Source organism: Coprobacter fastidiosus, from assembly GCF_982245605.1.
This window is the reverse complement of sequence record NZ_CEVCIF010000032.1, coordinates 1-45,348: the sequence shown is the minus strand read 5'-3', so window position 1 is coordinate 45,348 and position 45,348 is coordinate 1. Positions and strand designations below refer to the sequence as shown.

The following is a 45,348-nucleotide window of genomic DNA, read 5'->3' as shown; positions in this document are numbered from 1 at the left end:
ATATTCCACATTGAAATTTTCGTATCTGGCAAGATTGAGGATAATCTCCTGTATCCTGTCCGGAAAGGCATCCAACGGAAGACCTGTTTCCGGAATGCCTTCCACCTCCGAACGAAGCATGTTGGTCAAATGAATGGTATCAAACATAGCCACCTCCTTCCTGTTTGGGAAGTTTGTCACCAATAGCGAATGCTTCATAATGGAAACGGCGCAGAAAGCGGTCCACATCTTCCTGCGTGTACCAGTACTTATCACCTTCACGCGAGTAGCCGAGATAACCGTTGTCTCGCAACTTTTTCAGATACTTATCTTTAATGTTCAACATCTCCATCAAAGACTTGTTATCATAAAGACGATACCCACCTTCATGAGCCGGAGGCGGCAGTTTCTCTTGTTTCTCTACTATGCTGAGAATCTTTTCAAGCAGTTCCCGGTCGCATAGTTTCTTTTCACCATTTAATTTTTGAGCCATAGTTTATAGTATTATGGCTTAACCTTCCTTATGCACACTCGGACTGTAAGCCGGGTTTACGTGCTATGATACGACTGTGCACATCGTACCAAAAGCACGGTGCAAAGGTTCAAACTCATTAGGAATCTTGGTGTTAGAATGAATTAGATACTATATTAGAGGTCGTATTAGAGTTGCATATAACACGGAGGTAATGAATTTATAATCTGCTGCTTATCAAACAAAAAAAGAGTAGCACATTGGCTACTCAAATAACTTGTCAATTTTCTCGGATCCTGTAGGCGCAGCTTTGTTTTTTCGGGTATGCCTTGATTGAGTCAGATCTTTCATGTTAAATAACTTATCTAATTCAGTACCCGGAAATAATTCCACCCTGCCTGGCATCCAGAACGGCTTATCATCATACTTGGTTTTTTCAGGATAATCTTCGCAATAGATACGTCCACACATATATGCAAGAAGAACTTTGTTCAAAGTCCACTCATAATGGTCATCGTCGATAATGATATATCCTTCTTCAATGGCTTTATCAAAGATCTTTCTTGCCAATTCAGTATCAAGCCGAGGCGGTAAAGTCACTTTATGGTGGTCTGGAACCATATCTTTTTGCACAGATTCAGTTTCTGCGATTTTCTTTCCCTTAATTCGCTTCTTTTGATACAAGTCCTCTGCTGCATAGATCAACGTTATTGCACATCCGATAGCAGTACTGATTCCGACAATGACAGCCGTGCCGGTTTCTGTTCCCCAAGATGGACGAAGCACCCCTAAGCCAAGAAGGATGAGGATACCGATAATGGTAGTGAGTCCTACTCCCCAGAATACCTTACGGCTGTTTAACCTGTATATATAGGTTACAACCAGTACAATAAGGAATCCTGCTATCAGGATACATGCAACTCGAAATGGCAATGATATCATGTTTCTTTATCTTTTCACAGTGATTATATAGTCAAGTTGATTAATTCTCCGCTCAGTTTTGCCACCTCTGCCGATAGCGTTTCCGGCAGGAAACGGGCATAAACCTTCTCTGTAATATCCGTGCTGCTATGTCCGAGCAGACGGCTGACTACCGACATGGATAATCCCTTGTTCAGCGCAAAAACCGCAAACGAGTGCCGGGCTGCGTGCATCGAGAGACTGAACGGAAGGCCGATCTGTTCACCGACAACGGCCAGCGACTGGTTGATGCATTTCGTGGCATTGTTGCGAGCCTTGTACAGCGCCTCCGCGTCATCCAAATCCAAAGTCTCTTTTACAAGGTTGAACACATATCGGCATCCTTCACGTTTTTCCCACCATTGCTGTAATATATGTAATGCAGGTTCAGTAAGAGGTATGACATGCCGTTTGTTTGTCTTTATCATAATCTTCCGCAACTCTTTCCTTGCAAAGTCGATATGTTTCCATTGCAGGGTCATCACATCCACTACACGGAGGCCGCAGGCGTGGAACGCAAAGAAGAACATTTCCAGAAATTCTTTTCTGCGCGGTTCAGTACAGGTCTTGTAATATTCAAGCAATGCTGCCATCTGTTCCTTACTGAGACTTTTGCCGTCAAACTCTGCTTCTTCTTCAGAAAGCGATACCTTAGTCACAATGCGCATATCCTGAATCCTTGCATTGACGGCAGGTTCCATCATGCCCATTTCACAAGCGTATGCACATGCTTTTAGTATCGGAGTCAGAGAGTGGTTGATAGTGGCATCACTGTTCTGCTTGATTTCTCTGCGCCACGATATATAACTGTCTAACAACTCCGGAGTCATATCGCCTACATAAATGCTGTCAGAACGATAGGTTCCCTGTCGGGTAGCCCTCAGGAATGTCTGGAATATATTCATGCAGCTCTTTCCGTTTTCATACCGGCTCCTTCCGATTCTGTTTCTTGCATAGTCTGAAGAAAGACGTTCCAATGTAAACTCCACGAAGTCCTTCCCTTGATCACGACGCGCAAGAGGCTTGTCCGCAAGAAAGCCGGATACGACATCAGCGGTTATCTGATTAGGATGCTTTTCATTATATTCGGCAAGTAGCGAATCTATACGTTCCACACGTGCCAGCAATAACTGGTTAAGCCGTTTGGATTCACCGCCATGACTTGCACGTATTTCACCCCGTCCCTGATTGCCGTTCTGGTTCCAGTCCGCAACCTTGACAAAGATATTCGTTGTCTTACGGATTACCTGCCTGTTCCAAGTGTATTCCAACTCGACAGGATAGGCTTTTTCCTTGTCAACCACTTTCGGCGTACGAAGGCGGTATTTGCCCAATGGATATAGTCTTTTCGGTCTTCCCATATGCTTTTCCTCCCAATTCAATATTCATGAGGAGAAACAAAGGTAATGCATTTTAGACAAACAAACCCAGTTTTTGAGAAGAAAAACCGCAATTTAGACAAACAAACCGCACCATACAACACCATAAAACACCAACGCGACAAACAAATTATCTTTGTTTATCGCGTTGATATTTAATTGTTTAAGTAGTCCGAGGGGCGTCAATACTCGTCCTCGTTAAAGAAAAAATCTTCTTTACTAGGATAGTCGGGCCAAATATCTTCTATACACTCATATATCTCACCTTCATCTTCCATTTCTTGTAAATTTTCGATTACCTCAAGAGGGGCTCCCGAACGCATTGCATAATCAATCAACTCATCTTTAGTTGCAGGCCAAGGCGCATCTTCCAATTTAGATGCTAATTCTAACGTCCAGTACATAATTATATGCTTTTAATGTTTTCCTTCCAAATTTTCCGCAAAAATAGAATAAAATTTCTCATTCGCAACTATTATTCCAATAAATTTCTTCTATGCCTTCTTCTACATTCATAAAGCGCGATAAGACAAACAGATAATCCGACAATCGATTTATAAAACGAAGAATAAGTTCATCTACTTCATATTGTCCGGCAACTTCACAAATACGTCTTTCCGCCCGGCGACAAACCGTCCGGCAAATATGAGCTTTAACCGCAGCCGGAACTCCTCCGGGCAAAACAAATCGATTGAGCGGCGGCAATACACGGTCAATTTCATCGATACGCCGTTCTATACGCTCTACATCCGTAGCTTTCATTCGGCTTGCTTCGCGCAATTCGGTAAATGCGGTATCAGTTGCCAGATAAGAACCTACGACAAACAACTTATTTTGGATAAACTGCAATAGTTCTGTATCTGAAGATGAAACGGGCAAAGTCGCTATCAACATACCCAAGTATGAATTCAACTCATCAACTGTTCCATAAGCCTCTAAACGCACATCATATTTCGAAACACGCTTTCCTCCTACCAAAGAAGTTTGCCCCCGGTCTCCTGTCCTCGTATAAATTTTACTTTTCTCCATAATTCATCAATTATATCGACATAATAAACAAATCAGCACCGCCCGGTTCTACCAAAGCAGTGCTAATTTAATCAAATTATATGATTTTCATACAATCATCCGATCATTTTATCCGGAACTTATAAACACATGTCTGCTGATAAGTTTCTCCGGGTTTAAGAATCGTATTCGGGAAATCCGGATGATTAGGAGAATCCGGGAAATGCTGTGTCTCCAAAGCAATACCACAACGGTAATCATACGGCTGTCCGGATTTTCCGGTAGCTGCCCCATCAAAGAAATTTCCGCTATAAAATTGTAATCCGGGCTCTGTGGTCCAAACTTCAAGCTGACGCCCTGTTCCCGGTTCGAAAACAGTTGCTGCCCATTCCAAATTCTTATCAGTATGACGATCCAACACCCAGTTATGATCATATCCCTGACCATTTCGCAATTGAGGGTCATCCATATCTATACGGCTGCCGATTTGGCGTGGTTTCTGAAAGTCAAAAGGAGTTCCGAGAGTTTCCTTTAATTCACCTGTGGGAATCAAAAGACTATCCACCGGAGTAAAATGAGAAGCCCGTATAGTCAACTCATGGGCTAATATATCCCCATTCCCCTCACCCTTAAGATTAAAGAAAGTATGGTTCGTCAAATTAACCGGTGTAGCTTTATCTGTGGTAGCAGTATAATTAATCTCAAAATCATCATTGTCCGTAAGCTCATAAGTCATTTTAACATTCAAATTACCCGGAAAATTCTCTTCTCCATCCGGAGATAAATAAGAGAAACATATCTTATTCGGCATCACGCTATCTACATTCCAAACCACCCGGTCAAAACTTTTAAGGCCACCATGCAAACATTGTCCATTATTATAAGCAGCCAACTGATATTCCTTGCCATCTAAAGTAAATTTACCGTTTGCAATGCGATTCCCGTACCTGCCGATAGCCGCACCGAGAAAACGTTCGCCCGGATTATTGACATAACTATGAATATCCTTATATCCGAGAACTACATCAGACATCTTTCCTGCCCGGTCAGGAGCCCATAAAGAGACCACCCGAGCTCCGTAATTCGTCACTTGCATAGCCATTCCTTTGGCATTTTTCAACGTATAAAGCGCGACTTTTTTACCATCTATAATGGTATCAAATTGCGAATCAGGCAACAAGGTCACTTTCGGACCGGAGTTGCACCCCACTAATAAAGGAAGTAGGAAACATAAAGATAATAACCGTTTCATTTGCGTATGTGATTAGTGATTAACAAATTCAACAAATCGAAAAAGAGATACCCTCTTCACTATGAAACAAAACAACAGGTACACCTTATTTCTAATTATTTTGCGAAAGCAAGATACAAATTTTTTTTGAAAAGCAATATTTAGAATGCAACAATATAATCTTGTTTATTTAATTTAGGATCACAAAATGCAATTCCCAAGTCAAATAGGTCCATTGTCACTCGAATTCTTTCGTCCGATATAAATCTGCGCCACGCATCTAAAGCTCTACTCTCCGAATGTATTCCTTCTATGAGGATAACGGTATTCTCTCCCAAACAGGGAAATAACCGATTATAAATCAATTCATATTCTTGTATATCAGATGGACGGTGAATGCAAATAAAATCGGGCGTGCCAAATTTCAAACATTCTGACAACCCTTCTGAAAAATAAGAGTTGAAAAAACGGATATTTTGCAAGTCAGAAGGTATGACATCTTTCGAGAAATTATAAACACGAGTATCTGGATCTGCGCAAAAAAGTTGAGACCGAGTATTTCCTAAATAAAGACACAAAGACGAAATACCCCAACAAGAACCATATTCAAATATTATATCCGGATGAAATCGGTTGACCATACGGAAAAGCAAGCGCCCATATTTTTCCGAAACAGGTTTGCGTCGTTGAAAATCGTCTTGAGTAAGCTGGTTACACACCCGGGTATGCCAAACTTCCTCGATCTGTTGATAGGCATAATAACTATAAGTTTCTTCTATTACTTTGGTTATTAAATTATAAGCAAACGGGGAGTGGACACCGAAACCTTTCCGATGTCTTATTTTACGAAAATTTTTAGTACAATATTGCTTTAAGATACGTTTCGACATATCGTAATCAAACTATTTCCTCAATACAGGACTTAATTTAAGGTCGAGCGCAAAGGTATTGTTTTTTATTTAAAGATGAAAAACAGCTCATAAAATTACTCGTAAACAAATCACATGATATATATTTGTTCCCCAAACTACTTTATTTACAAAGAAATGAAAGAAAAAGACAGCATGGAATGGAAAGTATTGAGTAGTCAGTACATATCTCAAGAACCATGGTTTACCGTACGTAAAGAAAAAGTGCAACTTCCTAACGGAAACACGATCGATTCATATTATGTTTTAGAATACCCTAATTGGGTTAACGTAATCGCAATTACCAAAGACGGGAAATTTATTTTCGAACGACAATATCGTCATGGATTGCGAAGTACTTCATACGAACTGTGTGCCGGAGTTTGTGAAAAAGAAGATTCATCTCCGTTAATCTCCGCACAAAGGGAATTAATGGAAGAGACCGGTTATGGGAAAGGCGAGTGGGAAGAGTTTATGATCATATCTCCCAACCCAGGAACCCATACAAACTTAACCTATTGCTATCTTGCTACTAATGTAGAAAAAATATCCGAACCACATTTAGAAGCGACAGAAGATATACAAGTAAAACTCTTGACTATCGAAGAAGTAAAAGATCTATTGGAAAATAATAAAATAACTCAAGCCCAACATGCTGCTCCCTTATGGAAGTATATTGCATTATACGGGGAAAACAGACATTTTTAAATTTTTATGGATCAATTAGAACAGCTATCAAAGCAAGAGCTCATCGAGTTAGTACATATTTTTGCTAAAAACATGCTGGCATTAGATGGTGTATGGTTTCAATCCATAGAGACTAAGCTCGGCATGGATGAAGCCATAGAGCATGATCAAAATGCTTGGAGGAAATATACTGCAATTGAAGCCAAGCGTATTAAAACGTTTTTAAAATTACCGGAAAAACCGGGTATAAACGGCTTAAAAAAAGCGCTTGACTTTCATTTTAATGCTTTTCTGAACCAAACAGAAACCCGGATAACCGAAGATACACTTATTTACAAAGTTATTGACTGTCGTGTACAGACTGCCCGTACTCGTAAAGGAATGCCTTTGCATCCTTGCAAATCGGTAGGGATCATAGAATATTCTTATTTTGCAAAAGAGATCGATCCAAGATTCGATTGTGAAACGATAAGCTGCTTTCCCAATATTACCGACCCGACATGTGCCTGCTGTTGGAAATTCACATTACGAAACGAGACTAAAACAGACTGAAAAAGCCCGGAAATATAATTCTATCAAATATCTTAAGCAAACTCCTAAGTTATAATAACACAATACGATTAAACATAAAAAATAACTTTCTGACATTATAATAAAGTATTTTATCGATTTTTTACTTTGATAACCGATTGAAATACTTATCTTTGTAGCGGAAATACTAAAAGAGTGTTATTTTAGTATGTGTGTGTATTGTGAATGTAAAAGCAGGAACTGGCAATATTGCCGATTCCTGCTTTTCTCTTTTAAACATCCTAAATTTAATACTGTTTTATAAAACTCTTCTTATCAACTTTCGTATCATAAGGGACAAGTGTAAAGCCATAAGAAACCTTACCGGGATTCAACTTAATCTGATATTCATTACGAGGCTGAGCTCCCCACGAATTATCACCTCCGATACCCATCATTTTATAATCGATGAAAAGATCTACCAGTTGCTGAGACTTTGCATCGCACGTATGGCGTTGGGTCAAAACCGACGGACGTTGAGGAATATCATCCCTGAATTCCCCACTATCTAAACTTTCAAGGGTATAATTCGAAACATTCATCTCCAACTTATCGTCTGCAACAACCAACAAACCTTTTCCTTTTTTATCGGATAGCGAGAACCAAATAACATCGGTACGGTGACTATTTTCCTGCGGACGAATATACGGCTCAAACATATCTGCCACACGACAAGAATATTCCCCGACAAAACAACTTGTTTTTCTATCCTGATAATTTTCCCACGGACCTCGTCCATAATAAGTAAGGTCAGTAAAATCGACCGGCATTTGCATCCGTAAACCGATACGCGGTATTGCCGGGACATCTTTATTGTTCACAGTAAATGTATTATCTACATTTATTACCCCATCGGCAAAAACTCTATATGACACATTCCAATGAGAATTGATACGACGATAAGGATAACTACACGACACCATCACACCGTTTTCCGTTTTTTCTACCGCAAAATTTTTCGGTACAAGATTCTGGTATGTTGCATCTTTCCAAACCCTCAAACGATTAGGGGTATCCCACCCGTAGTCATTATCCAAAGGCGCTCTCCAAAATACAGGTCTCAGTCCGAAACCATTCAAGATATATTCAGTTCCTTTATATCGGTATGAGGTCATAAAACCAGAACTCTTATCAAATACGACCTTAAAATCTTTTCCGGATAAAGTTACAGAATTCTTATCTTCTTTGACACTGATCGATCCTTGCGGCAACTCGGCCTTTTCCTTTACATAAGTATTTATCGGCATCTGTTCCTTGGCAATTGCATAACCTACGGGCAAAAACGGTTCTGCATCTCTTATTCTGACTTCAAAAAGTATCCGATAATCAACCAAAGCCGGCTGTGTGGAAGGCAATTCTTCTACCTTAATCTGTTTAACCTGCTGAGGAGCAAGACTAAGAGATATATTTCCGCTTTTAATAGCCTTACCATCCGCTGTTATCGTATATACGATATCATATTTACTCAAATCGGTAAAGAAAAAACCGTTCTTTATATTTACGGTTCCCTGTATCGGATCGAAATCGGTAAATTTTATATTTTGATAAACTTTTCCCATCTCGATCGTATGGGGTTTAACTTTACGATCGGGATAAACCAGACCATTAATACAAAAGTTTCCATCCGTAGGCGTACCTTCCTCTCCGAAATCTCCCCCGTAGGCCCAATAAGACTCTCCTTTTGCATTCTTAGCAATCAATCCTTGGTCTACCCAATCCCAAATACATCCGCCTTGCAGTAAATCATATTTTTCGATCGTATCCCAATAATCTTGGAAATTTCCGAGACTGTTTCCCATAGCATGAGCATACTCGCATAATATCAACGGACGATCGGATTTTTTATTCGTAGCATAGTTTCTGATTCCTTCTATGGAACTATACATCGGACAGAAAATATCGGTATTCCACTCCATTCCGGCCCGTTCATACTGTATCGGACGGGAAGGATCGGTTTCACGAATCCAACGATAAGTATCATAAAAACAAACTCCATTTCCCGATTCATTTCCTAAAGACCAAATAATGACTGACGGGTGGTTTTTATCCCTTTCGACCATACTTCGGGTACGATCCATATGAGCATCCACCCAATCCGGATTATTCGCCAGAGAATGCCCTTTCTGTATGTTATATCCCATTCCATGCGATTCTATATTCGCCTCATCAATTACATATAAACCATATTCATCGCACAATTGATAAAAACGTTCTGGCTGCGGATAATGACTGGTGCGGACAGTATTCACATTATATTTTTTAAAAAGTTCGAAATCTTTTTGCATCAGTTCTTCTGGCACATAATGCCCCGTATATCCATTATGTTCATGAATATTTACCCCTTTTATAAGTATCGGCTGTCCGTTCACCAACAACTGTTTACCCTTTATCTCAACAGTACGGAAACCTATACGGCTGGCTATCGATTCAGAAATTTTTCCATTCCCGTCTTTAATAGTTATCTGTAAAGTATAAAGGTTTGGAGTTTCGGCAGTCCATGCAGCAACATTCGGAAGAATCGCTTTAAAATTCATGGTAGACAGACCTTCTGCAACAGAACGTTTTTCCTCTCCGTCAGCAACAATTTTATTCTGTCTATCGAGAACCTTATACATTACAGTATATGATTGCACTGTGCCCGAAGCATTATTCAGCGTTATATCCAAATCAAGCATGCCATTTTTAAAAGAGTCGTCTAAAGGAGTACGTGCAAAAAAATCGGCCAGCCGCACTTTCGGTTGGGCATAGACATATACATCTCTCTCAAATCCGGTTAAACGCCAAAAATCCTGACATTCCAAATAATTTCCGTCCGAAAAACGATGTATCTGTACCGCTAACGTATTTTTACCGGGTTTAGCATACTTTGTAATATTAAAACGCGCCGGAGCTTTTGCGGCTTTTGACATTCCGACAAATTTCCCGTTCAGATAGAAGTAAGCCGCACCTTTTACACCATCGGCACTTAAAAAAATATCTTTCCCATTCCAATCGGGAAGATCAAAATCCCGACGATAAGTTCCGGTCGGATTCCACTCTTTAGGGACATAAGGGGGCATAGGATGTTGCAAATACTTACTATATCCCGCAGAGACAAATTCATAAGGGACATTCGTATAAATAGGGTCTCCGAAACCTTGCATTTCCCAATTTCCGGGAACCTGAATATCTTTCCATTTGCTGACATCGTAAGAAGGATACATGAAATCTACCGGACGGTCATTGAATTGTTCGACATAATTGAACTTCCATTTTCCGTTAAGTAGCAAATAATCTGCCCCTGATGTCGGGTTTCCTGCCAATGCACTATCTTCATCTTTATATGAAATAAAACTGGCCCGGGCAGGTTCTTTGTTTATACTCACAACTTTCGGGTCGGTTATTTCGGCATACCGGTCAGAATTCTGGGCAAAAGCACCGCCCACCATAACCAAAAATAATGATGCAAAAACGGATGTTTTTTTCATGGGTATATTATATTTTATAATTTATCCTCTTTAATATTTGGACAATTTCCCGAAACGAGAATAGACAGCAACATTTTTCATTTAACAAAAAATAACCATATAAGGTCCTTCCGCAAATTTAGACAAATAATACTAAAATCAAACGATGAATAATCCGACGAGTGTATTTTTTACATTTTTTATATACTCTTCTCTTTCCCGCTTATTTTTAACGAAACGGTATTATTTATTAATATAGTACACACCGATTTTATTTCTTATTTTTTTAATTATTTTTACGGTAAAAAAAAGTATATGCTCATAAATATCCGTTTATATAGCCAGCAATTAACAGAACCGACATTCGATACCCCTAAAGAAATCGTATCATGGATGGGAGCTATTCAAGCACAAAACTACAATATGGCGAAATGGGCAATCGGTATCCGGCTCAAGCACGTCACAGATAACATCATAGAAAAAGCCTTCCAACAGGGAGAAATATTACGAATGCACATATTGCGTCCTACATGGCACTTTATTATTGCAGAAGATATACATTGGATGCTGAAGCTCTCGGCGCAGCGAATAAGATCTGCCAATGAGTCCTTCGGGAAAAATCTAGAAATAACAGAAAAGCTATACACAAAATGCAACCGGTTAATCGAAAAACACTTAACAGGAAATAACCACCTCACCAAACAAGAAATCGGAGACATTTTGAAGAAAGAAAATATAAAAACCGATATACCTCGGTTAAATAGATTTCTTATCCGGGCAGAGACAGAAAAAATCATTTGTAGCGGAATAAATAAAGGGAACAAACAAACTTATGCTCTACTCAACGAACGTGTTTCTCCTGCCAAGGAAATAACGAAAGACGAAGCTCTTGCCAAGCTGGCAAACAAATATTTTCAAAGTCATTCTCCCGCCACATTAGAAGATTTTACATGGTGGTCAGGATTATCTGTTACGGAGGCCCGACAAGCTATTGATTACATCAACTCTTCCCTGCTAAAAGAGCAACTCGACAATCAAAAAGAAATATTCATCCATGAATCATATTCAAACAAAAATTTACCTCAAAAAAACATTCTCCATTTTTTACCCTCATTCGATGAATATTTGATCAGTTATAAAGACCGAAGCGAGGTCTTAAACGAAAAATACCGGGCAATGGCATTTAACAATTACGGCACATTTTACCCCGTTATTTTATATAATGGAAAAATTTCGGGTAACTGGAAACTTCTTCGAAATAAATCAGGAATAACTATAAAAACATCTTTTTTTGAAAAAACGACTTCTATTAATCAACATCTTATCGAAAATGCAGAAAAACGATATAAACAATTTATCGATTCTTTTTCTACCACCTAAAAGCCTATATTAAAAAGATATTCCTATCGCCCCTGATATATAGTCAGACTTGACTTTGCTCATGTAGCAACCATGCTTCCAAGCAGCTTTAATCTGTAACAGATAGTTCTTCAGAATCCGATGCGAGAACTGTATACCAATATCAGAAAATATGCTGTTCGATGAAATAAAACGATAATTATGATAAAGCATATTCAAAACTCCGGAATCTGTTATTTCCGTTTCCGACAAGGTAATATCCGTGTCAAAAGCACGAGAATAGCCAATTCCGGCATCTATCTGCAAAAAACAATTTTCCCATGTCTTATATCCTCGAACAGAGACGTTTCCGGACAAACGATTTTCCTCAAGTGAACGAGACGGATAAATATATGATGTTTTGTTGCGTTTATAGGTAACTTCAGGCGACAAAGACAATTTATATCCCTTCGCAATTTCCGCCTCATACATACCGACAATACCGGTGTAGAATATATTGTTACGATACTGTTCTACCTCACCTATTTTCGGATAAATTTCATTCGTTGCATCACCGAACAGATTTTCAATTCCGTTTCTACGAGAAACATTACCATACCCTTTTACACCCCATACCCTGTATTTCGTGGTATTACGGTAACCCATTTCAAATTTTCCGGAATGTTCATGTATCAAAGCCATCGGTAATTCATTCAAAGAAGAAATTATTTTCTCACAAGAATAATAACGATAAGAGAACGTCCCGGAAAATCCGCTTTGTTTATGAGAAGAGAGCCCGATATTTCCGCCAAAAGATTTTCCCTTATAATACGCACTGTTATTATTCCCCGAGAAACGGGCATAGTCCATTCCCATTCCGGTAAAATGATAAACTTTCGACTGACCTAATTCGCTATAAAATTTTATTTCATTAGATTGTTTATACTTTGTTGCAAAAGCAGATATTCCGATGCCATAATGAGTTTTTGTCCGCAACGAGATACCTAACGAAGCATTCAACTCTCCAACAACATTTTTAGGACGAGGATCGATATTCCTAAACTCCACGGCAGCCCGATAATCCAACGTTCCGCCCCAAGTGACACGAGCATATTCCCGGGCATATCCTCCGGCAAAATAATATTCCTCACACCTTAAATCTCCGCCGACCGAATCTCCCAAAACATAAGGATACACCCAATCATAATCGGATGTCTCGTTCCAAACGACATTTCGTTTCACGCCGTTCCTATAATAAGCCTGTCCCCATAATTTCCTATTTTTCAGAACAATATACGAATCCACATCAAATGATCCGCGAATCAAACCGTCTCCTTCTTGCAGAAGGATCGGTTGATCCTCAGCCGAATATTCCACGATCGCATTTGCTTCGGTAAGAGTTAAGGCATGCTGATAATATTTTTCTGCCGGATTACGATAAAGCAAATCGAAAAAAGTTTCTCCGAAAGAATTATTCCGCAAATTTCGCTGCATGACAGAAAGCGTATCCCCGGCATACAAGAAAGCCGGACACAATAAAAGCAACATAACGACAGCACATCCTTTTTTCATCTCACTTTCAATTTATGTTACTCGGTCTTAGGCGTTACACCGTCATAAGTAATATTCACAGCCGGAGTACCATTGGCATCCGTGGCCGTATGTTGTTCTTCGATCAAAGAAGGTACACATTCGGTATTAAAGTCATCAGAAGAGTTATTCGTGTCTTTCAACACCTTTCTACCGTCACGAGTAATATACAACAACTTTCGGCGAACGCTTTTAAAATAGCGAGTTTTATCTCCGTCGATCGTTCCGCAGTGAGTCCAGCCCGAATCCAAAGACGGATCGGTAACATTCCATACATAACGAGACTCTACACTTGTATTCACAGCATCTATAATCCACTCATTAGGAACTTTATAGGCTGTTTGTTCCATAGGGAAAGTCCCGGCAGGCAATACCATGACATACTTATAAGTATAAAGATAATTCTTTAAGAAGTCTTCTTTCTTTTCCGGAATACGAGCTAAAGCAAAAGCTCTGAACCCCCGATTATGTAGAATCCAGAAACTAAGTGTATAACAATAGTACTTATCCAAATTCGGAACTGTCGGGCTGTCGATATCCATATGCGCAGGAACAGAAGATTCATCATACCATTCGAAGTCAGCACGACTCAAGTCGAATGAATTCGGATTGGCAACCCGATGATCCATACCGGTATCACAAATTATCAAAGATTCCCCCGGCTGTACAGGATGGTCTGTCCCATTCCCGGGTATCGTATAAATGGCTTGTACCGTCATCGCCTCTTTCATAATATCCGGTGTATAGTCATATTTGGTAACCGTTATAAACTTAGACTCCATCAAAGACACACCGTCAGCATACAAGACATGATCGGTATTGTTATAGATTTTGACATATTGATCGCCATTATACTGTTTTCCAGAAGGTTGCAACGTTCCGGTAAAAAAGATTTCTTCAATAATGAAGTCGTTTTTATCTTCTAACAAATAGGACTCTAACGTAACCTTCACATCTGTCCCGAGTACCTTTAAAGAGGCCTGATAACCCCTTAATTTTCCTTCTGTCATTTCCCCATTTTTCAAATAAGTGACACTTGCTTCATAACTACAGTCATACAATCCCTCAGGTAGCGAAAACTGTTTAGAATTGGAATACTCGGTTTCCATTCCGGAAGATATATTCTTGAATTTCACTGTCTCATACTGCACAGACAGTTCTTCTAAATCGGATGGATACTCAATCAATATATCCACCGTTGTATGCGGAATATCGCTTTTCTCCTCACAACTGACAAAAAGAATAAAAAAAATAACCAGAAAAAATAACTTGGATTTCATTGTTCTTATTATAATTTAGATATATTACAAACTAAAATTCAATTCCATACCGAAATAAGGATTTACATTTCTTCTTATCCGCAATCCGTTAGAGGTATAATCCGGAAGATAATCCAAAATACGGTTAGCGAATAAAGCAAGCTTCAGATATTTACCGATCTGTTTCGTTGCTTTAAAATTGACATACATAGCCATCGGAACAGTTTGTTTCTTAAACGAATCGGCATTGTACGTCTTCACCAAAAACTGCAACTTCATATCTTCTGCAGACTCCTGCGTATAAGGATGTAAAAACCCGTCATTCACATCAAGATAACTTACCGGTACCCCGTTCTGATACATTCTTTGCGTAGAAACAAACCACATGCACTGTACCGATGTCGAGAAAATAAGCCCCCATTCCGGGACTTGCGTATCCAACATAAAATTGGTATTGAATTGTTGATTTATTCTCCCGCTATTCCAATCATACAATCCGACATATTCTTCTTGAATCGGACGATTATCCACTACTTCCGAAACCGTTTCAAACATAGGCTGACTATTCGTATAAGTAGATTTAAACCAGGCCCCGTTAATAATCACAGATGTTCTCAACGGCCTGATACGCTGAGATGTAAATTGAAATTCCACCCCTTCTTTTTCTAACCGACTGCCATTCGCCGCTTGCGTATATCCATCCAGTTTCCGGGTATCCGTATAAGAAATATCCTCCAATGCGGGAGGGCCTTGTAAAGAACCTGCATCAATAGAAGATGCATCATATTTACGATACTCAAAAGGCATATAATAAGAAGAGTAACGAAATCCAGATGTCAATCTTTCTCTAAAATATGTCACAGACAGGCGATTACCGTTATAAGATATATCGCTTCTTACCTCCCATTTCCGATTCCTCGAAGGTTCTAACCGGTAATTCGTGATATCCTTGATATAAGTACGTACATTAATTCGACTATATTCCAACGGTTTATTAACATCATAATAGTTTAACTGAATAATATCGTTATACCATTTGTTAGGGTACAAATAATCTATGGTCGGCATTTTTGTCGTCAGACCATATCCTCCTGATATATCTATATTCAAATCATGGTTACCCAACCGAATGCCCGGAAAACTCCATCGGGAATTGATACGCGGATCAAGATAAACTTTTCCTTGTAGCAAATAAGCCGGACTCATACCGACCAAAGAGATCGAACGGACACCGGCCAACGTCTCCCATTTATGTTTACCCATACGAGCGGTAATATTATCTTCCAGAAAGAAAGAGAGGTTTTGCAATGCAGGTATATCCTTATAAGCCCTCGGTCGTGTAGTCCATCCGCTTATTACGATCGGGTGGCTTATATCATATACTTGCCCCCGGCCTCTGTTCTTCGAATAGTTCCATTCCCCTCCGGCTTTCATACTATTTTTAACCTTACCTAAAAAAAATTCCAATTCTCCCTTTATTTTCAGAAACGCATTCAACGGTTTGCCCTCACTTAAATAATCGGCAACATATTGTCCCAAAAGATAAGTTCCGTCATGTACCCCCTCTTCCATACTGGTCGGAGCTACCGTCGCACGTTGAGGAGACATCAGTTTCGTCCTCTTCAACCTGTCCGACTGAATACTTACAGAAGAGTTGAGCTCTATAGATTTTATCAAATCTACCTTAGGGAAAGTCCACGAAAAATTATTCGTAAAAGCTGTCCGGTTATACGTAGATTTATATTTATCTATTTTCTGATATGACAGATCGGGATCAGTTTTTACATTATCGAACGAACCGGTATAATCGACACCGGAGTTCCATCCCATATTCCACATCTCTTTTTTAAGATTCCACGTCGAACGCACCGAAGCATTGATACGTTTATAATTCTCGAGATTATTTCGCGGATCTACTTTCGAATCGAGATATCCCCCGTCTATATTCAAAATCAGATCTTGTCCCGGAACGGCAAATCCCTTACCGACAGAAAAAAGCTTACTGTATTCATCTGCCTTAAAACGAGCGGTAAACGGAGTCGATTTCCTTATTCGCTTAATATTCACCAAACCGCTGGTAAGATTTCCATATTCCGCAGAAGGAATTCCTCGAACGATCTCCACACTTTCTATATCATCGGTAGATATGGAACGCATATCCACACCTTTATTCGTTATATTTCTTTTATACTCGGGAGAACTCGAGTCAGAGCCCGAAGGAATATACTGCATATTGGCATCACCGTTAATCGGAGCTCCATCGACAAGGAATAAAGTACCCAAAGAGGAGATAGAATAATCGGGATTGTCGCTTTTTTCTCCTGAAGCATTCAACGTACCCGTTTCACGTAACGTTATCGTATTGGCTACTCCCATATTGGGGGTCTGGGATATATTTCCCGGCAAAAGTTCCAACAAATCGGCAAAACTCGTAGGCTGCAAATGCGCCATTGCAGCTCTATCGATTTTCGACGAACTAACGATCCCCGGTGACTCGGCAGCAGTTATCACAACCTCCTTCAACTTATTAGACCGGGCAGTCATATCTATCTGTAAAAAAAGGTCGCTCTTCAATTCGATCTTTTTCTGCCACGACACATATCCCAAATAAGACACCTGCAAAACATACTCCCCGGGCAAGACAAAAGAGAATTTAAAATTTCCGTTCTTGTCAGACAACCCGGAAAATGTATTTTTCCCTTTTAATTGTATCGTAGCGAACTCAAGTAACTCCTTCGTGAGCGTGTCTCTCACACAACCACTGAAAATTACTTTATCCGGGACAGCCCGGACAAAAGGGAAATACAAAAATGTCACAAAAAAAATCAGAATTATTTTCTTCAAATTCATCCCCGGAGATACCTATATTAATGCGATGCGAAAATAGAGTGGATATTATCATCATACAATACCTACAAATACTGATTAATACTTCATAAAATACCTAAATTATGGGATTTCACAATTTTTCTTCGGTACATATTTTTGCCGTGCAATAAAATATATCTAAAACTAAGTGATAATGAAAAAGATTTTACTATTTGTTTCGATTTTATGTGGGTTGACTGCCTATGCGAACGACATCGATTTTCAATGGGCAAAAACATTTGTTTCTCCTATGGGAACAAGTGCACATTCTCTTGCAAAAAGTGCAGACGATAAAGTCTTCTCATTTGCCGGTTTCGGGTCCTCCGGAGCTGCAGATTCTCTTTCTTATGGTGAAACTCTAATCGGACACGGAGCTCCCTACGACGGAAGCAGTTCCTCCGGAAACTCAAACATCGTATTCCAAAAATTAGAAAAAAACGGAGATCTTGTCTGGTCTGTATATAGCTGCTGGGGCGGAGCCTCTCTTTCTGACTGTGCTTACACCCCGACTGCCGACGGAGGAGCATTCCTTGCTCTGAAATTTTATCATACCAACTACGATGCTGCAAAAAACGGGAAATTATTGTCTTTGGTCGATGCATCGGGTAAAACGACAGATGTCATTTGGGAATATCCGGGATACTGGGTATATCAAGGAATTTTAGTAAAAATCAGTACGGAGGGAAACGTTGAATGGACTAAACTGATCAATGTAGATTATTCTCCTGTACCGGGAACGACATCGAGTACCTACAAAAACTATACTCCGCAAGGATTCTATTTCTATGGCGCAGCCGAAGACAATGAAGGAAATCTGTATATTGCCGGAAATTACCGAAAAGACATGACATTCGTAAAAAAAAGCGGAGAACAGGTTGTATTGAGTCCTCACAATACCGAAGGCTGGACAGGAGATCCCCAATCGAGTGTCGGAGACCTGTTTTTAGTAAAATTAGATGACGCAGGAAATTATCTGGGACATATAACTACTACCGGAACTGCTGCAAGAGAAAGCATTAACAATATCACGTATGCCGATGGAAAAATCTATTTCTTGGGTATGGTAAAAGGCGTATCGACAGAAGATTCGGAAATAAAATTAGGAGATGTGACAATCCAACCGACACAATTTGATGATATTCTTGTAGGTGCCGTCAACACCGATATGACTGTCGCATGGGTAAAACATTTCCCTGCATTTGCAGCCAGTAACGGAAGACACACTACTCAAAACAAAGAAATGAACATTCAAAACGGAAATTTGTATTTGATGGGACACGTCGTCGGAGGTTTCGGCACTGATAAAACTGAAGCTCTGATTGAAGGATCATCGACCATGCAGACAGGTTTCCTTATCAAATGTAGCGCAGTTGACGGGACTTGGTTAGGCGGTGCTATCGGAGAGAACTCGATCGGAGGATATTACGGAGCATTCGAAAACGAAAATGGAAAAATCTACACATACGGTTACGCTTTAGGAGAAGCTTATCTTGTAACTTATAACGCTTCTACATGGGATATAGAGAATGAATACAGTCTGGTAAAAGGCGGATCAACAACGGCATGGGGATGTTTGTTCGATGGAGGCCAACTTCTGACTCTCGCCCGCAGTAACGCAAAATCTGCTAACACTATTTTAGATGGTGCTTATACAATAGAAAGCCCAAAAGATGCCGGATCATGGATCACGATTCTTACTTCTTTCGAAATTCCGGAACTGGGACAAACTACCGGATTGATTTCTTCAGAAACAGCCAAAGAGCAAAGCGTCAAAGTGTACAGCGGAAAAAATCAGATATTTGTAGAAGCCGGAGAATCTTCTGAAATACAAATTCTGAATACTTACGGACAAATCGTGAAAAGCATGACCGTATCGACAGGTAAACATGCGATTTCGATGCCAAAAGGAATTTATATCGTGAACAAGACTAAAGTGGTTGTATATTAACTATTAAAAAGCATCCATGAACCTGTTAGCGCAGGAAATGGGTGCTTTTATTATAAAAAAAATTATTATGAATAAGACAATGACTTACATCGCTTCTTTATTATTATGCATAGGGAGCGTCAGTTGCGGAAACAACACAAAACAACAATCTCAGAATACGGCAGAAGAACAAGCAATCGTATCTACCGGAATGGAAGTCGATTCTCTTCTCGCAAACGCTGATTCGCTGGCTGAAAAAAATATAACGGTACAAGGTATTTGCACACACACTTGCAAACACGGTGCTAAAAAAATATTCTTGATGGGAAGTGACGATACGCAGACGATACGTATCGAAGCAGGTGAATTAGGACAATTCAGCCCCGATTGCGTAAACAGTATTGTCGAAGTAAACGGTATATTAAAAGAACAGCGGATCGATGAAAACTATTTGGTACAATGGGAAGAACAAGCCAAAGCGCAAACCGAAGAGAAGCATGGAACAGGAGAAGCCGGATGCAGCACCGAGAAAAAAGCTCGGGGAGAAACCGGAAACACGACAGAAGAACGGATTGCAGACTTCAGAAAAAAAATAGCGGAACGCAAAGCGAAAACCGGAAAAGATTATCTCTCTTTTTATTTTGTAGAAGCAGAGTCTTATAAGATCTTAGAATAAGAATAATGGAAAACGTCATATCATGTAAAAACCTGACCCATTATTATGGGAAAAGGCTTATTTATAAAGATTTGAGTTTCAATGTCCCGAAGGGCCGCATTTTAGGGCTTTTAGGAAAAAACGGAACGGGAAAGACAACAACGATCAATATCTTGAACGGCTATTTGAAGCCTAAATCGGGAGAATGCCTTATCTTCGGGCGGGATGTACAAAACATGGAACCGTCATTACGTCGTAATATAGGCTTACTGATAGAAGGTCATATCCAATACTCGTTCATGAATATCCGGCAAATCGAGAAATTCTATGCCTCTTTTTATCCGAAATGGAAAAAAGAGGCTTTTTACGAACTGGTCGGAAAATTAAAAATCACCCCGACTCAACGCATCAGCCGCATGTCTTGCGGACAAAGATCTCAAATAGCTCTCGGACTTATTCTCGCCCAAGATCCCGAATTGTTGATTTTGGATGATTTTTCGTTAGGTCTTGATCCCGGTTACCGAAGGCTTTTTGTCGATTATTTGCGTGAATATGCCCGTGCAGAGCAAAAGACGGTTTTTCTCACTTCTCATATCATTCAGGATATGGAACGCCTTATCGACGATTGTATTATCATGGATTACGGACGCATAATGATCCAACAACCGGTAAAAGAGCTTTTAGGCTCTGTAAAACGGTATGAGTTTACCGTACCCGACCGATATGAACCAAACGGATATTCAGGATTCTACTATCCTTCGAAAATACGAAATCATGTAGAAACCTTTTCTTTCTTTTCGGAAAAAGAGGCAGAAGAGAAACTCAAGTCTCTTGGAGTTCCCTTTTCCGGACTAAAAGCCGAATCAGTCAATCTGGAAGACGCATTTATCGGTCTCACCGGAAAATATTAATACATTAAAGACTCTTCTCAGAATGGAAAAAGCATTATGTTATAAAGAATGGATCAAAACCCGATACTATTACTTCTTGGCAATACTCGTGTCATGGGGTATGACCGGATACTGCATACTTAAAATCAACCGGGCAATAACGATGAAAGGCGCACCTCATCTATGGGAGGTAATGCTCGGGAAAGACGTGGTTTTTATCGACTTGTTGACTTATTTACCATTGTTGATCGGGATATTTTTGGCATGGGTACAATTTGTTCCTGAGATGCAGCAGAACCGGCTGAAACTGACATTGCATCTGCCGGTATCGCAATACAAGACAATCTCGATCATGTTATCTTTCGGAATCATCTTGCTGCTTATCGGATTTGCATCCGACTTTTTGCTGTTATGGCTTTATTTGCAGAAGTTCTTTGCAACAGAACTGACATCCAGAATATTGCTGACCGCGATTCCCTGGTTTACAGCCGGAATTACCGGATATCTATTAACCGCATGGATATGCCTCGAGCCCACATGGAAACGCAGAATACTCAATATTCTTATTTCCACAGCAATACTCCGCATATTCTTTTTATCTTCTGTTCCCGAATCTTATAACTGTTTTTTACCTATACTCATTCTATTTACAATACTGACTCTATTCTTCAGCTTATTATCGGTATCACGATTCAGAGCAGGGAAACAGGATTAATATTAAGATACTAATATAAAACTAAAAATCATGATACGTTTCAGTAAAATACTCCTATATATAACCATAATTCTGTTATTATTCTGGTTGATTCCGTGGGGATACGGCTTCATTTTTTCAAAACCTCAAAAAAATCCGTTTATTTTATACAGTACGGTAATAAACGATTTCGCCATTTTGGAAAATAACGGAAAAGGAACGGAAAGAAAAGATCTGAAAGGGAAATACTATACCGAATCGGAATTCGACAGCATATTGCCGATGTTCTACTACCGGCAATTAATCGCGGACGAAAGATTCCCGGAGGAAATAAACGGTGTCGCCTTGTCTCCGAAAATCGCACAAACGGAAAATTTCATCTTCCGCCATCAGCCGTCTGACGTGAATTGTAAAAAACCGGGACTTTATCCTCTTTTGGAATCGATGTCCGGCAGAGTCGATCTGAAAATGCCGGATGATGTTTTCAGGATAAACAACAACGGTATCGAGTTCATAGATATAAAAACAAACAGTATCGACGAAAAGAAAAGCCGCATTTACACAGATGCCATGAAGAAAAAAGGATTTTGTTTCCCGGCGAATATCATAGCCGGAAATCCGACTGCCCGAAAAGATTATGACGAAGGTTATCTCATTACAGACCGGACAGGATCTTTATATCATTTGAAACAGGTAAAAGGACGCCCGTATTTCAGGAAAATAGAAATTCCGAACGGATTGAAAATAAAATATATTTTCCCAACAGAGTTTAAAAATCGGAAATACCATGCTTTCCTGACCGATGACAAAAATGATTTGTATGTTTTATATACCAAAACTTACGAACTCAAAAAAAGCGGTATTCCTCACTTCAACCCACAGAAAGATGAAATTTCTATTTTCGGAAACATTTTCGACTGGACGGTATCTTTATCTAATCCTGAAGAAAACAAAATATATGCATTAGATGCCGAAAGTCTCCGGTTATTAAAACAAATAGACTTGGCGAGGCTTTATCCGGATATCCAGCAGAATAATTTTCCTGTCCGACTTACTTTTACATCATTATCCGATAAATACGTATTCCCCCGTATCTCAATGTAACTTTACAAAAATGCGCCCGGAAAGATGAATTGCTTCCGGGCGCACTCTTATAATCTTCTGCAAAGATCAATCATCATAATCTATCAGACGAAACTGCTTGTCAAATGTCAACTCTATACCACCTTTCAACTTCACTTCATACTCTTTCGTATCTTGTTCGAACTTAATAACCGGTATATCCGGATGATTTTCCTTTAAATATTCAACAATCGGAACAGGAACAATACCGGCAGGAACCATACTGTATTTACAATCCACCTCTTTCAGATCGCCATATTTACGAAATTCGACTTTATTGCCATTCACGAAAATCACTTCATATTCCTGATCGAACCAACTCTTATCCACTTTTGCCAATGCAACTTTCAGATCGGGAAAATATTTTTTGATAAATTGCTGGGCTTTAGCAGGTAGCTGATCCACACGAATAGGACGATCTTCTCTCGCATAAGTCGCAGTACTAAGGGTAAACAAACAGATAAACAGAACAAATAATTTTTTCATAATCTCTTTTTTTCGTTTATAAAAAGACCTTCAACTCAACTGTCATACAACCGTTAAGAATGACCTATGTGACAAAAATGAAACACAAATCTGAAATGAACTTGAAATAGAGACAGTAAAACAAACCGAAAGAAATTATCCAAACCGCCGACCCGAACAAAATTTGAACAGGTTCTAAGGCAGTTTATTCCATGAAAGGATAAAACGATGCTCTCCCCCGACATACCGATAATCGACCTCTATTCCATAATATTGTCCTATAGCTTTAACAATAGCCAAACCCAAACCGGTCGATCCTTTCTTCTTAGAACCTTGATAAAAACGGTCAAAAATACGTTCTCCGTCTAAAGCTCCGGAATCTGCACCGTTACAAAACATAATTCCCGAAGCGTCCGTTATGATACGGATATAACCGTTGTCCGAATTGTGGACATAGGCATTCTTCAATAAATTCGTGACAAGTGCCGTCGCTAATGACTCATTCATATCAACAATCAACTGAGAGCGCTTTTCCAATTCCACCTTTATGTTCCGGTAGCTATATATATCTTTGTACAAATCCAGTTGCCGCTCCAATAATTCGTTCATATTTACAGAAACATTATCGGTAAACTGTCCGCTATCTATTTTAGAAAGGAACAAAAGAGATTTATTGAGGCGGACTATATACTCGATCGTCTGCCGGGTTTTCAAGATTTCGACCAATTGTTCCTCCGTAAGCTCGGTATTGTCCGTCAGCCATTCGAGACGGTTTTGGCAAACCGCCAACGGGGTCTGTATCTCGTGAGAAGCATTCCCGATAAACTGCTTTTGCTGATCGAAGAGCTGTTCGGTTCTTCTCGCATAACGAATCGCCGCATCATTCAATTTTTTAAACTCCGATATCTTCGTATCATTTTTCAAAAGTTTGTTTTCTCCCCCGACAGTATAATCATCCAGCCAATGCAATAATGTATAAAGCGGACGCATACTCCGGTAAAAAACCCATGTGTTTATCCCGATAATAATCAACAATAAAGTAACATATAGCACGATGATCCAGTTCAGAATAGAATTACGCAAGTCTTCTTTCTCAAAAGAAGGTGTCGCTACAGTCAGCTCAAAATAAACACCCGAGTCGTTTTGAAATATGGTTTTCAAGATTCTTGCCGGTTCGGTATCTTGCAAACGGGGAATGTAAATTTTCGCATCCGTATAGCTGATAGCCGAACGGCTTTCGGCATATTCCCGGGTTACTTCTCTGATCTGATAACTGTTATTCGACCCGTCACCTGATGAAAGTGTCTTCTCTCCTGCCAGTACCTGCATAATAATCATATCGGAATAGTTCTCGAGCGCATCATCCACCTCATCGTTAATCTCCGTCTGCAATGCAAAATAAAAAAAGGCCGCCCAAGCCGTCAGTAAAATCACCAAGGCGACCGAAACCCGCAATATGATCTGATATATAAGCTTCATTCCACTATAACCGGTTATCCGGCAACGACAAGTTTATAACCGAATCCGTACACCGATTTTATTTCAATTTCAGCTCCCGCATCTCTCAGCTTTTTCCTCAGGTTTTTCATCTGCGCATATATGAAATCGAAATTATCCGCCTGATCGATATGATCGCCCCATACGGCTTCCGCCAATACCGATTTATCGACCAAATGACCGGGACGAAGAATAAAATAATACAATATATCATACTCTTTACGAAGCAGAGGCACATCAGCGCCATTTACCGATACTTGAAATTTATCGGGCGACACGACCACATTTCCCAACTTGATCGTATTTTCTCCATTCCCGCGATTACGGCGCATCACACTTTTTATTCGTGCAGACAGTTCCGCCAGATGAAAAGGTTTCGCCAGATAATCATCCGCACCTAAATCAAGACCCGACACCTTATCCTCTATCGAATCTTTTGCCGATATAATAATGACATTCCCCTGCTTTCGTAACGCTTTAAAACGGTCGAGCAAATCTAAACCGCTACCGTCCGGCAGCATAATATCCAGTAAAATGCAGTCATAACTGTAATCTTCGATCTTTTGCAAAGCCTGACCGTAAGTTGCGGCAACCTCGACAACATAACGCTCTTTCTCCAATGTTCTCTGCATCAACTCTCTCAAAGAAGGTTCATCTTCGACAATCAGAATTTTCATTTCCTACTGTTTTAAAATAAAGAATCGCATCCGATTTATTCTCGGATCGTCTCTGTCCTTTTTCGATAAACTAAAAACAACCTGCAATTCAAAGATAAAAGATAATCCTGAAATAAAACTGAAACTCCGAGAGAAATATACAGACATCCTTCTATAATCATCTAACTTTTAGAGGCATTCCGTTTAAGATAGCCTTCCATTTTATCTTATTTCCAGAGTATCTTTAATAATCTCCATAAAAGAATATTGATATTCTACGCCTAATGTCGTATAATATTCCTTACAGAATGCATCATAAACACTTTTAGCAACACCTTTCTTACCTTGGGTACAGAGTATACGTATCTTGGTTGACAAAGCATTCTCATTGAGGTAATCATGTTGGAATAAAACATCAGATATTCGTATTTTGAGGGGATCCGATAAGTCTTCCTGTTTAAGTAAGTTACAAAGTAAATCAATTGTTTGGCTGGAGAAATCACTTTTAAACGTATCTACCCATTCTGTTTCAATATTAGGCAGCATCATTCCATGCAATAATAATTCCAATAATTGTTCAATATTATTATTGTTGCCATTTTTGTTATAGAGATATAATACTTCAAGATAATCGCATGTAACATCGGTATCTAATTTTATGCTCCAAAATCCTTTCTGGTTAATAATTTTGATATCACCGATCTTTTCAAGTATGTTACGTAATTTGCTCATATATACATTACGGATATTTTGTGCGGCATCTTCAGGTTTTCCGGGCCATAACATTTGGATGAGTTTATTACCATTTATGCCTTTTTCACATTTTCCGGTATATAATATCAATGCTATAAGTAACATTTTCAGAGTACGTGTAAATAATAAGGTTATATCATTTCCCTCTTTATCTACAATGCGAAAGCCTCCCAAAAAACAGATGCATCGTTTCGAAAAATCATATTGCTTTGCAGAGAATATTTCTTCATGTATATTATTGACATCTAAATTATTATTAAGACTTGCCTTATATTCGGGGGCAACCTTATGTTTTCTTTTCTTGATATAGATAATGTAGCTTAAGATCGCGATAGCAATAAGGGATAATAATATAATAATAGTTACCCAATAATTATGTGTTTGTGATGTCTCTTGCGTATTGTTGGTTTGTATAAAACTTGTTGCAGGAATTGGCGGGTAGTCTAATTCGTAAATTTCTACATAAGATTTTCCCGATACCTCAGCTTCATGTATGACTAAATATAGTTTATTTAATTGTCGGGAGAAATATATATTGGTATATAAATATTGTAAATCAAATTTTTTGCCTATGGGGAGTGACATCTTTTCAAAATGGGGATTGTCTCTATTTATTTTTATTAATACTCCTCCTTCTTGGGTGCAGAATACATAAAAACAATTATTGGCTTTATCATAAATCATGTGTTCGCAAGGTTGGAATTCTCCTCCTTCTATTGGGGTGATATGTTGCCATAATCGGTGTACATTATAAGTCTTTAAATCAATAGCATATAAATCATAATAATTTTGTGGAGATAATTCTTGCCTTCCGGATGGGCATCCTCGTCCGCCAAAAACATACAAAGTATCATTGACTATCACTGAGGCACATGAATATCGTGGATCTATCTCTTTTAATATATATCTCTGTTGAGGCTTCGTATGGAACGGATAGCTGATCAAGAGTTCATTATTATAACGATAATGTCCATATCCTCCAAAACTAATCAGACTGGAATCTTCAGGGTTAAATACACAAGTATTGTTCCAATAATCATGGTCCTTTTGGGAGACTATATTATTGCCCCATCGATGGCTGATAGGGTTCAACGATGAGTATATGTTCTCATCCAAGTTATATGAGAGAAGTTGATTCTGATCAGGGATAAACACTAATTGATTAGGATAATTTGATGCTATTTCTCCTCCTTTTATAGAAATTGTATCTGTTTTCTTTTCTCCAAGATGGTACACATATAAATTATTTTTATCCGTAGCCATATAAAAAGTCCCTATATTAGGATCAAACGCTATAGAAAGAGATGAATTGAACGTCGCGGAATATAATTTGTTCCAAGTTATGTATTGGTCGATAATCCAATGAGGGTTATAGGTAGTCGCAGGTTTGTAAAATAGCTCGTCATAACAAGTATTTCCGTCATGATGACCCAATTTCCATCTTCGTATTTCTTCTTTCCCTCTGTTGATAGTTATGTCTTTGACATTGACTGATGCAACATCTGCTAAAGAAAAGTTTTCAAACGGACAATATCCAAAAGCGATTCGAACACTCTCGGTATCTTTCAATTCCGGAAATTTAATAAATGCGGAAGTCTTATCATAGATCAGGTTTATATCACCGGTCTTGGGGTCAATACTTATTGAGACGTTAACCCATACTCCTTTTTTTACATTCTCGTCAGAAAGAGGATGTACTGTTTTACCTGTGACTAAAATAGGGTAGCGCTTATCATTTTTATCAACGCTATATAATAAATCTATATTCTGATTATTGTTGGTTATTATTCGGAATATGCTACCAAAAACATTTTCTTCTCTTGTGAATATACTGAAACTTAAAGTGAGCTTCTTTTGGAAAGTTCTTATCGGATACCCATTTTCTAATACGACACTGGTGAATTCGTCTTTGGGGTATGGATATGTTCGAATATATAACCCATACTCTTTTGGAGATGCAGCAATCGCCGTACATATTGAAATAAACAAAAACGTTAATAAATTCAGTATGCTTTTCATAGATAAAACACAAGAAATATATGCAATTAAACAAAAGTAACTTTTCCTATAAATAAATACGAAAATTATCCGCGAATATTTTCTGCTTATTTCTATAAGAGCCTGTCGTACAACTTTATATAATAATAATATAATAGCAACAATTTTAGATACATAGCGTATTTATTAATGTTTTTTTAAGGAAAATATTAAGGTCGCAAGCATACTTTTATCTCGAAATAACTCCGCTCAAATATTGAATTACAATGCCTTGATTTCATTATTTTTTTCATTTATAAATTTAATCATGTATGAATAAACACATTTTAAATGCGTTCCTATTAGGAACAATTATCCTTTCTTGTAATGGTTTTACTTCGTGTAACGATGATGTTGATGAATTAAAATCTCGAATGTCTGTGGTAGAAATTGCCATTGATGATATTAAGTCGCAATTGCAGAATGCTCTTGTTACAGGTGCTAGTATAACGAAGGTAGAACAAAAAGACGACGGAAGTTGGAACATTACTTTAAGTAATGGGCAGACTATTGAAATTAAGAACCAGGCAGGAGGAGGTTCTAATATCTCTGTTGTAGTAACAGATACCAATGCAGTTATAACAATAGATGGTCAAGAATATATCCTTCCTTTAGGAGCATCTGTAAGTTCATTGGTATATGTCCCTGAAACATTGGATGGTATCGTAGAAATCGGAAATGACGGTGCGGTCGTAAAATTTTTAGTAAGACCTTCGTTAAATAGTCTGGATGGTGCTGAGTTCTCTATTGCCGAATCACATGCGGTAACCCGTGCAGGAGATGGTGAGCAGTTTAAAGTAAATGGTCAGGCAACTTTGGATAACGGATTCATTTCTGTTCCTCTTAAGGCTTTAAACGTTGAGGCCGGAAATCATTATGCAATCTCTCTGCAAATGAATATGCGTGGAACAGTCATAGGATCTAATTATTTCAATGTGCATATTGCCGAGGATTTTTCTTTTATCGGTGAACAAATCGGTGGTTATGAAATAAAATCAGAATATAACCCTGCCAGTTTGGACGAAAATTATAGTGAAATGACTGTAAATGGTGTTACTCTATTAAAAAATTTGAATTTTAAGGACTTCTTCTCTCAATTACCGGAAAATGCAGAATTTAGAATTGCAGGTATAGATCAGCAGCCTGTCGGTGATGCGCAGAATAAATATACTCTGTTGGCAAACAGTTTGCAGAAAGATGGAACATGGGCATTTGCCGAAAGACCGGGAACAAGTTTTAATTCCAATCAAGACCGTCCTGGATTCTTGTTTAATATAGTATCCAATGATGTAGTAAAGGCCAAAATTTATTTGAAAATTATTGATGAATTGGCTGATGTTGATTTTAATGCAGGTTTAAAACAAGCTGAAGCAGAATGGGGAGGTCGTGAAAAATCGCTGTCATTAGGAGCACAGACTATTGATATTCAAGCTACATTTACTAACTATGAAAGTGATTATACAATAATTCATAGCGGAAAAGATGACTTCTTTGCAAAATGGTCAAGTATCGCTATTTCTACTCCTAATGAGGATAACATTATTTATTGCGACGGAACTAAATTAGTTTTAGGAGATTTGGGCGCAGAATATGCTGCGAAATCTCGTGGGATTTATTGGTTCTATCGCGGATTTGCAATTTATGTTCCTGAAACATTGGCCGTAGAAGATGGTAAATACATCGGGACAAATGGTAAATCTTATGCCGGAGGAGAAGGATATGATTATGATCTCTGGTTAGGCTCTTATAGTGAATATATCAATAATCCGACAACTTTCTATGATCCGGTTTCATCTTGGAATTTTAAGATTGATGAACAGACAGGTGTCATCACCCTTCCTGAAACATATACAGGCTATGGCTTCCGTATCGGTGTAGGTGCAGGATATGAATATGCTTATGGAGTCAAGAAGATAGGTGAAGCAGACCAATTCGGATTATTCTTCTTTAATCGTCGTTTAGCTCCAGAAGGTGCTACAATGCCGGCTCCTAAAGAATAATTTAATATTATTCGTCTAATTCTTTAAGAATCTAAAACATGAAACATAAAAGACTAATAATAGGAAGCCCATATTTATGGAAAACTATGATGATACTATTTCTTTTCTGTTCATCGCTTCCTTCTTTCGCTCAGAATAGAGCTCTACATGGTGTCGTCTTAGACACTTCTGGTGAACCGGTTATCGGGGCCAATGTGAGAGTGGATGGTAGTACTCGAGGTACTGTAACAGGCCTTAATGGAGAGTTCGATATAAATGTCTCAAATAATGAGAAACTTACCATATCGTTTATCGGTTATTTAGATGCCGTAATTTCTGTCGGTAATAAACGAAATATTAAGGTCATTTTGAAAGAGGATACCAAGACTTTAGATGAAGTGGTAGTGGTAGGATATGGAGTTCAAAAAAAAGCTACTTTAACAGGTGCCGTATCTGCCGTAACCAATAAAGAAATTACAGTTACCAAGAATGAGAACGTTGTCAATATGCTTACCGGTAAAATTCCGGGAGTCAGAATTTCTCAAAATAGTTCTCAACCCGGTGAGTTTGATAACACCATTGATATTCGTGGTATGGGAGAGCCATTAATTGTTGTTGATGGAATTCCAAGAGATAAGGCATATTTTTCACGTATGGATGCCAATGAGATAGAAAGCGTATCTGTTTTGAAAGATGCATCAGCTGCTATTTATGGTATCCGAGCTGCAAACGGTGTTATTTTGGTGACTACAAAACACGGTGATAGCTCCGATGGCAAGTTTAACATTACATTTTCTGCAAATTACGGATGGCAACAATTCTTATATGTCCCGGAAACAGCAAGTGCAGTAGATCATATGCTCCTTATCAATGAGAAAGGCTATAATTCATTCGACGGAAACTATCCTATCCGCACAACTCCCAAATATACTTGGGAGCAGATGATGGAATATAGTACAGGGAAAAAACAGAGTACAAATTGGACAAACGAGTTGTTTGACAGCAATGTACCTCAGGAACAATATAATATCAGTATGGATGGTGGCTCGGACAGGATCAAGTACTTCTTCAACTTGGGCTATTTGAAACAGGAAGGTTCATATAAAAGCGGTTCTTTGAATTACGATAGATGGAATTTCCGTTCAAATATAGATGCAAAGATCACTAACCGTTTGAAAGCTACCGTTGCTTTGAGTGGTTATATAGATGAAAAGAATCAACCGTTTACTGATATTTGGGCAGTATATAAGAAGGCATGGACATTCAGACCTACATCGTCTGCATGGGTTGACGGTGACCACAGTCTGCCAGCGTATGATGATGAAATGTTGGACAGTGAAAATCCGGTGGCTGCAACAAATAGCGAATTTACCGGCTATCGTAGAGAAAAGCGGTACAATTTTAATGGATCATTAGCTTTGAACTATGATATACCTGGCGTTAAAGGTTTGTCTGCAAAAGCATTCTACAGTTATGATTATTATACAACGAATAATACAGAATATCGTCGTACTTATAAACTGTATAATAGAGGGGGAGATGGCGAATTACAATCATTCATTAGAAATAGTGACAGTTATTTGCGTAGAAATACGGATCCAAGATATGGAACCGTACTGCAACTTTCTTTGAATTATGCGAATAAGTTCGGTGATCATAATGTAAGCGGTATGCTTTTGTTCGAGGAACAATATGATAATTGGGATAATTTTTATGCTCAGCGTGTGATGATGCTTGATGGAGATTATCTGATTTATGGTGAAGATGAAGAACAGGTCGGTTCAATGTCCGGTGCCGGTGATAAGACCAGAAAGGCTCTGGTTGGTAAATTCAATTATGACTATAAAGGTCGATACATGGTTGATTTTTCTTTCCGTTACGACGGAACATCAAGTTTCCCTAAAGAATCTCGTTGGGGATTCTTCCCTGCGATATCTGCCGGTTGGCGAATAAGCGAGGAACATTTTATAAAAGAGGCGGTGCCATTCTTGACCAATTTAAAGCTCCGTGCATCTTATGGTGAAATGGGAGATGACAGCGGTGCAAATACATATCCTCAGACGCAAATTGCCTATAATATCAATAAAGATCAGATAGGTTATTTTTATAATGGGAAATTTATGGCAGGTGTTTCTGCAACATCGATCCCTAATCCGAAACTGACATGGTATACAGCTAAAACATATAATTTGGGATTGGATTTTGACTTATGGAGTCAGAAACTTACCGGTACATTGGAATTATTTAAACGTAAACGTGAAGGCTTGCTAGCTACGTCATCGGCTGTTATTCCAGGTACTGTGGGAGCCTCTATGCCTCAAGAAAATATCAATAGTGACGAAACTTTCGGTTGGGAAATCAGTTTGGGACACCATAACCGTGTAGCAAATATCGATTATTGGGTAAATACTCAGATTTCAGCAACTAAGAATCGTTGGGATTATCACTTGGACAGTCAAGCCGGTAACTCGATGGAGAATTGGTACCGTTCCGATGTATCAGGACGTAATAAGGATATTTGGTTTACATACGAAGAAGGCGGGCGCTTTACAAGTTATGAAGAAATTCGATATCATGGAACGACCGGTGCGAATTATAACCAAGGAACATTGCCGGGTGACTATTGGTATAAAGACTGGAATGAAGACGGTATCGTAAATGATGCGGACAGACATCCTGTAGCCACATTTAATCTGCCGGTTTTCAACTATGGTATTTCTATGGGAGCATCATGGAAAGGCATTGACCTATCAATGAATTGGCAAGGTGCTGCAGGTGTATATAATTCGTATAATGAAGTGTTTACAGAAGTCGGACCATTCAACGGTGGTGCAGTCCTTGACATGTATAAGGACCGTTGGCATACAGTAAATGTCAATGATGATCCGTGGAATCCTAATACTCAATGGGTAGAAGGATTGTATCCGGCTACGGGACATAGCTTTAACACAGGTTCGACAGGTATACACAATACATCTTATATACGTCTGAAAACACTCGAACTCGGCTATACTTTCCCTAAAGTATGGATGAATAAGATCGGAGTAAAAAATCTGAGAGTATATGTAAATGCATATAACTTGTTAACCTTTAGCGGATTGGATAATATCGACCCTGAACGACCCGGATATCAAGGGGGAAGTAATAGTGGTAGTAGCAGTGGTATCCTTTACTATAATTATCCTGTAAATCGTACATTTAATATTGGTGCGACTATTAAATTCTAATCAAAGGAATAGCATATGAAAACTTTTAAATATTTATTTATATTAGCCGCTTTGGGAGTCTCGATTACTTCTTGTAATGATCTGGAGCTGGAACCAAAAGGATTACTATACGAAAATGTTTTGTTTCAGTCAGACAATGGTATAAAGAAATATATGGCCCTTATATACCAAGATTTGCCTATTGAAGACTTCAATTATAAACAAAATGGTGATGAAAAAGGCTTTGCGACAGTCAATCAAGGAGGTTGGCATACTGGTAATAAATGGCAAGCCCAAAAAGGTAGCCCGGCTGCCGCTGGAGCAGAAGCTGCCGGTCGCGATCCTTCATATGGTGATGGTTGGGGATATTGGCCTTATGACAGGATCCGTGATATCAATAATTTCATAGAGAAACTTCCTGAATATCGTAGCTATTATACAGAAGAAGATTACAATGCGTATATGGGAGAAGCACGTTTCTTACGCGCTTTCTACTATTTCGGTATCGTAAAAAGATATGGAGGAGTCCCTATTGTAGATAAAGTATTGGATCCAAGTGCTCCGACGGCCGAACTCCAACAGCCGAGAGATACCGAATACGATTGCTGGAAGTTTATCTACAATGATTTGTTATATGCAATGAATAATGCATCTGCATCCAAAGCTGAAATCGGTAGAGCAAATCGGTATGCTGCAGCGGCATTAATGTCAAGAGCGATGTTATATGCCGGAACAATTGCCAAATACGGAGGCTATGTCGGGACGACAGGTCCTGCAGTTACTGCAGGATTGATGGGAATCCCGTCGGACAAAGCGGCAGAGTTTTTCCAATATGCCTATGATGCTTGTGTGTTCTTGAAAAAAGCCGGTTTTACATTGCATACCGGGTCTGATAAGGAAAAAGCTTATCTTGAAACTTTCTTGATAGACAATGAAGAAGATATCTTTGTTAAACAGTATGGACCCAAGACGACTACTCCGGCAAACACGAGCTTGTTTCATTCTTGGGATACTATGATTTTACCGAGAGGTGAAGGTCTGGCCAGTGATGTCGGATGTGCTTTACAACCGGTTTGGGAAATGATAGGTTTATATGAAATGCCGGCAATAAAAGATGCAGAAGGTAAACCGATTCGCTTCAATAGTGTCGATGAATTGTGGAATACAGACGAGATGGAAGCTCGTTGCCGTGCCAATTTCTTCTTTCCTGGCATGACCGAGTCTGTTTCTGGGGTTAGCATTGACATACGGGGTGGTGTATATAAGGAATATCCGGGTTTGGCAAGTGATGGAGAGTCTGAAATTCCCGGAAGTATTAACGATTATACTGACACTTACAGAGTAAGGGCAGCAAGTCCCGGTGAAACTCAAGTCATTAACGGACAATCTGTTCAAGTAAGTGGGAAGCATGGATTGGCCGAAGGAACCGGTGATGAAGGATATTCCCGTACAGGTGCGTTTATACGCAAATATGTCAATTATAATGCTGACGCATCGAGTAGAGTTCTGCATGGAAGTTCTCAGTCATGGAAAGTATTCCGTTACGGAGAGATTCTGTTGAATTGGGCAGAAGCCGCTTATGAACTTGGACTCATCAAGAATGATAATAACCTAAAACGAGAAGCGTTTGATCATATCAACGAAATTCGTGATAGAGCCGGTGCCCATCGCCATGATATGGTAGAAAGTCCGCAAGATATAGGTTCTGAAATTTATGGTTTCCCTATCGATGAGAATCTTCAGTATATCCGTGATGAGCGTGCTCGTGAATTATGTTATGAGAACCATCGTATTTTCGACTTACGTCGTTGGAGAGTTGCGGATATCATGTTCCAGAATGGTATGTATACTCACACATTATTGCCATATTATGTGATGGATGAAAATAAGTGGATTTTCTTGAATGAAGTGGAACGTGAAGGACGTAAAGTAACGTTTGAAAAACGTTGGTATTATGAACAGATTCCAAGTGGTGAAATCGGAAAGAATCCAAATTTGATCCGCAATGATGGTTATTAATTTCAAACCTATATAAACGATCACAATATGAAAAAGACAATATATAGTATTCTGTTTGTTGCATCCGTGTTAGCAAGTTCTTCATGCATGAAAGTAGATAACTTCGATGCTCCTGAAGCTCATGTAACCGGCCGTATCATAGATAGTACTACAGGTGAAAATATTTTGGCAGACCAGGGCGAATGCAGAGTCCGTATCTGGGAGAAAAGTTTCAGCCTGAATCCTGCAAATCAGGATATTCCTGTGAAACAAGATGGTACATATAATAATTCAAAATTATTTTCCGGAACATACGATGTCGTTCCGGAAGGAGCCTGGTGGCCTTGCGATACTATCCGTGTCGGGATTGGAAAGAAAACGGTAACTCAGAATTTTGAGGTAACTCCCTATCTGAAGTTAATAGATTTTCAAGTGAATCTGGAAGGCGAAAATCTTACGATGTCCTGCCGTCTGGATGCACCTATAACCGAGGGATTGCCACAAATAATGGAAGTCCGTCCATATTTGAGCTTAAATCAGTTCTGTGGAGCATCCAACTGCATTAACTATTATAATACCAATGATTTTAGAGTTAATGTGATGAAATCATGGGACAAGATCGAAAAAGAGGGAGATGGCAGAACTATTCCATTTGAGGTTACTGTTCCTGTAAAACGCGGATATATTTACTTTGTTCGTATGGGAGCAAAAGTTAAGGATTCGTTTGAAAAACATAACTATACCGAAATAGTAAAGGTCGAAGTGCCTCAGTAATAGACATATTAAAGTTAATAAAATTCGATTCGGGAAAGGAGAAATCTTTTCCCGAACGTAAAAAAAACGAATAGTTGCTTATGAAATTGAAATATAATTTATACATATTTTGGGCTGTAATAGGCTTGTGCTGTATTTCTTGTAGTAATAAAGATGATGACCATATCCCTCCTGCCATTCAAGAACCGGAAAAACCGGCAGCTCCTGAAATCTATAATGATTTAGGATTTACACCCCACGTAGATGGAGAACCCTTCAATACTTATCGCGGGTTGGTTATGGCCGGATATCAAGGATGGTTTGGCGCTCCCGGTGATGGATGTCCGCACAGTGACCATTCCAATACCGCATGGTACCATTATCGTGAAAACGACCGCTTTGAACCCGGAGTTTTGAGAAATTCAATTGATTTCTGGCCAGATATGAGTGAGTATGAAACTCAATATACTCCCGGCAAATTTATTCTTCCTAATGGTGAAAAAGCGACAGTATTCAGCTCTTATGATGAATCTACCGTTATGTTACATTTTAAATGGATGAAGGATTACGGATTAGATGGTGTCTTTATGCAGCGATTCGTAGGTGAAGTTATAAATAATCCTGACGGAAAAGCACATTTCAATAAAGTACTGGCTTCTGCAATGAAAGCGTCAAATCAGTATCAGCGTGCTATTTGTGTCATGTATGATTTGGGAGGATTTATGTCTGATAATACTCGTAATGCAGATGCTGTTTTGGCCGATGCACAGGAAATATTGGATACATATCGATTGAAAGACAGGAATGTGCAGAAATACTATTTGTATGAAAACGAGAAACCGCTGATCGTATTATGGGGCGTCGGATTTAACGATAATCGTCCTTATAACATGAATGATGTAGAGCAACTGATGAATGGACTGAAGGAAAAAGGTTTCAGTATCATGTTGGGAGTTCCGACTTATTGGAGAGAAAGAAGAAATGATGCAATACCAGATGCCAAACTACATGACCTTATCAAGATGGCTGATGTGATTATGCCTTGGTTTGTCGGAAGGTATGGGAAAAGTGATTATTCTAACTTCCATAATTTGATTCAGCAAGATATTGCATGGTGTAAAGAAAATAATGTAGCCTATGCTCCTTTATGTTTCCCAGGCTCTTCAGACCGTAATATGCACCCGAATAATTCGATTAATCCGCGTTACGGAGGCCAATTCTTGTGGGATCAGATGTATTTCTGTATCAAGTCCGGTGCGCAAATGTTGTATATTGCCATGTTCGATGAAATAGACGAAGGTACAGCTATTTTCAAATGCTTGAATGAAAGTGATGTGCCAAGCAATGAAGCTGAAGACGATTATTATGTTGTATATCAAAATAATAGTTATCGCATGACTCAATCTAAGGTAGAAGTGACCGGGGCTAATGAATGGTGTCAGTTGGCTAAGGATCTAAAGGTTAAATTTCAGGGAGTGGAAGACGGGCTTCCGACAGACCATTATTTATGGCTTACCGGGCAAGGTCGCAAGATGCTTAGAGGAGAGGTTCCTTTGAAGTCATCCTGGCCGGCAAGATAAATCTGTGTATTTGTCCTACTGCTTGGTTTCTATGATCAGGCAGTAGAACAAATCAAGTTAAAAAATAAATAGTCGATTGTTGTTCTAAATCTGTAATATAATTGATTGATGATATATTCTGTTACTAAAAAATATTGTAGTCTCAAGACATGTAGAATCCGGATAAGCATATTCCTTTTATTTAATGGTTTTGTATTAAGTTTGTCTGCATCTCCCAAGCATGCAGCAGATACAAATTATCCGTCTTATCACGGACTTGTTATGGCCGGGTATCAAGGATGGTTCCATAAACCGGAAAAAGGAATGATGTATCCTGATGAGAAGAATGTGCGAATTGACATGTGGCCTGATGTAAGCGAATATCCAGAAACTTATCCAACAGGTCTGAAACATGCCGACGGTTCTACTGCACGCTTCTTTTGTTCTTCCGACGAGAGTACTGTAGACCTCCATTTCCGTTGGATGAAAGAGTATGGAATAGACGGTGTCTTTATGCAGCGTTTCTTCAACGCTGCCCGTAAAGATAACACAAAAGGGAATGCTGTTATCAGTCATGCCTTTAAAGCAGCTTCCAAGTATAACCGCGCAATCGGCATCATGTATGATTTGTCATGGCTGAAAGCTCATGGTGAGGATTGTTCATCTTTGATTGAAGACTGGAAATTCTTAGTCGATTCTTTAAAAGTTACAAATCAGGACGGAGCTCATACTTATATTTTCCATAATGGAAAGCCATTGGTTACAATTTGGGGAGTAGGTTTTCCTGACAGACCTTACGATATTCGGGACATCGGCCTGAAACGTTTTATAGATTTTTTATGTAATGATCCCGAGTATGGAGGATGCAGCATTATGTTGGGAGTACCTACCTATTGGCGTGAACTTGGTGCCGACTGTGTGCATGATCCTTATTTGCATGAAATTATCCGCGAAGCAGATTTAATTATGCCTTGGATGGTACAAAGATTTACTCCTTTGTTGCATAATGACATGGATCGTTATCGCGATGTTATACTGCGTGATATGTCATGGTGTAAGGAGAACGGTATAGAATACGTTCCTTGTGTTACACCCGGATTCAGTTGGCATAATTTAAGTCGATATGCATTTCCGGACGACGTTAAACCATCCGGTTCAATACCCCGCCAAGGTGGTCGTTTTTATTGGCAGCAGATCTCTACGGCCATAAACTGCGGTGCCAGAATGCTGTATATAGCTATGTTCGATGAAGTGAATGAGGGCACGGCTATCTTTAAATGTACTGATAATCCACCGGTAGGCAAGAATATTCAATTTGTGGGAATGGACAATATGCCTTCTGATCACTATTTATGGTTGACAGGAGAGGCTTCGTTAATTCTCAAGGGAAAGAAATCCTTGACATTTACATTGCCCAAGCGTCCGCATTAAAACTGATTGTTTGACTTTTGAATATAAAGAAATAATGAAGAATAATATTCTATATCTCATAATGTGTTTGATCTTTACAGGATGTGGAACATCCCGTAAAGATATGATATGCCAAATAAGGAATGGGGGCATAAAAGGGTGAGTTCCTCCGTCAATTCATTGATATTTGTTTCATGATTAATACTAACTGTTTATGAAAATTTTACACACTATTGGAGCTTTATGCTTTATTGGTTGCATGATGTCGTGCCAGTCGGTCAAGAATAAGATTACAGAAAAAAGTGGTATAGACAGCTTGGCATCCAACCCTTTTATTACGCATATGTATACAGCAGACCCTTCGGCGCATGTATGGGAGGATGGAAGACTTTATATCTATGCATCCCACGATATCGATCCTCCACGGGGATGTGATCTGATGGACCGTTATCATGTCTTTTCTACCGATGATATGGTACATTGGACAGATCATGGAGAGATACTGAATTCATCTCAGGTTGCTTGGGGGCGTAAAGAAGGAGGTTTCATGTGGGCTCCCGATTGTGCCTATAAAAATGGAACTTATTATTTTTATTTCCCGCATCCGAGTGAAACGGCTTGGAATGATTCCTGGAAAATCGGAGTGGCAACCAGTCGGTATCCTGACCGAGATTTTAAAGTTCAAGGATATATAAAAGGTATGGATTCATTGATCGATCCGTGCGTATTTATTGACGATGATGGACAGGCCTATATATACCATGGAGGAGGTGGTATATGTAAAGGCGGAAAGCTTAAAGATAACATGATGGAACTGGATGGTGAAATGCTCCGAATGGAAGGATTGGTAGATTTTCATGAAGCACCATGGGTACATAAATATAACGGAAAGTATTATCTGTCATACTCGGATAATCACGATGAAAATATGAATGATGGAGTCAAAGGTGATAACCGAATGCGTTATGCTATCAGTGATAGCCCGTTGGGACCATGGAAACATCAAGGTATCTATATGGAACCTACCGACAGTTATACAAATCATGGCTCTATTGTAGAATATAAAGGCGAATGGTTTGCTTTCTATCATAATAGTGCATTGTCTAATCATGATTGGTTGAGATCCATTTGTGTAGACCGATTGTATTATAATGAAGATGGAACTATCCAGATGGTAAAGCAAAGAAAATAAGCCTGAACGACTAAGTAGATTCAGTAAATAATAAAAATTAGCCAACTAATTCACAATGATATAATTATGAATTAGTTGGCTCTTTATATCAAACTCATGTTATTTTAATATAATAAACGTAATATTCCATTGGCTTGCAACATGACTGATAAAATTAATAGAGATGAACATGTTATAGAACTTGCCGGACAAATGAAGATTCACACATATATAAATGTAGGAAAATCCGAGAACTGTTGAAGGAAGAACTCTAAACGATTTACCAACTATCAATAAAATCAGAATATTCGTTGGCTGGCAATAATTCTTCGAATTCCAGACTATCATCCGGTTTCAGCATAATAATCGGATATTCATGAGCATTGGAATTCAACATACCCGGAGAGTCTTCCAAAACATTATTCACGCCTAAGATCGTGCCCGAAAGAGGCATATACAAATCACAAACCTCGCTAATCGATTCTATAGTGGCAAATACAGTGTTCTTATCAAAATATTCATCGATTCCATCGACAGAGACATATACGATATCTCCCAAACGTTCTTGAAGATAATCGGTTATCCCGACCCAACAATAATCGCCTTCGGGTTGTACCCAAACATGGTTTGTTGTATATCTGCGCCCCTCCGGATAATTCCTGACCGAGCGGTTTTGCCGTCCCGGATTATACCGCACCGCTGACTCGGAATTTTTATTTATTCCGATACTCTCCGGTTCGGAAGCATCTTCAACCTCTTCTGTACCGGTATCGATCCCGACCTGTTTTCCCGAATCATTCCTCAAATTAATACCCCAAACGAAACAAGCAATCAACACCAAACAGGCAATAATCATAAACTTTTTCATGGCAAATCCGATTTAAATGTTACACAAAAACATATTTTTTATTTCATAACTCGTTTAAGAATCCGTCTAAGAGCCTACTTAATTCTGTCCTCAAAAAAAACGTATTCCGTCTTTATCGGTAAACGTAAATATTCTCTCTTCAACACCTCCGGTAAGACACTTCAGCCAATACAACGCCCCGGCAGGCACATCTTCATATTCCACATTATAATCCTCAGCCCGTTTTATCCCCAACGATTCCCATCCGTCCATACCATAATAAAACAGTTCATAGACAGAGCCCGGGAAAACCGAATTTCCGTCATTTCGAGGCACACATACGATCCGGGTTATCCCGACAAGACTTTTCAGATCGATTACCATTTCTTTCTTATTATCTCTTACATAGCGGACATACGTCAACGGGTCACGATCGGTACTTTTTTTAAAACAAGAGTCTGTCGGCACGCAACCGACCGCATGTCCTTTTTCATCATATACAACAATCTCGGACAAATCGGCAACAGGTTTGCGGCTCAACAATTTCAGATAACGGAACTTACCGGACAAACTCACGCTATTATCGAATATCGCATCCCCGCTGCCCTTCTTCAACACGCATAATCGCCGGGCTCGATCGAAAGATCGCTCATCCGATCCCCAGATTTCCATCCCTTCGAGCGATTTACAATAACCGTTCAACTTTTCGTTGTAGGGATATTTTCGGGAGATCCTGATTTTCCGGGTACGGGAATGATCGGGAATCAGATAAACCATACCATCTTTTTCGTTCACTATAAACGGATAGTTGAAAGCCTTCAGTTCTCGTCGCCAATAACATACCGGAAGATAGACATTCCCGACTGCCATACGATCGAAAGTCGCTCGTTTCATCTTTCTCTCCGCCACGGCAACCGGTATCCATTGCCCCGCATTAAAAACCGCAAGGAAACAGAGATTCGGAAGTTTGCCTCCCGACATTCTCGAAATGGGAACCGTCACATCCCGCGTATTCAGATAACAATCTGTCACGTCCTTAATAAAAGGATTGCCGAACATCTCGGGAAGATATTCTCTCGTACGGTAATCGGCATAACGGTTCGTTCTCGAATACATATACCGATAAATCTTAGGAGCACGCCTGCCCGGGTCTATCTCCGACTTTCCGAATCTCCCGTCAGACGAAATTACCGATACCCAGCAATGTCCTCCGTTCCGGTTGGCATACGCAGGAATGAAGTCGATCGCCGATGGTATCCCCGATGCCCGATAACGCAACAAATTGGCAGCGGCAAAAAAGTAACAACCCTTATCCGTAGTCACCCCCGGTAAATGTCGCACATACGCATATCCTCCCATATCGCCCGATTCCCGATCGGTATATACATACGAAGCGACTGCAGCCGGGTCATATTTCAAATTATCGCACGATATCATGTCCGAAAAAGCCTGCGGAGCTATCGTCAGAGAATCCCTCCAATAATCCAACGGTTCGTTCAAAAACCGATACGGCAATAAATACTCAAAAAAAGTTTCGTCATCGATATCCCGCAACCAAGGGAACTTTGCCCGCTGTTCAAAAGCCCGGTCGATATGCCGGATCAGGAAATCGGGAGAAACGGCATCCGCATCCGAAAGCCGCTCCGCTCCCTCTCCGTAATAAGAGGCAAACATCTCCAAAGCCTTTTTGTCCGGATAAGAAATACCCTTTGTTTGTGCAATCGATACGACTTGCCCAAAATAATCCTCATCCCGAACCGAAAAATGTCCCGGCATATTCTTGATCAAGAATTTTGCCGCAACAAGTTTCAGACTATCTTCAGCCTTATGGCCGTAATGTTCGTAAACGGCCTTTTCCAATATCTCGAGATTTCGTTCCTTTTCCCGATTACAGCCGGTGCATACGATAACGGCAAGCCCTGAAAAAAGACAAACTATTTTCATGAACCTATCTATAACACTATGTGCCGATTGCCGATACTCCATCTTAATATTATATAATACAAATATAATAAAAATAATGCTCCGCAAAAATTTATTTACAATAAATTTATAATATCAAATATTTTTGGGTCATAAATTTTGATATTTAATAAATAATCTCTATTTTTATCGATGAATTGATACCGAATCGACCTCATTTTGCAAATGATGCTGATCATACGATAACCAAATTTTATTATCGAAACACAATATTATTTATAACCTTATATCTCCCGTTGCCATGAAAAATAGATGCATCGTATTCTCCCTTGTAGGGTTAATTATTCCGATCATATTTCTCGCCTGCAAAGACGACCTCTTTTTCCCGCAAGAACAGAGTGAGGGAGTTCCCAATTCCTCCCTTACCGTCCGGAAAGCCCGAGAGATATTCGAGCAATTCGTTTCTTCAGATTCTCTTGTTCTGAAAAAATCGCGTGTCGAGAAACCCGGACTGTGCCCGGGTGACTTCACTCCTATTTGGGATAAAGCGAACGAATCGGCGGATTCTCTTATCGAATGTGTCGATGTGCCCATCAGCACGCAATTCTTATATCGGGGAACTTTCGTTTCCAAAGAGCCATCTAAAAAAGGTGAGACAGAAAGGTATGCGACCGACATTTTTCAGAAACTGCTGGTCGTTTATGATAAACGAAGCCGGTTGACCGGATGCTTTATTATAAACCTGATTCCGACAAAGCAGTATTACAATAAGCACAAAAACGATATCGCCCTGCGTTTTGCGAATTGCGAAAACGACTTCTGCGGTATCGTTCTATACTCGTATCTTAAAGATAACAGCACGGTGAGAATAAACGTCTTGAGGGACGGAAAGGCCGTGAAAGCGGCTTCGGTCTACAATAACGAGAATACGTTTGAGGAGAATCACCGGATAATGCGTTCGTTCGTCGAAGACGGCGTGGTCTATCGGATGCCGAAGGCTACGGCTGCAAGGGGAGGGGAGTATATCGGAGGTGGCCACGGTACAATTATATGGAACAGCTACAGTTTGCCGGATATTGAAGTACCGGGACACAGGCCCGATCCTGAGCCTGAACCTGAACCCGGAACGGATCCGGAGATCCCGGAAGTTCCTGAACCTGATCCCAACCCCGGTAGCGGTGGGGGCGGCGGGGGTGGCAGCGGAGAAAATCCCACCGATCCGGACGAAGATACCGACCCGGTAATTATCCGTCTGAATGTGTCGGGAAGCAAAACTTATACTCTTCTCGATAAATATACGCTATCGGTAAGTATTTCTCCTGCAAACAAAAATCCCGGAATATTTTATTACGAAATGTCCATGCAGGGGAAAAACCAATGGAAAGGGCTTGAAAACGAAACGGTAAAAGCTCGCTTTCCCGGAAAATTCGATCTGCGGGCATACGCTTATATCGATTATCAGCCTTTCTACAGCAATATCATACAGGTAGAGCATATCTTTCCGTCGAGGGACGAGATACTGCAAGAAGCCCGGGGACATTTCGATGAGTTATGGCAAAAAACCTTAGACGACTATTCCGAAACCTCGTGTCGGGAATACGGCTGTACTGTTTATCTTGAAACTTGGGACAAAGGGAAAGAAGGATATACCTACGAAGATATTCCGGGAGAAGTAACTCCTCCGACATCTCCGATCGTAACAGTAAAGTCTAAAATGACTGATGATCATAGAAACGATTTCCGATTGGGTGGGAAATTCGGAGTTGCATGGTTTCATACACATCCGCCGATGAAATATGCCGGGGAAGACGATGTCAGACGTGCAGGTCCATCTCAAATTGATGAAGATTCTATCGCAAAAGCTGAATTACCCGGTTTCGTTTATGATTGTATCGGTATATATAACGAAGATAATAAAACTTACTATACTTACGGAGGGGATGAAATAGACAAAGGGAAAATATATTCGTATGGTCTGGAAAGACGTCCCAATAGCGAATTTGAAATAGAACCAATTAATTAAAATACAATGAAACGGATACTAATCACTTTATCAGCCCTGCTACTGATCACGACAGCCGGGTATGCACAAAAAAACATATTCGAAAAGA

Annotated in this window: 33 protein-coding genes and 1 pseudogene; 16 read left to right on the top strand and 18 right to left on the bottom strand. The window is 39.4% G+C overall.

Annotated elements, in window-relative coordinates; translation table 11 throughout:
- From AC0UMU_RS09330 to AC0UMU_RS09295, 8 genes and pseudogenes are all read right to left on the bottom strand, one after another.
- Positions 1 to 147, bottom strand: a pseudogene (locus AC0UMU_RS09330) (DUF3987 domain-containing protein); the annotation flags it as partial.
- Positions 140 to 472: a helix-turn-helix domain-containing protein gene (locus AC0UMU_RS09325; RefSeq protein ID WP_118945001.1), complete on the bottom strand. Its 333-nt coding sequence runs from the start codon at positions 470 to 472 to the stop codon at positions 140 to 142. The pseudogene AC0UMU_RS09330 and the gene AC0UMU_RS09325, both read right to left, overlap by 8 nt.
- A gap of 243 nt (positions 473 to 715) precedes the next feature.
- Positions 716 to 1,237, bottom strand: a complete 522-nt coding sequence (locus AC0UMU_RS09320; protein ID WP_473979920.1) for a hypothetical protein — start codon at positions 1,235 to 1,237, stop codon at positions 716 to 718.
- A 179-nt stretch (positions 1,238 to 1,416) separates the two neighbouring features.
- On the bottom strand, positions 1,417 to 2,772 hold the full coding sequence (locus AC0UMU_RS09315; RefSeq protein ID WP_473979919.1) for a tyrosine-type recombinase/integrase: 1,356 nt from the start codon (positions 2,770 to 2,772) through the stop codon (positions 1,417 to 1,419).
- A 200-nt stretch (positions 2,773 to 2,972) separates the two neighbouring features.
- A complete protein-coding gene (locus tag AC0UMU_RS09310; protein WP_473979918.1) occupies positions 2,973 to 3,194 on the bottom strand; it encodes a DUF2795 domain-containing protein in 222 nt (73 codons plus the stop codon).
- 58 nt (positions 3,195 to 3,252) lie between these two features.
- A complete protein-coding gene (locus AC0UMU_RS09305; protein ID WP_009318183.1) occupies positions 3,253 to 3,819 on the bottom strand; it encodes a cob(I)yrinic acid a,c-diamide adenosyltransferase in 567 nt (188 codons plus the stop codon).
- Between the two features lie 103 nt (positions 3,820 to 3,922).
- The gene (locus AC0UMU_RS09300; RefSeq protein WP_022599892.1) at positions 3,923 to 5,050 is read right to left on the bottom strand and encodes an aldose epimerase family protein; all 1,128 of its coding nucleotides are present in this window, start codon (positions 5,048 to 5,050) and stop codon (positions 3,923 to 3,925) included.
- A 140-nt stretch (positions 5,051 to 5,190) separates the two neighbouring features.
- Positions 5,191 to 5,919, bottom strand: a complete 729-nt coding sequence (locus AC0UMU_RS09295; RefSeq protein ID WP_278716683.1) for an O-methyltransferase — start codon at positions 5,917 to 5,919, stop codon at positions 5,191 to 5,193.
- 156 nt (positions 5,920 to 6,075) lie between these two features.
- On the opposite strand from AC0UMU_RS09295, the gene AC0UMU_RS09290 reads away from it, so the two are divergent.
- Complete coding sequence (locus AC0UMU_RS09290; protein WP_288640881.1) at positions 6,076 to 6,645, top strand: NUDIX hydrolase; 570 nt, start codon at positions 6,076 to 6,078, stop codon at positions 6,643 to 6,645.
- Positions 6,646 to 6,651: 6 nt separating this feature from the next.
- Positions 6,652 to 7,176, top strand: coding sequence for a DUF6125 family protein (locus AC0UMU_RS09285; RefSeq protein WP_009318187.1), 525 nt, complete (start codon positions 6,652 to 6,654; stop codon positions 7,174 to 7,176).
- A gap of 266 nt (positions 7,177 to 7,442) precedes the next feature.
- Here the strand turns inward: AC0UMU_RS09285 and lacZ are convergent, their stop codons facing one another.
- Positions 7,443 to 10,661 (bottom strand): beta-galactosidase, LacZ type, encoded by a 3,219-nt coding sequence (lacZ, locus tag AC0UMU_RS09280; RefSeq protein WP_473979917.1) that lies wholly within the window; start codon positions 10,659 to 10,661, stop codon positions 7,443 to 7,445.
- Positions 10,662 to 10,955: 294 nt separating this feature from the next.
- On the opposite strand from lacZ, the gene AC0UMU_RS09275 reads away from it, so the two are divergent.
- On the top strand, positions 10,956 to 12,020 hold the full coding sequence (locus tag AC0UMU_RS09275) for a winged helix DNA-binding domain-containing protein (protein WP_009318189.1): 1,065 nt from the start codon (positions 10,956 to 10,958) through the stop codon (positions 12,018 to 12,020).
- 9 nt (positions 12,021 to 12,029) lie between these two features.
- Here the strand turns inward: AC0UMU_RS09275 and AC0UMU_RS09270 are convergent, their stop codons facing one another.
- From AC0UMU_RS09270 to AC0UMU_RS09260, 3 genes are read right to left on the bottom strand one after another with little or no spacing between them, the layout of a single operon-like run.
- Positions 12,030 to 13,550 (bottom strand): DUF6850 family outer membrane beta-barrel protein, encoded by a 1,521-nt coding sequence (locus tag AC0UMU_RS09270; RefSeq protein ID WP_418729153.1) that lies wholly within the window; start codon positions 13,548 to 13,550, stop codon positions 12,030 to 12,032.
- Positions 13,551 to 13,567: 17 nt separating this feature from the next.
- Complete coding sequence (locus AC0UMU_RS09265) at positions 13,568 to 14,848, bottom strand: DUF4876 domain-containing protein (RefSeq protein ID WP_009318191.1); 1,281 nt, start codon at positions 14,846 to 14,848, stop codon at positions 13,568 to 13,570.
- 24 nt (positions 14,849 to 14,872) lie between these two features.
- Entirely contained in the window at positions 14,873 to 17,677 is a 2,805-nt protein-coding gene (locus tag AC0UMU_RS09260) for a TonB-dependent receptor (RefSeq protein WP_270214083.1), read from the bottom strand.
- Between the two features lie 172 nt (positions 17,678 to 17,849).
- Between AC0UMU_RS09260 and AC0UMU_RS09255 the strand changes: the two genes are divergently transcribed.
- The 5 genes from AC0UMU_RS09255 to AC0UMU_RS09235 all read left to right on the top strand — a co-directional run bounded on the left by AC0UMU_RS09255 (position 17,850) and on the right by AC0UMU_RS09235 (position 22,965).
- On the top strand, positions 17,850 to 19,643 hold the full coding sequence (locus AC0UMU_RS09255; protein WP_195595977.1) for a DUF6383 domain-containing protein: 1,794 nt from the start codon (positions 17,850 to 17,852) through the stop codon (positions 19,641 to 19,643).
- 67 nt (positions 19,644 to 19,710) lie between these two features.
- On the top strand, positions 19,711 to 20,298 hold the full coding sequence (locus tag AC0UMU_RS09250) for a hypothetical protein (protein ID WP_039928261.1): 588 nt from the start codon (positions 19,711 to 19,713) through the stop codon (positions 20,296 to 20,298).
- A 5-nt stretch (positions 20,299 to 20,303) separates the two neighbouring features.
- Positions 20,304 to 21,188, top strand: coding sequence for an ABC transporter ATP-binding protein (locus AC0UMU_RS09245; protein WP_009318195.1), 885 nt, complete (start codon positions 20,304 to 20,306; stop codon positions 21,186 to 21,188).
- 22 nt (positions 21,189 to 21,210) lie between these two features.
- Entirely contained in the window at positions 21,211 to 21,882 is a 672-nt protein-coding gene (locus AC0UMU_RS09240) for a hypothetical protein (RefSeq protein WP_009318196.1), read from the top strand.
- 30 nt (positions 21,883 to 21,912) lie between these two features.
- On the top strand, positions 21,913 to 22,965 hold the full coding sequence (locus AC0UMU_RS09235; RefSeq protein WP_022390608.1) for a DUF4857 domain-containing protein: 1,053 nt from the start codon (positions 21,913 to 21,915) through the stop codon (positions 22,963 to 22,965).
- Between the two features lie 66 nt (positions 22,966 to 23,031).
- On the opposite strand, the gene AC0UMU_RS09230 is transcribed toward AC0UMU_RS09235, so the two are convergent.
- The 4 genes from AC0UMU_RS09230 to AC0UMU_RS09215 form a co-directional block, all read right to left on the bottom strand.
- On the bottom strand, positions 23,032 to 23,469 hold the full coding sequence (locus AC0UMU_RS09230) for a PepSY-like domain-containing protein (protein WP_009318198.1): 438 nt from the start codon (positions 23,467 to 23,469) through the stop codon (positions 23,032 to 23,034).
- A 174-nt stretch (positions 23,470 to 23,643) separates the two neighbouring features.
- Positions 23,644 to 24,927 carry a sensor histidine kinase gene (locus AC0UMU_RS09225; RefSeq protein ID WP_009318199.1) on the bottom strand — a complete coding sequence of 428 codons (1,284 nt, stop codon included), beginning with the start codon at positions 24,925 to 24,927 and terminating at the stop codon, positions 23,644 to 23,646.
- Positions 24,928 to 24,941: 14 nt separating this feature from the next.
- Positions 24,942 to 25,622, bottom strand: a complete 681-nt coding sequence (locus AC0UMU_RS09220; protein ID WP_009318200.1) for a response regulator transcription factor — start codon at positions 25,620 to 25,622, stop codon at positions 24,942 to 24,944.
- 201 nt (positions 25,623 to 25,823) lie between these two features.
- Positions 25,824 to 28,373, bottom strand: a complete 2,550-nt coding sequence (locus AC0UMU_RS09215; RefSeq protein WP_022390610.1) for a tRNA wybutosine-synthesizing protein 4 beta-propeller domain-containing protein — start codon at positions 28,371 to 28,373, stop codon at positions 25,824 to 25,826.
- Positions 28,374 to 28,663: 290 nt separating this feature from the next.
- Between AC0UMU_RS09215 and AC0UMU_RS09210 the strand changes: the two genes are divergently transcribed.
- From AC0UMU_RS09210 to AC0UMU_RS09180, 7 genes are all read left to right on the top strand, one after another.
- A complete protein-coding gene (locus tag AC0UMU_RS09210; protein ID WP_009318202.1) occupies positions 28,664 to 30,391 on the top strand; it encodes a PL29 family lyase N-terminal domain-containing protein in 1,728 nt (575 codons plus the stop codon).
- A gap of 38 nt (positions 30,392 to 30,429) precedes the next feature.
- Positions 30,430 to 33,597 carry a SusC/RagA family TonB-linked outer membrane protein gene (locus AC0UMU_RS09205; RefSeq protein WP_009318203.1) on the top strand — a complete coding sequence of 1,056 codons (3,168 nt, stop codon included), beginning with the start codon at positions 30,430 to 30,432 and terminating at the stop codon, positions 33,595 to 33,597.
- Positions 33,598 to 33,612: 15 nt separating this feature from the next.
- Positions 33,613 to 35,595 (top strand): RagB/SusD family nutrient uptake outer membrane protein, encoded by a 1,983-nt coding sequence (locus AC0UMU_RS09200; RefSeq protein WP_009318204.1) that lies wholly within the window; start codon positions 33,613 to 33,615, stop codon positions 35,593 to 35,595.
- A gap of 27 nt (positions 35,596 to 35,622) precedes the next feature.
- On the top strand, positions 35,623 to 36,348 hold the full coding sequence (locus tag AC0UMU_RS09195) for a DUF3823 domain-containing protein (protein ID WP_009318205.1): 726 nt from the start codon (positions 35,623 to 35,625) through the stop codon (positions 36,346 to 36,348).
- 80 nt (positions 36,349 to 36,428) lie between these two features.
- Positions 36,429 to 37,907 carry a glycoside hydrolase family 99 protein gene (locus AC0UMU_RS09190; protein WP_009318206.1) on the top strand — a complete coding sequence of 493 codons (1,479 nt, stop codon included), beginning with the start codon at positions 36,429 to 36,431 and terminating at the stop codon, positions 37,905 to 37,907.
- Positions 37,908 to 38,015: 108 nt separating this feature from the next.
- Positions 38,016 to 39,317, top strand: coding sequence for a glycoside hydrolase family 99 protein (locus AC0UMU_RS09185; RefSeq protein WP_473979916.1), 1,302 nt, complete (start codon positions 38,016 to 38,018; stop codon positions 39,315 to 39,317).
- 193 nt (positions 39,318 to 39,510) lie between these two features.
- On the top strand, positions 39,511 to 40,488 hold the full coding sequence (locus tag AC0UMU_RS09180; protein WP_278716708.1) for a family 43 glycosylhydrolase: 978 nt from the start codon (positions 39,511 to 39,513) through the stop codon (positions 40,486 to 40,488).
- Between the two features lie 259 nt (positions 40,489 to 40,747).
- On the opposite strand, the gene AC0UMU_RS09175 is transcribed toward AC0UMU_RS09180, so the two are convergent.
- Both AC0UMU_RS09175 and AC0UMU_RS09170 read right to left on the bottom strand, forming a co-directional pair.
- Positions 40,748 to 41,335, bottom strand: coding sequence for a glycine cleavage system protein H (locus AC0UMU_RS09175; RefSeq protein ID WP_009318209.1), 588 nt, complete (start codon positions 41,333 to 41,335; stop codon positions 40,748 to 40,750).
- 90 nt (positions 41,336 to 41,425) lie between these two features.
- The gene (locus AC0UMU_RS09170; RefSeq protein ID WP_473979915.1) at positions 41,426 to 43,258 is read right to left on the bottom strand and encodes a hypothetical protein; all 1,833 of its coding nucleotides are present in this window, start codon (positions 43,256 to 43,258) and stop codon (positions 41,426 to 41,428) included.
- Positions 43,259 to 43,538: 280 nt separating this feature from the next.
- Between AC0UMU_RS09170 and AC0UMU_RS09165 the strand changes: the two genes are divergently transcribed.
- Positions 43,539 to 45,260 (top strand): hypothetical protein, encoded by a 1,722-nt coding sequence (locus AC0UMU_RS09165; protein WP_278716712.1) that lies wholly within the window; start codon positions 43,539 to 43,541, stop codon positions 45,258 to 45,260.
- Positions 45,261 to 45,348 lie beyond the last annotated feature (88 nt).

What these genes read in the sequence shown, in the direction of transcription:
- AC0UMU_RS09165 (WP_278716712.1), top strand. Translation starts at nt 43,539, where the DNA reads ATGAAAAATAGATGCATCGTATTCTCCCTTGTAGGGTTAATTATTCCG.
- AC0UMU_RS09300 (WP_022599892.1), bottom strand. Translation starts at nt 5,050, where the DNA reads ATGAAACGGTTATTATCTTTATGTTTCCTACTTCCTTTATTAGTGGGG.
- AC0UMU_RS09185 (WP_473979916.1), top strand. Translation starts at nt 38,016, where the DNA reads ATGATATATTCTGTTACTAAAAAATATTGTAGTCTCAAGACATGTAGA.
- AC0UMU_RS09200 (WP_009318204.1), top strand. Translation starts at nt 33,613, where the DNA reads ATGAAAACTTTTAAATATTTATTTATATTAGCCGCTTTGGGAGTCTCG.
- AC0UMU_RS09245 (WP_009318195.1), top strand. Translation starts at nt 20,304, where the DNA reads ATGGAAAACGTCATATCATGTAAAAACCTGACCCATTATTATGGGAAA.
- AC0UMU_RS09250 (WP_039928261.1), top strand. Translation starts at nt 19,711, where the DNA reads ATGAATAAGACAATGACTTACATCGCTTCTTTATTATTATGCATAGGG.
- AC0UMU_RS09175 (WP_009318209.1), bottom strand. Translation starts at nt 41,335, where the DNA reads ATGAAAAAGTTTATGATTATTGCCTGTTTGGTGTTGATTGCTTGTTTC.
- lacZ (WP_473979917.1), bottom strand. Translation starts at nt 10,661, where the DNA reads ATGAAAAAAACATCCGTTTTTGCATCATTATTTTTGGTTATGGTGGGC.
- AC0UMU_RS09215 (WP_022390610.1), bottom strand. Translation starts at nt 28,373, where the DNA reads ATGAAAAGCATACTGAATTTATTAACGTTTTTGTTTATTTCAATATGT.
- AC0UMU_RS09255 (WP_195595977.1), top strand. Translation starts at nt 17,850, where the DNA reads ATGAAAAAGATTTTACTATTTGTTTCGATTTTATGTGGGTTGACTGCC.
- AC0UMU_RS09195 (WP_009318205.1), top strand. Translation starts at nt 35,623, where the DNA reads ATGAAAAAGACAATATATAGTATTCTGTTTGTTGCATCCGTGTTAGCA.
- AC0UMU_RS09310 (WP_473979918.1), bottom strand. Translation starts at nt 3,194, where the DNA reads ATGTACTGGACGTTAGAATTAGCATCTAAATTGGAAGATGCGCCTTGG.
- AC0UMU_RS09210 (WP_009318202.1), top strand. Translation starts at nt 28,664, where the DNA reads ATGAATAAACACATTTTAAATGCGTTCCTATTAGGAACAATTATCCTT.
- AC0UMU_RS09180 (WP_278716708.1), top strand. Translation starts at nt 39,511, where the DNA reads ATGAAAATTTTACACACTATTGGAGCTTTATGCTTTATTGGTTGCATG.
- AC0UMU_RS09285 (WP_009318187.1), top strand. Translation starts at nt 6,652, where the DNA reads ATGGATCAATTAGAACAGCTATCAAAGCAAGAGCTCATCGAGTTAGTA.
- AC0UMU_RS09295 (WP_278716683.1), bottom strand. Translation starts at nt 5,919, where the DNA reads ATGTCGAAACGTATCTTAAAGCAATATTGTACTAAAAATTTTCGTAAA.
- AC0UMU_RS09230 (WP_009318198.1), bottom strand. Translation starts at nt 23,469, where the DNA reads ATGAAAAAATTATTTGTTCTGTTTATCTGTTTGTTTACCCTTAGTACT.
- AC0UMU_RS09270 (WP_418729153.1), bottom strand. Translation starts at nt 13,550, where the DNA reads ATGAAAAAAGGATGTGCTGTCGTTATGTTGCTTTTATTGTGTCCGGCT.
- AC0UMU_RS09275 (WP_009318189.1), top strand. Translation starts at nt 10,956, where the DNA reads ATGCTCATAAATATCCGTTTATATAGCCAGCAATTAACAGAACCGACA.
- AC0UMU_RS09325 (WP_118945001.1), bottom strand. Translation starts at nt 472, where the DNA reads ATGGCTCAAAAATTAAATGGTGAAAAGAAACTATGCGACCGGGAACTG.
- AC0UMU_RS09260 (WP_270214083.1), bottom strand. Translation starts at nt 17,677, where the DNA reads ATGAATTTGAAGAAAATAATTCTGATTTTTTTTGTGACATTTTTGTAT.
- AC0UMU_RS09265 (WP_009318191.1), bottom strand. Translation starts at nt 14,848, where the DNA reads ATGAAATCCAAGTTATTTTTTCTGGTTATTTTTTTTATTCTTTTTGTC.
- AC0UMU_RS09220 (WP_009318200.1), bottom strand. Translation starts at nt 25,622, where the DNA reads ATGAAAATTCTGATTGTCGAAGATGAACCTTCTTTGAGAGAGTTGATG.
- AC0UMU_RS09290 (WP_288640881.1), top strand. Translation starts at nt 6,076, where the DNA reads ATGAAAGAAAAAGACAGCATGGAATGGAAAGTATTGAGTAGTCAGTAC.
- AC0UMU_RS09305 (WP_009318183.1), bottom strand. Translation starts at nt 3,819, where the DNA reads ATGGAGAAAAGTAAAATTTATACGAGGACAGGAGACCGGGGGCAAACT.
- AC0UMU_RS09225 (WP_009318199.1), bottom strand. Translation starts at nt 24,927, where the DNA reads ATGAAGCTTATATATCAGATCATATTGCGGGTTTCGGTCGCCTTGGTG.
- AC0UMU_RS09315 (WP_473979919.1), bottom strand. Translation starts at nt 2,772, where the DNA reads ATGGGAAGACCGAAAAGACTATATCCATTGGGCAAATACCGCCTTCGT.
- AC0UMU_RS09170 (WP_473979915.1), bottom strand. Translation starts at nt 43,258, where the DNA reads ATGAAAATAGTTTGTCTTTTTTCAGGGCTTGCCGTTATCGTATGCACC.
- AC0UMU_RS09190 (WP_009318206.1), top strand. Translation starts at nt 36,429, where the DNA reads ATGAAATTGAAATATAATTTATACATATTTTGGGCTGTAATAGGCTTG.
- AC0UMU_RS09240 (WP_009318196.1), top strand. Translation starts at nt 21,211, where the DNA reads ATGGAAAAAGCATTATGTTATAAAGAATGGATCAAAACCCGATACTAT.
- AC0UMU_RS09235 (WP_022390608.1), top strand. Translation starts at nt 21,913, where the DNA reads ATGATACGTTTCAGTAAAATACTCCTATATATAACCATAATTCTGTTA.
- AC0UMU_RS09205 (WP_009318203.1), top strand. Translation starts at nt 30,430, where the DNA reads ATGAAACATAAAAGACTAATAATAGGAAGCCCATATTTATGGAAAACT.